Below are 45,399 nucleotides of genomic sequence, written 5' to 3' on the forward strand. Positions count from 1 at the left end.
CCCCGGTGCGCACCGCCCGCGCCCAGCTCGTCGAGACCGTCGACGCGCTGCGCGGCCCCAGCGACGCCGACGAGCTCGCCGAGCGCGTCGGCCTCGACCCCGCCGACCTGGACCGCTACCCGCACGAGCTCTCCGGCGGCATGGCGCAGCGCGTCGCGCTCGCGCTGGCGCTGGCGGGCGACCCGCGGATCGTCCTCGCCGACGAGCCGACCACCGGCCTGGACCGGCCGCTGGTGCACCGCACCGTCGACCTGCTCGCCGAGGCCGCCACCGACGACCGCGCGGTCCTGCTCATCACCCACGACCTGGCCGCCGCCCGCCGCGTCGCCACCGACGTGGCCGTGATGTACGCCAGCCGCATCGTCGAAGCCGGGCCGGCCGAGCAGGTGCTGAACGAGCCCTGGCACCCCTACACCGCAGGGCTGCTGGCAGCGCTGCCGGAAAGCGGGTTCGAGCCGATCCCCGGCCACCCGCCGTCGTTGACCGAACTCGACCGCGTCGAACAGGAGTGGGGCTGCGTGTACTGCCAACGCCGTCCGGACCAGCCGGGATTCGCGCCCTGCACGGGAGATCCGGAACTGCTCGCCCGAGGCGATCGGTGGATCGCCGCCCACGCGCCGTGCTGAGCGCCACCGACCTCGTCGTCGGCTACCGCCGCGGGCGACCGGTCGTCGACGGCGCGAGCATCGACATCGCCGCAGGTGAAGTGCTCGGCCTGGCCGGGCCCAGCGGCTCGGGCAAGTCCACGCTGGGACGCGTGCTGGCGCTGCTGCACCGTCCCTGGTCCGGACGGGTGTCGCTCGATGGCGGTGACATCACGGGTTTTCGGCACCGCACGCCCCCGGAAACGCGAAGGGCCATCGGAATCGTCTTCCAGCACCCGCGACCCGCCGTCGACCCGCGCTTCACGCTCCGCGAAATCATCGCCGAACCCCTGCTGGCCAACGGAGAACCCGCCGACATCGCCGAGATCACCGACGAAGTGGGCCTCACCGGCGAACTCCTCACCCGCCGGCCGCACGAGGTCAGCGACGGTCAGCTGCAACGCGCGTGCCTGGCCCGCGCGCTCGCCCCGCGGCCCCGCTACCTGGTGTGCGACGAGATGACGGCCATGCTCGACGCTTCCACCACGGCCGCTCTCGTGCGGGTCGTCGACCGGCAAACCCGGGAAAACAACACCGGCGTGTTGGCCATCAGCCACGACGAGGCGCTGCTGACTCGCTGGGCCCACCGTGTGGTTCACGTATCCGAGTTGATATGAGATCGTGGCGCAACGCGGTGCTCGGGGAGCCGCTCTAGGAAGTACGAACGACTCTCAGGAGCAGACGTGAGCGAGCAAGAAGGCACCACCTTCATCCAGTGGCGCGAGCGAGTGCACAACGAAGCCGCCGGTGACCGCCCCCAGATGCGCCTCCTCATGATGGTGGCCGCTGCGGTCGTAGTAGCAGGAATCGTAGTGGGCACCATCGTCCTGATGCTTTCTTGATTTTTTGCCTACTCGGCTTGCTTGGCGGTGCGGGTAGCGGAACCTGAGCGGCTCCGTGGACTCCGCGCGCCGCTCCTGATGTATGTCCAATACACGGCGTCGCGGCGTGCTCGCCACGAAGCCGCTCAGAACCCGCGGCGGTGCCAGCGTCTTAGGTGGGGCAAAGAGAAACCGGCTTCGCCGGTTGCCTGACGGTGGGTTGGGTTTGGTGCGTCAGCTGTCGGTTTTTCGCCAGTACTGCTTGCGGTGGCCGTCTCGGAGGACGATTCCCCGCTCCGCCAGTTGAGTTCGCAGCAGCGCGGCCTCCTTGTGGTCGCGCCTGCGCAAGGCTCGATCGCGATCGGCCATCAGGGCGTTGGCCCGCAGCGACAGCTCCGGCGCGTCCTCGGTCCACAGCTTGTAGTGCCCCGCGTAGGGGTCCGCGTCGCGCCAGCGGTAGCCGTGCTCGCGGAACGCGTCGCGCAGCGCCGAGCGGTCCAGGCCCGACTTCCGGCGCGCCAGCTCGGCGCCGGTGCCGTCCAGCAGCACCAGGTGGCCGCGCTCGGTGAACGCCGCGTCGACCCCCGCGGCGGGGATCTCGTGCGCGTTGCGGCCGGTCGCCAGCACCACCTGCTCCGGGCCGACCACCACCGTCAGCCGCTCCTGGGCGAGCAGGCCCGCGAAACCCAGGCCGATCAGCGCGCCCAGCGCGATGGCCACCAGCATCCCCCACGGGTCCGCGCCCGAGGCCGCCAGCTCGAACACGCCCTGGAACGGCGCCCACGGCAGCCCCGCGACCCACGCCGCGGCCACCCGCAGCAGGAACCCCGCCGTCGCGCCGAGCAGCGGGCAGTAGATCCACGAGCCACGGCGCACCAGTGCGGGCGGACGGATCGTCGTCGCGGTGGTCATGCGCCCATTATCGCGGGAGAAAGGGCCCGGGGTGCGCACACCCCGGGCCCTCCCGATCCCCCTCCTGGACGGGTCAGGCGCCCGCCTCGCGCAGCAGGACGTCCACTGCGGCGTCGTTGCGAGCGGTCTCCCGCTCGATCACGTCGCCAGGCGGGTAGAAGCCGTCGAGACCACCGCCGTTGGCCGGGTACATCTCGAAGGTGAACGCCAGGATCTTGTGCTGGCCCCACATCCAGTCGAGGCTGTCGCCGTCGGTGACGTACAGGTCGCTGGACTGCTGCGGCGTGTAGCCGTTGGTCTGCGCCATCTCGGTGCCGACCTTGGCGAACCGGTCGTGCTCCTGCTGGGTCATGCCCTCGGTCACGTCGTCCGGGGTGTGGCCGAAGGGCCAGAGCACGAGCTCGGAGTAGGTGTGGAAGTCGACCGCCGCCTTGATCTGCTGGGTGCCGCCCACCACGCGCGAGTCGATGAAGTCGCGCATCGCCGCCGTCTCCGGCGCGGACCACGCCGCGGTGCCCCGGTAGGTCTCGTCGGCCGGGTCATCGCTGGAACCGCCGCAGCAGCCCCACTTGTGGCCCCAGTTGCGGTTGGTATCGGTGCCCTGGTCCTGGCGGTTCTTGCGCCAGCCCTGGTACTCGCCCGAGGCCACGTCGAAGGTCGAACCGTCCGGGTTGACCGACGGGATGATCCAGATCTCCCGGTTGTCGACCGAGTCCTTCACCGCCGGGTCCGCGTAGTTGTCGGTGAACCGCTGCGCGATGTGCAGGCACATCTCCGTGGTCAGGTGCTCACGGGCGTGCTGGTTGCAGTCGAACAGGACCTCGGGCTCGTCCTCGTCGGTGGCCACGTTGTCGCTGATCTTGAGCACCGGGATGTCGCGGTTCTCGAACGACTTGCCCGCGCTGACCTTCGCCGCGATGTCCGGGTGGTCGGCCACGGTCTTGTCGAGCTCGGCGACCATCTCGTCGTAGTTGTGGTACGCCTCGTCGCCGGGCGGGAAGTCGCCCGGCACCTTCGGCTCGACGCCGTTGCGGCGCTTCAGCGAATCGGCGACCTTGGTCTGCTCGGTGAGCTGGAAGCCGCGAGCGCGCAGCTGCTCGGCCTCCGCCCCCGTCGCCTCCACGGTGGCGACGCGGTCCTTGGTGACCCCGAGGACCTCCGCGCCGCTGCGGTTGATCTCCGTGCGGGATGCGCTGTCGGTGTTGGGGACCGTGTAGACGGCCCTGTCCTGAGCGGACGCACCGGTCGGTTCTGCGGCCAGGCCCGCCTGAACCGGTGCCAGAAGGACGAGCCCGGCGGCCGCGGCCACCAGTGCTGCCTTGCGCCGTGAACTGAACATCGGATCTCCGATCGATCACTGGAGGTGACCAACGAAGATTCCAAGAGGTGGAGACCAATGGCAACCGGATGGCGAACTATAGCCGTCACATGAACGTTTTCCCATTTCACAGCGGGTGCCGACACGCGGCCGGAGTGTCGGTGTGACCCGGGGCCGGGTTCGCGGACACCGGGGGTGGGCGGCGATTACCCTGGTCGGTGTAGTTCCCCGCCCGGAAAGGTTGCCCATGCTCACCCGCTCCGACCTGCGCGGTCGTGTTCCGTCCACCGTCGAGCTGCGCGCGACGCTGCCGCGCGCCGAGATGGACGTCGAGCACGTGCTGCATCGGGTCCGGCCGGTGATCGAGGACATCCGCGACCGGGGCGTCGAGGCCGTGCTCGACCACACCGAGAAGTTCGACGGCGTCCGGCCCGAGCGGGTGCGGGTGCCCGCCGAGGAGCTCAGCCGCGCCCTCGACGAGCTCGACCGCACCGTGCGCTCCGCGCTGGAGGAGTCCATCGCGCGCGCCCGCCGCGTGCACGCCGACCAGCGGCGCACCGACAGCACCACCCAGGTCGTGCCCGGCGGCACGGTCACCGAGCGCTGGGTGCCGGTCGCCCGCGTCGGCCTCTACGCGCCGGGCGGGCTCGCCGTCTACCCGTCGAGCGTGGTCATGAACGTCGTCCCGGCGCAGACCGCCGGTGTCGAGTCGCTGGTCGTGTGCAGCCCGCCGCAGGCCGAGTTCGGCGGCCTGCCGCACCCGACGATCCTGGCCGCCGCGCAGCTGCTCGGCGTCGAGGAGGTCTGGGCGGTCGGCGGTGCGCAGGCCGTGGCGCTGCTGGCCTACGGCGGTCACGACACCGACGGCGCCGAGCTGCTGCCCGCCGACATGGTCACCGGTCCCGGCAACGTCTACGTCACCGCCGCCAAGCGCCACCTGCGCAGCCTCATCGGCATCGACTCCGAGGCCGGACCCACCGAGATCGCGGTGCTGGCCGACGGCACCGCCGACCCGGTGCACGTCGCCGCAGACCTGATCAGCCAGGCCGAGCACGACACGCTCGCCGCGAGCGTGCTGGTCACGACCTCGCCGGAGCTGGCCGACGCCGTCGACGCGGAGCTGGAGCGCCAGGTCGCCCAGACCAAGCACGTCGAGCGCATCCGCACCGCCCTGACCGGGCGGCAGTCCGGCTGCATCCTGGTCTCCGGCATCGACGACGGGGTGCGCGTGGTCGACGCCTACGCCGCCGAGCACCTGGAGATCCAGACCGCCGACGCCGAGGCGGTCGCCGCGCGGATCCGCAACGCGGGCGCGATCTTCGTCGGCCCGTACGCGCCGGTCTCGCTCGGCGACTACTGCGCCGGCTCGAACCACGTGCTGCCCACCGGTGGTTGCGCCCGGCACTCCTCGGGCCTGAGCGTGCAGAGCTTCCTGCGCGGCATCCACGTCATCTCCTACAGCGAGCAGGCGCTGCGCGACGTCGCGGACCAGGTCGTCGCCCTCGCCGACGCCGAGGACCTGCCCGCGCACGGCCAGGCCGTGACCGCCCGCTTCTGAATCCCCCTGCGAAGGACACCCATGAGTGACGTGCTCGGCGCCGACACGACGCTGGCCGACCTGCCGCTGCGGGAGGACCTGCGCGGCCGCAGCCCCTACGGGGCCCCGCAGCTGGACGTCTCGGTCCGGCTGAACACCAACGAGAACCCCTACCCGCCGCCGCCGGAACTCGTCGCCGACGTGACCGCGGCGGTCCAAGAAGCTGCCGCTGACCTGCACCGGTACCCGGACCGCGACGCCACGGCGCTGCGCGCCGACCTCGCCGCCTACCTGACCGAGGCGACCGGGGTGTCGTTGGCGACCGAGAACGTCTGGGCCGCCAACGGTTCCAACGAGGTGCTCCAGCAGATCCTGCAGGCCTTCGGCGGGCCCGGGCGCACCGCGCTGGGCTTCGAGCCCTCGTACTCGATGCACCCGATCCTGTCGGCGGGCACCCGCACCGACTGGCTGCCTGCGCCGCGTCGGGCGGACTTCAGCCTCGACGGCGCCGAAGCGGCCCGCCTGGTCGCCGAGAAGCAGCCCGACGTGGTGTTCGTGACCAGCCCGAACAACCCGACCGGCCAGTCGATCGCGCCGGCGGACCTGCTGGCGGTCCTGGAGGCCGCGCCGGGCGTGGTCGTGGTGGACGAGGCCTACGCCGAGTTCTCCGCGCAGCCCAGCGCGGTTGAGCTGATCGAGCGGTACCCAACGAAGGTCATCGTCAGCCGCACCATGAGCAAGGCCTTCGCCTTCGCCGGCGGACGGCTCGGCTACCTCGCCGCAGCACCGGCGATGATCGAGGCGTTGCTGCTGGTCAGGCTGCCATACCACCTCTCGGCGATCACCCAGGCCGCCGCCCGCGCCGCGCTCCGGCACGCCGAGGCGACGCTGGGTTCGGTGCGCGCGCTGATCGACGAGCGCGAGCGCGTCGTGGCCGCGCTGACCGAGCTGGGGTTCACCCCGGCGCCCAGCGACGCCAACTTCGTGCTGTTCGGGCGCTTCGCCGACGCGCACCGCGCCTGGCAGCGCTACCTGGACTCCGACGTGCTGATCCGCGACGTCGGCATCCCCGGTCACTTGCGGGTCACCATCGGCACGCCCGCCGAGAACGACGCGTTCCTGGCGGCGAGCAAGGAAGTCATCGAGGAGATCGAACGGTGAGCACTTTCCAGCCCGGTACGCGGGTCGGCCGCGTCGAGCGCACCACCAAGGAGTCGTCGGTGCTGGTCGAGCTCGACCTCGACGGCACCGGCCAGGTCGACGTCGACACCACGGTCCCGTTCTACGACCACATGCTCACCGCCCTGGGCACGCACGCCGCGTTCGACCTCGAGGTCAAGTCCAGCGGCGACATCCACATCGACGCCCACCACACGGTCGAGGACACCGCGATCGTGCTCGGCCAGGCGCTGCGCCAGGCGCTGGGCGACAAGAAGGGCATCCGCCGCTTCGGCGACGCCTGGATCCCGATGGACGAGACCCTGGCGCACGCCGCCGTGGACGTCTCCGGGCGCTCCTACTGCGTGATGACCGGTGAGCCGGAGGAGTACAACACCTTCACCATCGGCGGGAACTACCCGTTCGTGCTCAACCGGCACGTGTTCGAGTCGCTGGCCTTCCACTCGCAGATCAACCTGCACACCCGGGTGATCCACGGCCGCGACCCGCACCACATCGCCGAGGCCCAGTACAAGGCCATCGCCCGCGCCCTGCGCGCGGCCGTGGAACCCGACCCCCGCTTCGCCGGAGTCGTCCCCTCCACCAAGGGCGCCCTGTAACGAGCACCCCCGCACGAGCGTCACCCGCGCGGGGCTCTCTTCGAATTTCGCGCGAAGTTCGACGCCCGGAGTTCCGGCTCGAACTTCGCGCGAAATTGGAATCCTCCGAGGCATCACCGCAGGTAGTCGGGTTGCGGCGGAGGGTCATGTCGCCTCGCTGAGAGGTCTGGTTCACCTCGTGGACATCGGAAGTCCGCCTCCCGGTGTCTTGACGGGGTGACGATCGGGCGTGTGCGCGCTTCTTCCCGTTCCGACGTCCCGGTGACCGAGCGGCTCGGCGTGGCCGCGACGTCCCAGCCGCAGGTCGGTGGTGTCGTGGACGGTGAGGCGGTCGCGGTGCGCCTGGGCTACGTCGGCCCCGACTTCGCGCGCTTCGCGATCCACGACCGCCACGGCGAAGCCGCCGAACCGTGCCACGTCGACGTGCTCGGTGAGAAGTTCGTGCCGATCCCGGTCACCGGGCACTACCACGTCACCGTCGAAGGCCCGGGCGACCTCCGGATGGAGCTCCGCGGCTCGCTGCTCGGCAGCGCCGCCGCGGTCGACGTCCAGGCCCGCCACACCGCGCGCGGCCTCGCGCTCGAACTCCGCAACAACGGTCCGCACGAAGCCGTGCTCGACCTGCGCGCCCTCGCCCACGCCGAGCACGAGAAGCGCGTCCAGCTCGCGGCCGGGGGAGCCGTGCCGCTGTTCTGGCCCGCCCCGCACGGCCACTACGACCTCGAGGTCACCGCTTCCGGGGACGCGACCTTCCACCGCAGGATCCTCGGCAAGGCCGAACCCGACGTCGTCGAGTAGTCCCGAGAAACGCGAAACCGCCCCTCGGAGGGGACGAGGGGCGGTTCGCACGTCAGCGGGGTCAGACCTTCTCGGCGGTCCTCTCCTCGGTGACGCCTCCGTCGTCGACGAAGGTCTGCTCGTTGAACGGCGCGCTGCCGGTGAACACCTGCTGCATCTGCGCGCGGTCGAGCTCCTTGGTCCAGGACCCGATGAGCACCGTGGCGACGGCGTTGCCCGCGAAGTTCGTCAGGGCGCGGGCCTCGGACATGAACCGGTCGATGCCCACGATCAGGCCGACGCCGTCGAGCAGCTCCGGCCGGTGCGACTGCAGACCGCCGGCCAGGGTGGCCAGACCGGCGCCGCTGACGCCCGCCGCGCCCTTCGACGCGATCATCATGAACAGCAGCAGACCGACCTGCTCGCCGAGCGACAGCGGGTCGCCCAGGGCGGTGGCGATGAACAGCGACGACATCGTCAGGTAGATCATCGTGCCGTCGAGGTTGAACGAGTAGCCGGTGGGCACCGTGATGCCCACGACCGGCTTGCTCACGCCCAGGTGCTCCATCTTGGCGATCAGCCGCGGCAGCGCGGCCTCCGACGACGACGTCGACAGGATCAGCAGGAACTCGCGGCCCAGGTAGCGCAGCAGGGAGAAGATGTTGACCCGCGCGAACAGCCACAGCACCGCGCCCAGCACGACGAAGATGAACACCGCGCACGTCGTGTAGAAGCCGAGCATGATCACCGCGAGGCCCTTGAGGGCGTCCACGCCGGTGGCGCCGACCACGGCCGCGATCGCGCCGAACGCGCCGATCGGGGCGACCCACATGACCATCGCCAGGATCTTGAACACCAGGCGCTGGACGTGCTCGATGCCGCGCAGGATCGGCTGGCCCTTCTCGCCCATGCCCTGCAGCGCGAAACCGGCCAGCAGCGCCACCAGCAGCGTCTGCAGCACCTCGCCCTCGGTCAGCGCGGAGACCAGCGTCTTCGGGATGATCCCGAGCAGGAACTCGGTGGTGGTCTGCGACTCCTCGCCGGCCTGCTCAGCACCCGAGCCGCGCAGCTCCTGGGTGATCTGCAGCCCCTCGCCCGGGTGCAGCACGTTGCCGACGACCAGGCCGATGACCAGCGCCACCACGGACATGATCACGAAGTAGGCGAGCGCCAGACCGCCCACCCGGCCGACCTTGGCGGCCTTGCGGACGCTGCCGACACCGAGCACGATCGTGCAGAAGATGATCGGCGAGATCATCATCTTGATCAGGCTCACGAAGCCGGTGCCCAGCGGTTTGAGCGCCTTGCCGACGTCGGGGGCCACGAATCCGACGGCGATGCCCGCCACCACGGCGACGATCACCGCGATGTACAGGTAGTGCGTTCTGTCCCGACGTTTCGTCGGCGCAGCATCATTGCTAGCCACTGTTGAACTCCTTGCGGGGCCGGTGTCTCCTGGTCACATACGATTCACCGTGCGTGTCCCAGGTCACGGGACGATCTGGACGGAGACTATGCGAGCTTTGCATCGACCCCGTCTCGCTTTCGTTCATTCTGTTCACGTCGTCGACATGAGTAAGTGATGTCCAGGTACCGCAACCAGTTCCGCCCGCGGTGGAGCCTCGCGCGACAGCTGTTCGTGCTGCAGATCATCGTCGTGGCCGTCGTCGTGCTCGCCGGAGCCGCCCTGGCCTGGTACGACGCTGACCGCCGCACGGAAGCCGCCGCGCGCGACGAGGTCGTGGCGGTCGCCCGCACGCTGGCCGCGCAGCCGGCAGTGGCCGACGCCCTCGCCGGTCCGGATCCGAGCGCGACCCTGCAGCCGATGGCCGAGCGGGTCAGGGCCGAGACCGGGGTCGACTTCATCACGATCATGTCGCCGCAGGGCATCCGGCACACCCACCCCGACCCGTCGCGCATCGGCAAGCCGTTCCGCGGCAACATCGACCCCACCCGGACCCTCGTCGAGACCTACACCGGGACGCTGGGCCCGTCGGTGCGCGCGGTCGTCCCGGTGCACCGCGGCCCCCAGCTCGTGGGGCTCGTGGCCGACGGCATCACCGTGCGGGTGCTCACCGACGAGCTCCGCAGGCAGATGACCGTGCTGGTGCTCGTCGCGGGCGGGGCGCTGCTGCTCGGCGGGGCGTTAACGTACCTGGTGAACGCGCGGATCCGGCGGCACACCCACGGCATGCGACCGGCGGAGCTGTCGCGGATGTACGAGTACCACGACGCGATCCTGCACGCGGTGCGCGAAGGCCTGCTGCTGGTGGGACCGGACGGGCGGGTCACCTTGTGCAACGATGGTGCCGCTGTGCTGCTTTCGCTGGGTCCCGCCGAGGTCGAAGGCGAGCAGGTGTCCCGGTTGGACCTGCCGCCGTCCCTTATGGACGCTCTCGGCCGCCGCACCGTCCGCGACGAGGTGCACCTCACCGACGACCGGGTGCTGCTGGTCAACGCCTCCCCGGTGCGCAGCGGCGGGCGGGACCTGGGCAGCGTCGTCACGCTGCGGGACCACACCGAGCTGCAAGCGCTCAGCGGCGAGCTCGACTCGATGCGCGGCTTCGCCGAGTCGCTGCGCTCGCAGGCCCACGAGTCGGCGAACCGGCTGCACACCGTCGTCTCGCTAATCGAGCTCGGCCGCACCGAGGAGGCCATCGGGTTCGCCACCTCCGAGCTCGACCTCGCGCAGCGGCTCACCGACCAGGTCGTCGGCGCCGTCGGTGAGCCGGTGCTGGCGGCGCTGCTGCTCGGCAAGAGCGCCGAGGCGGGGGAGCGGGGCGTCGAGGTCGTGCTCAGCGAGGACACCGAGGTCGACGACGCCGCGCTGGAGCACCTCGAATCCCGGGACCTGGTGACGATCCTCGGCAACCTGATCGACAACGCCGTGGAGGCCGTCGCCGACCGGCCGAACCCGCGCGTCGAGGTCACCATCCGGTCCACATCGGACGGATTGCTGATCCGGGTGGCCGACAACGGGCCCGGCGTGCCCGCCGACACCGGCGAGCTGTTCGAGCGCGGCTGGTCGACGAAGTCCGGGGACCGCGGCCTCGGGTTGGCGCTGGTCGGGCAGAGCGTGCGGCGGCACGGCGGCACGATCGACGTCGGCGGTGACGGGGGCGCGGTGTTCACCGTCCGGTTGCCGGGGGCGTCGCGGTGATCTCGGTGCTGGTGGTCGAGGACGACCCGGTGGCGGGCGAGGCGCACGAGGCCTACGTCAGCCGGGTCGAGGGCTTCACCGTGGCCGGGCGCGTCCGCACCGGTCAGGCCGCGCTGCGGTTCGTGGAGCACACCTCGGTCGATCTGGTGCTGCTGGACCTGCGGCTGCCGGACATGGACGGCCTGCAGGTCGCCCGCGCGCTGCGCACCGCCGGGCTGCCCATCGACGTCATCGCGGTGACCTCGGCCCGGGACCTGAAGGTGGTGCGCGCGGCGGTCTCCAGCGGCGTGGTGCAGTACCTGCTCAAGCCGTTCACCTTCGCCGCGATGCGCGAGAAGCTGGAGCACTACGCCCGCTTCCGCGCCACCCTCGGCCAGGACCGCGAGGTCCAGGGCCAGGCCGAGATCGACCGGGCCTTCTCGACCCTCCGGGGAGTGGATCGCGCGGCGTTGCCCAAGGGCATGGGCGGGGAAACGCTCGCCGCGGTCGTCACCGCCCTCCGCGCCATGCCCTCCGGCGGCTCGGCGGGCGCCGTGGGCGAGGCGGCGGGCGTCTCCCGCGTCACGGCCCGCCGCTACCTCGAATACCTCTCCGGCACGGGCGTGGTCGAACGCCTCCCCACCTACGGCACGGTCGGCCGCCCCGAGATGACCTACACCTGGACCGGAGAGTCCTGACCCCACCCGGATTACCGCCGTAATCCGCCGCCGGATTACGGCGGTAATCCGGCGAACCCCACGCGCGAGCCGTCCCATCCGTGGGGAGATCCGATTACCGCCGTAATCGGGGGACGGATTACCGCCGTAATCGGGTACCGGAATACGGCGGTAATCCGTCAGGCCGAGTGGTCGGTCCGGGGGCGGAGGAGGGGTGCGCCGGGGCCGTTCTCGGCTTGGCGGTCGTCGGGGTTGTTGAGGATGCAGGTGCGCAGCGAGAGGCAGCCGCAGCCGATGCATCCGGTGAGGTTGTCGCGCAGGCGCTGCAGGCCGTCGATGCGGGCGTCGAGCTCGTCGCGCCAGCGGCGGGACAGCCGTGACCAGTCGGTCTTGGTGGGCGCGTGGTCGTCGGGGAGCGTGGACAGCGCGTCGGAGATCTGCTCCAGGCTGAGCCCGACGCGTTGCGCGGCGCGGATGAACGCCAGCCGGCGCAGCACGGCCCGCTGGTAGCGGCGCTGGTTGCCGGTGGTGCGGGTGGAGGTGATCAGGCCGCGGTCCTCGTAGAACCGCAGCGCGGTCTGGGCGACGCCGCTGCGGTGCGCGACCTCTCCGATGGTCAGCAGCGCGGGAAGTTTCGTCACGCCCGCCAGGCTAATGGAAACCTCCAGGATGGTGGAGCCTTGACTTCGACTTAACTCGAAGTTCCACCCTGGACCGCATGGCGATCGAGACGGACTACCAGTACGCGGACCTGCATCCGCTGATGACCCGAATGACCGGCGACGAGAAGCACGACTCCGCCGCCACCTCCACCCTCGACGTGCTGTGGGTGCTCTACGACCAGGTCCTGTCGGTCGGGCCCGACCGCGTCGACGACCCGCAGCGCGACCGCTTCCTGCTGTCCAAGGGCCACGGGCCGATGGCCTACTACGCGGTCCTGGCGGCCAAGGGCTTCCTCGACCCGGACGAGCTGGACCGCTTCGGCGAGTTCGACTCCCGGCTCGGCTTCCACCCCGACCGGGTGCTGGCACCCGGCGTGGAGATCGGCAGCGGCTCGCTCGGCCACGGCCTCCCGCTCGCGCTCGGCGTCACCCTCGGCTTGCGCGCCCGAGGGCTCAACGGGCCACGCGTGGTCGTGCTCGTCGGCGACGCCGAACTCGACGAGGGCAGCAACCACGAGGCCATCCAGGTCGCCGGCCGTTGGGGGCTGGGGCGGCTGACCGCCGTGGTGATCGACAACCGCTCCTCCAGCACCGGGTGGCCGGGCGGCATCGCCGACCGCTTCGCCCGCGAGGGCTGGGCCACCCGCGTCGTCGACGGCCGCGACCACACCGCGCTGCACCAGGCCCTGACCACCACCACGACCGACCGCCCGCTCGCGGTCGTCGCCGAGGTCGACCCCCGAGGAGGGAACCGATGAGCATGCGCGACCAGTTCGTGCGCACCACCACCGAGGCGATGGACGCCGACCCCAGGGTGGCCCTGGTGCTGGCCGAGATCTCATCCGACCGCTTCACCGACGCCCTCGACCGGCACGCCGACCGCGTGTTCAACGTCGGCATCCGGGAGCAGGCGATGGTCGGCGTCGCCGGGGGACTGGCGCTGGCCGGGATGCGGCCCGTGCTGCACTCGATCACGCCGTTCGTGGTGGAACGGCCCTTCGAGCAGCTCAAGCTCGACCTCGGCCACCAGGGCGTCGGGGCGATCGCCGTCAGCACCGGCGCCTCCTACGACTACCCCGCGGCGGGGCGCACGCACATGGCTCCCGGCGACGTCGCGCTGATCGACACGCTGCCCGGCTGGACCGTGCACGTGCCCGGCCACCCGGCGGAGGTCGACGCGCTGCTCGGCCGCGAGTTCAGCCACGACGAGCCCGTCTACCTGCGGCTCTCCGACCGCGTCAACGCCGAGCCGCTGGCGACCGGGCCCGGCTGGCAGCAGGTGCGGCACGGCCGCGAGGGAGTTGTGCTCGCCGTGGGGCCGATGCTGGCGCCGGTGCTCGCGGCCACCGCGGCGATGGACGTCACCGTCCTCTACACGGCCACGATCCGGCCGTTCGATGCCGAAGGCCTGCGCGCCGCCGTGCGCGCGGCCACATCGGACGTGGTGCTGGTCGAGCCGTACCTGCGCGGCACCTCGACGCACGAGGTCGCCGACGCGCTGGCCGACGTCCCGCACCGGGTGCTGTCGCTGGGCGTGCGGCGGGACCGCGAGCTGCGCGCCTACGGCACCGCCGACGAGCACGAGGCCGCCCACGGGCTCGGGCCGACCGGCATCGCGGGCGAGGTGGAGCACTTCCTGCACGGGGCGGGCGAACGCGTGGCGTGAGGCCGGTAGCCTGAACCCGTGGCACGAGTCGTCATCTTGGACTACGGATCAGGCAACCTCCGCTCCGCCGAACGCGCGCTGCAGCGCGCGGGCGCCGACGTCGAGGTGACCGCCGACCATCGTGCCGCCGTCGAGGCGCAGGGCTTGGTGGTTCCCGGCGTCGGCGCGTTCGCCGCCTGCATGGATGGCCTGCTGGAGGTCGGCGGCGACAAGATCATCGACCAGCGGCTCTCCGGTGACCGCCCGGTGCTGGGCATCTGCGTGGGCATGCAGGTGCTGTTCGGCCAGGGCGTCGAGCACGGCGTGCAGGCCGACGGCTGCGGCCAGTGGCCCGGCACGGTCGAGCGGCTGCAGGCCGACGTGCTGCCGCACATGGGCTGGAACACCGTGCAGGCGCCGATGGACAGCGTGCTGTTCGCCGGGCTGGACGCCGACACGCGGTTCTACTTCGTGCACTCCTTCGCGGTGCGCAAGTGGGAGCTGGAGAGCTCCGACTCGATCACCCCGCCCCAGGTGACCTGGGCCGAGCACGGCGAGCCGTTCGTCGCGGCCGTGGAGAACGGGGCGCTGATGGCCACCCAGTTCCACCCGGAGAAGTCCGGCGATGCCGGTGCCCGGCTGCTGCGCAACTGGCTGGACACGCTGTGACCCGGCGGCACGGCCTGTTCGGCCCGAACGCGGTCCGCATCATCGCGCTGGTGCTCGCGGTCGGCATCGCCTTCACCGTCGGCGGCCCGTACCTGATCCAGGCCGGGGTGCCGCTGCTCGGAGTGATTGCGCTGAGCCTGCTGGTGCTGGGCGTTCCGCTGCTGGCCATCCTCCGCAGCGAGAAGTCCCGCCGCTGACCTGCGTGGACGCGCGGATTCCAATTTCGCGCGAAATTCGAGTCGCAACTTCGGCGGTCGAACTTCGCGCGAAATTCGAATCCGGCTGCTCCGGGGTGGCCGGGTGCCCGGAGTCGGCGCGGCGTCATTAGGGTTGTGGGCGTGAGCTTCACTTTGCTTCCCGCTGTTGATGTTGCCGATGGCCAGGCCGTCCGCCTCGTGCAGGGCGCCGCCGGTACCGAGACCTCCTACGGTGATCCGCTGGAGGCCGCGCTGACGTGGCAGCGCGCGGGTGCGGAGTGGGTCCACCTGGTCGACCTCGACGCCGCCTTCGGCCGCGGCAGCAACCGCGAGCTGCTGGCCGAGGTGACCGCGAAGCTGGACGTGCAGGTCGAGCTCTCCGGCGGCATCCGCGACGACGCCTCCCTGGAGGCCGCGCTGGCCACCGGCTGCGCGCGGGTCAACCTCGGCACCGCCGCGCTGGAGAACCCGGAGTGGGCCGACCGCGTCGTCGCCGAGTACGGCGACCGGGTGGCCGTCGGCCTGGACGTGCGCATCACCGATCAGGGCCACCGACTGGCCGCGCGCGGCTGGACCAAGGACGGCGGCGACCTGTGGGAGGTGCTGGCCCGCCTCGACGCCGCCGGCTGCCGCCGCTACGTCGTCACCGACGTCAGCAAGGACGGCACGCTGCAGGGCCCGAACACCGAGCTGCTGCGCGCGGTCTGCGATCGCACCGACGCCCCGGTGATCGCCTCCGGCGGTGTGTCCAGCGTCGACGACCTGGTCGCCCTGTCGCAGCTGGCCCCGGCCGGCCTCGAGGGCTCCATCGTCGGCAAGGCCCTCTACGCGCAGAACTTCACCTTGGAAGAAGCCCTCGCCGCCGTGCGCTGAGCCTGGCTCTACCCTGGTGCGCATGGGTGTCGCTGTGCGTGTGATCCCGTGCCTGGACGTGGACCAGGGACGGGTCGTCAAGGGAGTCAACTTCACCGACCTCCGGGATGCGGGTGACCCGGTGGAGCTGGCTTCGGCCTACGACACCGAGGGCGCCGACGAGCTGACCTTCCTGGACGTCACGGCGTCCTCGTCGGACCGCGAGACGACCTTCGACGTGGTCCGGCGGACCGCCGAGCAGGTGTTCATCCCTCTGACGGTCGGCGGCGGCGTGCGCAGCACCGAGGACATCAACCGGCTGCTGCGGGCCGGGGCCGACAAGGTCAGCCTGAACACCGCTGCGATCGCGCGTCCGGAGCTGCTCAACGAGGCCTCGAAGCGGTTCGGCGCGCAGTGCGTCGTGCTGTCGGTCGACGCCCGCCGGGTGCCCGAGGGCGGGCAGCCCACGCCGTCCGGCTACGAGGTCACCACGCACGGCGGACGCCGGGGCACCGGTATCTGCGCGGTCGAGTGGGCCGCGAAGGGCCAGGAGCTGGGCGTCGGCGAGATCCTGCTGAACTCGATGGACGCCGACGGCACCAAGGCCGGGTTCGACCTGGAGATGATCCGCGCGGTGCGGGAGGTCGTCGACGTGCCGCTGATCGCCAGCGGCGGTGCCGGTGCGGTCGAGCACTTCGCGCCCGCCGTGCACGCCGGAGCGGACGCGGTGCTGGCCGCCAGCGTCTTCCACTTCGGACAACTGCGCATCGGCGAGGTCAAGGACGCCATGCGCGCGGAAGGGATCACCGTCCGATGAGCGAGCTCGACCCGAAGATCGCCGGCCGGCTCAAGCGCAACGCCGACGGGCTCGTCGCGGCCATCGCGCAGCAGCGCGGCACCGGCGAGGTGCTGATGATGGCGTGGATGGACGACGAGGCGCTGCACCGCACGCTGACCACCCGCCGCGCCACCTACTTCTCCCGCAGCCGCGGCACCTACTGGGTCAAGGGCGAGACCTCCGGGCACACCCAGCACGTGCACGAGGTCCGCCTCGACTGCGACGGCGACACCGTCCTGCTCTCGGTCGACCAGGAGGGCGCCGCCTGCCACACCGGCGACCACACCTGCTTCGACGCCGACGTCCTGCTGCCCGCGGACTGACTTCCCAGGGGTTTTCGAACTTCGCGCGAAATTCGAGTCGGAGCTTTCGGGCTCGAACTTCGCGCGAAGTTCGAACGGGCCGCGCTCAGGCGAGCAGCTGGAGGTCTCCGGTGAGGTAGTGCTGGAGGTTGGGGCCGATGGTGGCCGCGACCGCGTCGGCGTCGGCCGAGGCGAGGGGGTCGATGCGGACCACGTAGCGGGCCATGCCCAGCCCGATGAGCTGCGAACCGCACAGCGCCACCCGCATCTCGGGGTGGTCGACCCCCAGCACCTTGACCAGGCGGTTGAACAGCACGTTCTGCACGAACTCGCGGAGCATCGTCACGGCCTGCTCGTTGCCCGCGACGCTGCGGATCAGCGCCGCGAACTGCCCGCCGCCGACGCCGTCCCAGACGGTGACGAACCGCCGGATGATGCGTTCACCGATCTGCTCCCGCGGCCCTTCGAGCACCTCGCGGACGATCTCGGCCGGGTTGATCGGGATCTGCACCGCGGCGGTGAACAGGCCCTCCTTGCCGCCGAACCAGTGGTTGACCATCGCCGGGTCCACCCCGGCACTGCTCGCGATGGCGCGGACGGTGGCCGCGTCGTAGCCCTGCTCGGCGAACACCTCGCGGGCGGCGGTCAGCAGCGCCTCCTTGGTGTCGGCGCCGTTGGGCCTGCGGCCGCGCCGCTTCGGTTCGGTCGTGCTCACCCGTCCATCCTGGCCGCACCGGCACCGGAGAGGCAAAACGGAGGTCCCGCACCGGGCCCGGCGGGTGCGCGGCACAATGTCGGGCATGGTCGGCGATGGTGAGATCGGCAGTATCAGCCCTGGACGCGAGGAGTTCCGAGCTCTGGCGGCGGACCGCAGGGTGATCCCGGTGGTGCGGCGGTTGCTCGCGGACGACGAGACCCCGCTCGGGGTCTACCGCAAGCTCGCCGGGAACCGCCCCGGCACCTTCCTGTTCGAGTCCGCCGAGAACGGTCGTTCCTGGTCGCGATGGTCGTTCATCGGCGCCCGCAGCGCCGCCGCCCTCACCGTCCGCGACGACGAAGCGCACTGGACGGGCACGCCGCCGGTCGGCCTGCCCGACAGCGGCGACCCGCTGCAGGCGCTGCGCGAGACGGTCCGGCTGCTGCACACCGATCCGCTGCCCGGTCTGCCGCCGCTGACCGGCGGCATGGTCGGCTACATGGGCTACGACGCCGTGCGCAGGCTGGAGCGGCTGCCCAACCTGACCGAGGACGACCTGCAGATCCCCGAGATGGTGATGCTGCTGGCCACGGACCTGGCGGCGCTGGACCACCACGAAGGCACGATCACGCTCATCGCCAACGCGGTGAACTGGGACGACAGCCCGGAGCGGGTCGACGCGGCCTACGACGACGCGGTGCGCCGGCTCGACGAGATGACCGAGCGGCTGCAGACCCCGGCGGCGCCGACGGTGGCGACGTTCTCCCGGCCGGTCCCGGACTTCCAGCGCAAGCGGCAGCCCGACGAGCACCACGCGGCGGTGGAGAAGGCCAAGGAGGCCATCCGCGCGGGCGAGGCGTTCCAGGTGGTGGTCTCGCAGCGCTTCGAGATGGGCACCCGGGCCGACGCGCTGGACATCTACCGCGTCCTGCGCACCACCAACCCGAGCCCGTACATGTACCTGCTGCGGCTGGACGACCCGAACGGCGGCAGCCCGTTCGACATCGTCGGATCCAGCCCGGAATCGCTGGTCACCGTGCACGACGGCCAGGCGACCACGCACCCGATCGCGGGCACCCGCTGGCGCGGCGCCGACGAGGACGAGGACGCGGTGCTGGAGAAGGACCTGCTCAGCGACGAGAAGGAGCGGGCCGAGCACCTGATGCTGGTCGACCTGGGCCGCAACGACCTGGGCCGGGTCTGCAAGCCGGGTTCGGTGCGGGTGGTCGACTTCTTCCGCATCGAGCGCTACAGCCACGTCATGCACATCGTCTCCACCGTCACCGGGCAGCTGGCCGACGACAAGACGGCGTTCGACGCGATCACCGCCTGCTTCCCGGCGGGCACGCTCTCGGGCGCGCCGAAACCGCGCGCGCTGGAGCTGATCGAGGAGCTGGAGCCGACGCGTCGCGCCCAGTACGGCGGCGTGGTCGGCTACCTGGACTTCGCCGGGGACGCCGACACCGCGATCGCCATCCGCACCGCGCTGGTCCGCGACGGCCGCGCCTACGTGCAGGCCGGTGGCGGCATCGTGGCCGACTCCGATCCGGTGGCCGAGGACCAGGAGTGCCTGAACAAGGCACGCGCGGTGCTCAACGCCGTGGCCACGGCCGAAACGCTGGCGGCGCCCGGCGACCGGGAGGCACGCGTTGACCAGCGAGTCTGAGCCTCGCTCGAAGGGCTTGCTCTGGTCGGTGCTGTTGCTGGTGCTTGCCGGGGCCGGTGCCCTCTGGGGCGCTTCGGGCCTGACGTGGCTGAGCCAGCGCTTCCGCACGCCGATGGGCACCGAGGCGACCAGCGGCGCGACCGGCGCGGTGCTGCGCCCGGAACTGGGACCGATGGCGCTGGCGGCGCTGGCCGCCATCGCCGCGGTGCTGGCCACCGGCGGGCTGCTGCGCCGCCTGGTGGGCGTGCTGATCGCGCTGGCCGGGGCCCTGCTGGCCTGGCGCGCCTTCCAGCAGTTCAGCGGTGGCTGGTTCGTCCACGCCACGGGCGACGTCCCGCCGGGCAGCACCCCGATCGGGGAGCTGTCCACCTCGCCCTTCGGGCCGCTTCTGATGGGCGTGGGCGCGCTGCTGCTGCTGATCGCGGGTCTGCTGGTGGTGGTGCGCGCGGGCCGGATGCCGGCGATGGGCGCGCGCTACTCGGCTCCGGGCGCCGCGAAGGAGCAGAAATCCCAGGATCCGGACAGGCGGTTGTGGAACGAACTGGACGCCGGGCGCGATCCCACGGACGAAGACGATCGCTGAAGGATCTCCAGGGTCGCCAAAACTGCTGTTCGACGTCGTCGAGAGCCGGTTCTCGCGCCTCGCACCAGGGCCGAAGGTCCTTGTTGCGCTGGGACTCCGTGCCCACCCCTTGGTAAGGGGGCGGGTCGGCGAGGTTTAGCATCGGCCATGCGACGGCACGGCGGGAAGGGGAGTGTCGTGATCGAGCGCAAGTTGTTCAACCGCGCATTCAGCAGGGTCTGGGCATTGCGGGTGAGTGTTCGGGGCACAGCCGGCGAGGTGTTCGCGTGACCGTTCTGGAAGACATCATCGAAGGCGTCCGCGAGGATCTCGCGGTACGCGAGTCGGCGATCCCGTTCGACGAGATCAAGCAGCTCTCGGCTGCGGCCGCGCCGCCGCACGACGTGCTGGCGGCGCTCAAGGCGCAGGGCGTGGGCGTCATCGCCGAGGTCAAGCGGCGCAGCCCGTCCAAGGGCGAGCTGGCCGTGATCGCCGAACCGGCCGATCTCGCCGCCGACTACGCCGACGCGGGTGCGCGCGTGATCAGCGTGCTCACCGAGCAGCGCCGCTTCGGCGGTTCGCTGGCCGACCTGGACGCGGTCCGCAAGCGGGTCCCGGCGACGCCGATCCTGCGCAAGGACTTCGTGGTCAGCCCGTACCAGGTGCACGAGGCCCGCGCGCACGGCGCGGACATGGTGCTGCTGATCGTGGCCGCCCTCGAGCAGAACGTGCTGGAAGCGCTGCTGGACCGGGTGGAGTCGCTGGGCATGGCCGCGCTGGTCGAGGTGCACACCGCCGAGGAGGCCGACCGGGCGCTGGAGGCGGGCGCGAAAATCATTGGCATCAACGCGCGCAACCTGCATACCCTCGAAGTCGACCGCGACGTCTTCGGCAGGATCGCTCCGGGGCTGCCGCAGGACATCCTCAAGGTCGCCGAGTCCGGTGTTCGCGGCCCGAGCGACCTGATGGCCTACGCGGGTTCCGGCGCCGACGCCGTGCTGGTTGGCGAGGGCCTGGTGACCAGCGACAACCCGAAGTCGGCAGTCAACCAGCTGGTGACCGCCGGGTCGCACCCGGCATGTCCGCGTCCGAGCCGCTGAGGTTCGGTGGCGCGGCGTGCGAAGCACAGGAGGTAAGGCAATGACCGTCGGGGCTGACGCCGCGCGCGCCCACCGCCAGGGCACACCCGTGCCCGAGGGGCACGATCCGGACGGGCGCGGGCACTTCGGCGAGTACGGCGGCCGGTTCATGCCGGAGGCGCTGATCGCGGCGCAGGACGAGCTCGCCGCCGAGTACGCCAAGGCCCAGCAGGACCCGGAGTTCCTCACCGAGCTCGACGACCTGCTGCGCAACTACGCCGGTCGCCCGTCGTTGCTGACCGAGGCCAAGCGCTTCGCCGAGCACGCGGGCGGCGCCCGCGTGCTGCTCAAGCGCGAGGACCTCAACCACACCGGCTCGCACAAGATCAACAACGTGCTGGGGCAGGCGCTGCTGGTCAAGCGGATGGGCAAGCGCCGCGTCATCGCCGAGACCGGCGCGGGCCAGCACGGCGTGGCCACCGCGACGGCCTGCGCGCTGCTGGGCCTGGAGTGCGTGATCTACATGGGCAAGGTCGACACCGAGCGGCAGGCCCTCAACGTGGCGCGGATGCGGCTGCTGGGCGCCGAGGTCATCCCGGTGGCCAACGGCTCGGCCACGCTCAAGGACGCCATCAACGAGGCGCTGCGCGACTGGGTCGCCAACGTCGACCACACCCACTACCTGCTGGGCACCGCCGCCGGGGCGCACCCGTTCCCGATGATGGTGCGCAACTTCCACCGGGTGATCGGCGACGAGGCCCGCGAGCAGACCCTGGAGATGACCGGTCGGCTGCCGGACGCGGTCGTGGCCTGCGTCGGCGGCGGCTCGAACGCGATCGGCATCTTCCACGGCTTCATCGACGACGCCGACGTGCGCCTGGTCGGCTACGAACCGGCCGGTCACGGCATCGAGTCCGGCGAGCACGGCGTGACCCTCGGCGAGGGCACCCCGGGCACGCTGCACGGCGCCCGCTCCTACCTGCTGCAGGACGAGGACGGGCAGGTCATCGAGGCCTACTCGATCTCGGCGGGGCTGGACTACCCGGGCGTGGGCCCGGAGCACTCCTACCTCAAGGACACCGGCCGGGCGGAGTACCGGTCGGTGACCGACGACGAGGCGATGCAGGCCTTCCAGCTGCTCTCGCGCACCGAGGGCATCATCCCGGCGATCGAGTCCGCGCACGCCCTGGCCGGGGCGGTCAAGCTCGGCCAGGAGCTGGGGCCGGACGGGCTGATCGTGGTCAGCCTCTCGGGCCGGGGCGACAAGGACATGGACACCGCGGCGAAGTACTTCGGGCTCGTCGACGACGAGGAGGCGTGATGGGCCTGAGCGAGGTGTTTCAGGCGTGCCGCGAGGAGTCCCGCGCGGCGCTGATCGGTTACCTGCCGGCCGGGTACCCGACCGTCGAGGACGGCCAGGAGCTGTTCAAGGCGATGATCGAGGGCGGTTGCGACCTCGTCGAGGTCGGGCTGCCGTTCTCCGACCCGGTGATGGACGGTCCGACGATCCAGGCCGCCAGCGAGACCGCGCTGCGCGCCGGTTTCCGGGTGCGGCAGGTCTTCGACGTCGTCTCCGGCATCGCCGACGCCGGCGGCAACGCCGTGGTGATGACCTACTGGAACCCCGTGCACCACTACGGCGTGGACGCCTTCGCCAAGGACCTCAAGTCCGCGGGCGGGCTCGGCGTGATCACCCCGGACCTCATCCCGGACGAGGGCGAGGACTGGATCGCCGCCACCGACCAGCACGGGCTGGACCGCATCTTCCTGGTGGCGCCATCGTCCACGGAGGAGCGGCTGGCGCTGACCGCCAAGGCCAGCAGCGGTTTCGTCTACGCCACGTCGGTGATGGGCGTGACCGGTGCGCGCGACTCCGTCGGCTCGGCCGCGGCCGGCCTGGTGGAGCGCACCCGCGCGCACACCGACCTGCCGATCGGCGTCGGTCTGGGCGTGCGCTCCCGCGAGCAGGCGGCCGAGGTGGCGCGCTTCGCCGACGGCGTGATCGTCGGCTCGGCGTTCGTCAGCGCCGCCGAGCAGGGCGGTGCCGACGGCGTCCGAGCCCTGGCCCAAGACCTCGCAGCGGGCGTGCGCGGATCCTGAGCGTCAGACAAGCGGCGAAGCCGCTTTCTCCTTACCCCACCTAAGGCACTGGCACGTCCCCTGCGGGGGATTTCTGAGCGGTGCTGTGGCGAGCACGCCGCGAGGCCGTGTATTGGCTACATCAGGAGTGGCGCGCGGAGTCCACAGCGCCGCTCAGGTTCCGCTACCCGCACCGCTGAGCAAAGTGATCTCGCGAAGTAGTCTCGAAACGTTCTTCGCGAACTGGTCGCGGGTTCGTTGCCCTGCCGTGATGCTGCACGGGGGGTGCTCACGAGCGGTGGGGCGCCCGATACCGTAAGCACCGTGAATGCTGCTTCGGCGAGTCCACTCCTGGCCAACATTCCGAGTCCCCCGCAGGGGGTTTGGTACATCGGACCGATCCCGCTGCGGGCGTATGCGCTGTGCATCATCGCCGGCATCGTGCTGGCGGTGTGGATCAGCAGTCGCCGCTGGATCGCGCGCGGCGGTCGGGAGGGCACCGTCGTCGACGTCGCCGTGTGGGCGGTGCCGTTCGGCCTCATCGGCGGGCGGCTCTACCACGTGGCCACCGACTGGTACAAGTACTTCGGCCCGGACCGCAACCCGCTGGACGCGCTGAAGGTCTGGGAGGGCGGTCTCGGCATCTGGGGCGCGGTCGCGCTCGGTGCCGTGGGCGCCTGGATCGGCTGCCGCCAGCGGGGTGTTCCGCTGCCCGCGTTCGCCGACACCGTCGCGCCGGGCCTGGTGCTCGCGCAGGCCGTCGGCCGGCTCGGCAACTGGTTCAACCAGGAACTCTACGGCGGTCCCACGACCGTGCCGTGGGGTCTGGAGATCTACCGCCGCATCGACCCGGACACCGGGCTGGCGGACCCGATCGCCGGTGTGGCGGTCGATCCGACGCCGATCACCGTGGTGCACCCGACGTTCCTGTACGAGCTGGTCTGGAACGTGGGCGTGTTCCTGCTCGTGCTCTGGGCGGACCGCAAGTTCCGGATGGGCCACGGCCGGGTGTTCGCGCTCTACGTCGCCGGCTACACCGCCGGTCGCGTGTGGATCGAGATGATGCGCAGCGACGAGGCCACCCACATCCTGGGCATCCGCATCAACGTCTTCACCTCGCTGCTGGTCTTCGCGGGCGCGGTCATCTACCTGCTGGTGGTCCGGGGCAAGCGCGAGGATCCGGCCCTGCTCGCGGGCAAGCCCTACCCGGAGGACCTCCCGTCCACGGCGGAGCCGAAGTCCGACGACGCCGAGACCGAGCCCTCGGAGTCCGACGACACGGAGACCGAACGCTCGGAGTCCGACGATTCCGAGTCGAAGGACACCGACGACGAGCCCCCGCGCAAGTCGGAGGACTCGGACACCGAGTCATCGGACGACGAGGACCAAGAACGGGAACACACCGAGGCGAACGAGGACGAAGCCGACTCCGCGGAGTCCGATAAGGACGCCAAGGACGCCAAGGACGCCAAGGACGCCAAGTCCCAGTCCTGACACCCGCCCCGAACACCGAGCCGAGGCCGCGACTCCCACCGGAGCCGCGGCCTCGTCTCTTTCCCACCCCGGACTTCAGTGGAAGTCGTGTCTCCGATTTCAGCGGAACTTGCGGTGGCTCAGGGGGAGCCGAGGGTGTGGGAGAGGCGGTCTGCGGCGTCGATGACGGCTGAGGCCACGGGGGCCAGCTCGCCCGGTGCGAGCCGGAAGACCGGGCCGGAGACGTTGAGCGCGGCGACCGTGGCGCCGGTGAAGTCGCGGACCGGGGCGGCGACGGCCACCAGTCCGGGTTCTGCTTCTTCGGCGGCGATGCTGCGGCCGGCTTCCCGCTCGGTGCGCAGTCGATCGCGCACCTCGTCGGCCGTGCGCGGGGCCCGTTCGGTTCCGGGCATCGGGTCGGGCTGGGCCGCCAGCAGTGCCTCGACCTCGTCGGCGGGACGCCCGATCAGCAGGGCGCGGCCGCTGGAGGTGCAGTTGAGCGGGGAGAGGCGGCCGATCCACTCGTGCGCCTGCAGTGTTCGGCCGGGGCGTTCGGCCAGCACCGTCACGGCCGCGCTGCCGCTGAGCACGGTCAGGTAAGCGGCCTCGCCGAGCGAGCGCACCAGCGCGCGCAGCACCGGCGCCGCCTGCTGCAGCAGGCGGCTGTCGCTGGCGGCTCCGGCCAGCGCGAACAGCTGCCAGCCCAACCGGTACTCCAGGTTGTCGGGATCGCGCTCCACGAAGCCGCTCTCGGCCAGCGCCTTCAGCGTGCGCGAGACCTGGGTCTTCTCCTTGCCCAGCGCTGCGGCGACGGACTGCACCCGCAGCGGTCCGGAGCCCAGGGCGCGCAGCACGTCGAGCGCGCGCTGAACGCTGCTCAAGTTCTCGGTGGTCACCGGACCAGCCTGACATCCCGCGTGCGCATGGAGCAACTCTCGTTGCCGGTCGCGCCCGGTCTGTCTACGGTCGCAGTCCATGTGTGGAATTGCCGCCCTTCACCACCCGCAGACCCGCCCCGACCCGTCCACGGGCGCGCGGATGCTCGCCGAGCTCGCGCACCGGGGACCGGACGACAGCGACCACCGCGCGGTCGGTTCGCACGCGTGGCTCGGGCACACCCGGCTGTCCATCGTCGACCTCGACGGCGGGCGGCAACCGCTCACCGGACCGGACGGGTGGGCGCTGGTCTGCAACGGGGAGATCTACAACCACGCCGAGCTGCGCGCGGACCTCGGCGAGGAGGAATTCCGGACCTCCTCGGACAGCGAGTCCGCGCTGGTGCTGCTGCGCCGCCGCGGCCCCGCCGCGCTGGATCTCCTGCGCGGCATGTGGGCGCTGTGCGCGGCCGCGCCCGACGGCCGGTTCATCGCCGCCCGGGACCGGTTCGGCATCAAGCCGCTGTACTGGGCCGAGGCGGACGGCGTCCGGTACTTCGGCTCCGAGCTGCGGGCGTTCCCGGCCGAGGTGCGACCGGCCGTGGAGACCTTCCCGCCCGGCTGCTGCTGGACCCCGGAGGCCGGCCTGGTCCGGTTCGCCGACCCGGTGCCGGATCCGGCGGGGCTGCCCAGCTGGGAAGGGATGGCGCCGGAGATCGCCGAGAAGTCGACCAGGGAGGTGCTGGTCGACTCCGTGCGGCGGCACCTGATGGCCGACGTCGAGGTCGGGGTGTTCCTCTCCGGTGGTCTGGACTCCAGCATCGTGGCCGCGATCGCCGCTGCGGAGTGCGCCGAGGCGGGGACCAGGCTGAAGACCTTCGCGGTCGGCACCGCGGATTCGCCGGACCTGCTCGCCGCGCGCGCCGCGGCCGAGCACCTCGGCACCGAGCACCACGAGGCGGTCTTCGACGCCGGACGGGCGGTGGCCGCGATCGACGACGTGGTCGCCTCGGTGGAGTCCTTCGACGCGTGCCTGATGCGCAGCGCGGTGCCCAACTGGTTCCTCGCCGAGCTCGCCGCCCAGCACGTCAAGGCGGTGCTGACCGGGGAGGGAGCGGACGAGCTGTTCGCCGGCTATCGCTACTACCACCACGAGCACGCCGCGGATCTGCAGGACGAGCTCGCTCGCACCATCGGTGCGCTGCACGGGCTCAACCTCCAGCGCTGCGATCGGGTCACCATGTCGTACGGCTTGGAGGCCCGCGTCCCGTTCCTCGACACCGAGGTGGTCGCGCACGCGATGTCGTTGCCGGAGGAGGTCAAGGCGCTCGAGGACGGGGTCGAGAAGGCCCACCTGCGCCGGGCTTTCACCGGTTGGCTGCCCGATGACCTGCTCTGGCGGCGCAAGGCGCAGTTCGGCACCGGCAGCGGAGCGCAGGACCTGCTCACCCCCTACTGGCGGTCGCGGGTCAGCTCGGCAGAACTCGCCGCCACCGACGCACCCGTGCGGACCGAGGAGGAACTGGCCTACTACCGGGTCTTCCGCCGCCACCTGCCGGGGATCCGGCCGGAAGCGGTGCTGACCCGCTTCGCCACCGCGTAGCCGCCGGGTTCAGCGGATCGGGGCGATGACGGGGGAGCCGTCGGGCGCGCGCAGGACCGTCACCCGGGCCGTGTAGCGCTCGGCGAGCGCCGCCGGGGTGAGCACCTCGCCGGGGGTGCCCTCGGCGGCGACCTCGCCGTCGTCGAGCAGCAGCACGCGTTCCGCGTACTGGGCGGCCAGCGTCAGGTCGTGCAGCGTGCTGACCACCGTCGTGCCCAGTTCGCCGCGCAGCTCGTCGACCAGGTCCAGCAGCGCCTGCGCGTGGCCGATGTCGAGGCCGGTGGTGGGCTCGTCGAGCAGGAGCACGCTCGCTCGCTGGGCCAGCGCGCGGGCCAGCACCGCTCGTTGCCGTTCGCCGCCGGAGAGGGTGTGCAGCTGGCGTCCCGCGAGGCCGGTGAGGTCGAGGCGGGTGAGCAGGTCGTCGACGACGTCGAGGTCGCTGCGGCCTTCCCAGCCGAGCGGGCCGAGGTGGGGTGTGCGGCCGAGCAGGACGTAGTCGGTGACCGTCAGCCCCATCGGCAGCTGCGGGATCTGCGGGGCGTAGGCGACGGTGCGGGCGCGTTCGCGGCGCGGCAGCGACGCCAGCGGGCGGTCGTCGACCAGCACTTGCCCGGAGTGCCCGAGCAGTCCGGCGATGGCCTTGAGCAGCGTGGACTTGCCCGCGCCGTTGGGGCCGATGATGCCCAGCCAGCCGCCGGTGTCCACAGTGGCCGAAACTCCGGAAACCACCGCGCGGCGCCGGTACCCGGCCGCCAGGTCGCGGACCTCCAGCCGGCTCATGCCCGCCTCCGGTGCAGCAGGACGGCGAAGAACGGCGCGCCGGTGAACGCGGTGATCACGCCGATCGGGATCTCCGCCGGTGCCAGCAGGGTGCGCGCCAGCAGGTCGGCCAGCACCAGGAACACGCCGCCGAACAGCAGCGACATCGGCACGATGACCCGGAACCCGCCGCCCAGCGCCAGCCGCACCAGGTGCGGCACCACCAGGCCGACGAACCCGATCAGCCCGGCCACCGAGACCGCTGCCGCGGTGGCCAGCGAGGCGGCGAGCAGCACCAGCAGCCGCACCCGCCCCGGGTGGACGCCGAGCGAGGCGGCCTCCTCGTCACCGGTGCCCAGCAGGTCCAGCAGCCGCGCGCACAGGCACAGCACCGCGGCCGAGATCACCAGGTGCGGCAGCACGACGAGCACCTCGCGCCAGCCGGTGGTGCTCAGCCGTCCCAGGATCCACAGGTAGACCTGCTGCAGCGACTCCACCCGCAGCTGCTGCAGGAACGTCTGCCCGGCCGTCAGGAACGCGCCCACGGCCACTCCGGCCAGCACCAGCGTCGCGGTGTCGCGGCCCGCGGAGCGGCCGACGAGCCAGGTCAGGCCGACGCCGCCGAGCGCCCCGGCGAAGGCCGCCACTTGCACCGGGATCGACAGTCCCGCCTGCGGTGCTGCGGTGATCACCGCGGTCACCGCCAGGCCCGCGCCCGCGGCGGAGCCCAGCAGGTAGGGGTCGGCGAGCGGGTTGCGGAACACGCCCTGGAACGCCGCGCCGGAGACCGCCAGCGCCGCACCGACCAGCACGCCGAGCGCGGTCCGAGGAACCCGCAGGTCCCACAGGATCGCCGCTTCCCGCTCGGACAGCGGCGAGACGCCGCCGGTCAGCTGCGCGACGATCTCGGCCAGCACCCGCTGCCACCCGAGCTCGGCAGCACCCAGCAGCACCGACAGCAACACGCTGCCCACCAGCACCAACACGCCGACGGCGAGGTGCCGCGGGCGGAGGCGGGTCGGCGCGATCAACCCTGCTGGGCCTTGCCCACCGCGTCGCTGATGGCCCGCACCAGGTCCACCACGCGCGGGCCCCAGCGGCCGGCGAGGTCGTCGTCGAGCTCGACGACGTGGTTGCGCTTCACGGCGTCGATGGTGTTCCAGCCCGGCCGCGCGGCGATCGCGGCGGCGTTGACTCCGCAGCACTTGGTGTCGGCGGCGAAGATCAGGTTCGGGTTGGCCTGCACGACGTGCTCCTGTGAGAGCTGCGGGAACGGTCCACCGGCCGGGGCGGCGATGTTGACCATCCCGAACAGCGAGTAGACGTTGCCGACGAAGCTCTGCGCGGTCGCCGTGTACAGGTCGGGGCTGACCTCGTGGAAGTAGGTCATCGGCTGCGGCGGCTTGGGGGTCTTGGCCACGATGTCGGCGATGTCGGTGCGCATCTTCTGCACCATCGCGCCCGCCTGGTTGCCGTGCCCGGTGGCCTGCCCGATCACCTGGATCTGCTGGTAGGCGTCCTCCAGGCTGGCGGCCGAGGGGGTCAGCAGCACCGGCACGTCCACGACCTTGAGGCCCTCCGCGAGCTGCGTGGCGTTGTCCGGGGCGATGACCAGGTCCGGGTTCTTGCTCGCCACGGCCGCGGCGTCGGCGGTGAATCCGGACAGCTCGGTGCGCGGCGCGTTCGGCGGGTACGTCGAGTGCTGGTCGACGGCGACGACCTGGTCGCCGGCTCCGAGCGCGAAGAGCGTCTCGGTGGCCGAGGGCGACAGCGACACGATCCGCTTGGGCTGCTGCAGCAGCGTCACCGGCTGCCCGCCGGGCAGCGAGACCTTCGCGGGGAAGGCCGAGGCGGGGTCGTCGGGCACCACGGGCACCGGCGAGGGCTGTCGGGTCGCGCACGCCGTGACCATCGTGAACAGGGCGAACGCGGCCATCATCAGGGCGGCGAGACGGCGGAACCCGGTCATGTCTTCCCTCGGGTCGGAGCTGGCGAACGAGCACCCACCGTAGTGGGTGCTCTGAGCTGGAAAGATATCAGCAAAGATCGTCCCCGGCCGCTCCCGGAGGGCGGGTCGGCACGCTAGTGGTACCCAGGTGGCGACACAACGAGTAGATTTGATGACGGACCGTGTCCATCGACGCGCGGTTCGCCTGCGGGAGCCGCGGGCCGGCCGGTTCGGGGCCGTGTGATGTGTTCAGCCACCACACCGGCCGCGACGCGATGGCTCCTGCCGGGGTCACCGTCGTCGTGGTGCGCTGAGCAGCCGAATCGTGGGTGCGTAGCCAGCGACAGGCGTTACAACAAGATGGTCAGCATCACTTTCAGGTTGCTGCTTCTGGGTATCCTGGCTGTTAAAGTCTGCTAAACGCTCCGGTTACAGCGAGCGGGCGAACGCGCCCGAATTCTTCTACGGCAGAACCGGATCTTTCAGCTGCGGGCCAGTGCCGTCCCGTGCCCAGAAGTCGAAGAAGTCAGGTCACGGCCGACCGCCGACTTCCAAGCACGAGTATGACGAGGGAGGTCTGCGCAGTGGTCTTCTCTGCGATCCCAGCGGCCCAGGGCCTGTACGACCCGGCCGCGGAGCAGGATTCCTGCGGCGTGGCGATGGTCGCCGACATCCGTGGTCGGCGTTCGCACGGAATCGTCGCGGATGCTCTGACCGCCCTGGCGAACCTGGAGCACCGCGGTGCCGCCGGCGCCGAGCCGACCAGCGGCGACGGCGCGGGCATCCTGCTGCAGCTGCCCGACGAGCTGCTGCGCGCCACCGCCGGCGTGACCCTGCCGGAACCGGCCGAGAACGGTGAGAGCCGCTACGCCGCCGGCATGGGCTTCCTGCCCGCGGACGCCGAGCAGCGCGAGCAGGTCGTGGCGCTGGTCGCGCGGATCGCTGCCGAGGAGAACCTGACGGTCCTGGGCTGGCGCGACGTGCCCACCACGCCCGACGACGCCGAGGTGGGCACCACGGCGCGCGGCTGCATGCCGCACTTCTCGACCCTGATGGTCGCGGGCAACGGCGGCGAGTCCGGCCTGGAGTTGGACCGGCTGGCGTTCTGCCTGCGCAAGCGCGCCGAGCGCGAGGCCGCGCAGCAGGGGATCGAGCTGTACTTCCCGTCGCTGTCGGCCCGCACGTTCGTCTACAAGGGCATGCTCACCACCGCGCAGCTGCCCGCGTTCTTCCCGGACCTCAGCGACGAGCGGCTGGCCAGCGCCATCGCGCTGGTGCACAGCCGGTTCTCGACCAACACCTTCCCGTCGTGGCCGCTGGCGCACCCGTTCCGCTACGTCGCGCACAACGGCGAGATCAACACGATCCGCGGCAACCGCAACCGGATGCGGGCGCGCGAGGCGCTGCTGGCCTCCGACCTCATCCCGGGCGAGCTGTCCCGGGTGTACCCGATCTGCGCCGACGACGCCTCCGACTCGGCGTCGTTCGACGAGGTGCTGGAGCTGCTGCACCTGGGCGGCCGGTCGCTGCCGCACGCGGTGCTGATGATGATCCCGGAGGCGTGGGAGAACCACGCCGAGATGGACCCCAAGCGCAAGGCGTTCTACCAGTTCCACGCGAGCCTCATGGAGCCGTGGGACGGACCGGCGTGCGTCACCTTCACCGACGGCACCCTGGTCGGCGCGGTGCTGGACCGCAACGGCCTGCGCCCGGCCCGCTGGTGGCAGACCTCCGACGGCCGCGTCGTGCTGGCCAGCGAGGCCGGCGTCCTGGGCGTCGAGCCCTCCGAGGTGGTGGCCAAGGGCCGCTTGCAGCCGGGCCGGATGTTCCTCATCGACACCGAGCGCGGCCAGATCGTCGACGACGAGGAGTTCAAGTCCGAGCTGGCCTCCGAGCACGCCTACGGCGAGTGGCTGCACGCCGGTCTGCTCAACCTCGACGAGCTCGCCGACCGCGAGCACGTGGTGAGCACGCACGAGTCGGTGGTGCGCCGCCAGCTGTCGTTCGGCTACACCGAGGAGGAGCTGGCGCTGCTGCTCGCGCCGATGGCCACCAGCGGTGGCGAGCCGCTGGGATCGATGGGTTCCGACACCCCGCCCGCGCCGCTGTCGCAGCGCTCGCGGATGCTCTACGACTACTTCGTGCAGCAGTTCGCGCAGGTCACGAACCCGCCGCTGGACGCGATCCGCGAGGAGATCGTCACCTCGGTGTCCCGGATCATGGGGCCGGAGCAGAACCTGCTGACGCCGTCGGCGGCGTCGTGCAGGCACATCGTGCTGCCCAACCCGGTGATCGACAACGACGAGCTGGCCAAGCTCATCCACATCAACGACGACGGCGACCTGCCGGGGTTCTCCTCCGCGGTGATCTCCGGTCTGTACGAAGTGGACGGTGGTGGTCAGGCGCTGGCCGACGCCATCGAGCGGGTCCGCCGCGAGGCCTCGGAGGCCATCGCCTCGGGCGCCCGGGTCCTGGTGCTCTCCGACCGCGACTCCGACCACAAGAGGGCGCCGATCCCGTCGCTGCTGCTGGTGTCGGCCGTGCACCAGTACCTGATCCAGACCAAGGAGCGGCTGCGCGTCGCCCTGGTCGTGGAGTCCGGTGACGCCCGCGAGGTGCACCACGTCGCCGCCCTGCTGGGCTACGGCGCCGCGGCGGTCAACCCGTACCTGGCGTTCGAGGCCATCGAGGACATGATCTCGACCGGCCAGATCTCCGGCGTGCGGCCCAAGATCGCCATCCGCAACTACGTGCAGGCGCTGGTCAAGGGCGTGCTGAAGGTGATGTCCAAGATGGGCATCTCCACCGTCGGCGCCTACACCGCCGCGCAGGTCTTCGAGGCCGTCGGCCTGTCGCAGGAGGTCGTGGAGGACTACTTCCTGGGCACCAACTCCAAGCTCGGCGGCGTCGGCCTCGACGAGCTCGCCGAGGAGGTCGCGCAGCGGCACCGCCGGGCCTACCCGGACAACCCGACCGAGCGCGTGCACCGCAAGCTGGAGGTCGGCGGCGACTACTCCTACCGCCGCGAGGGCGAGCTGCACTTGTTCACCCCGGAGACGGTGTTCCTGCTGCAGCACTCCACCAAGACCGGCCAGTACGGCAAGTTCCGCGAGTACACCGCGGAGTGCGACCGGCTGTCGGCCGAGGGCGGCACGCTGCGCGGGCTGTTCGAGTTCGACAGCGGCCGCGACCCGATCGACATCGACGAGGTCGAGCCGACCTCGGAGATCATGAAGCGGTTCTCCACCGGCGCGATGAGCTACGGCGCGATCTCCGCCGAGGCCCACGAGGTGCTGGCGATCGCGATGAACCGCATCGGCGGCAAGTCCAACTCCGGCGAGGGCGGCGAGGACGTCGACCGGCTCTACGACCCCGAGCGGCGCTCGGCGGTCAAGCAGGTCGCCTCCGGTCGCTTCGGCGTGACCAGCGAATACCTGGTCAACGCCAGCGACATCCAGATCAAGATGGCCCAGGGCGCCAAGCCCGGCGAGGGCGGCCAGCTGCCCGCGCACAAGGTGTACCCGTGGATCGCCAAGACCCGGCACTCCACGCCGGGCGTCGGGCTGATCTCGCCGCCGCCGCACCACGACATCTACTCGATCGAGGACCTGGCGCAGCTGATCCACGACCTGAAGAACGCCAACGAGCAGGCCCGCGTGCACGTCAAGCTGGTCAGCGAAGTGGGCGTCGGCACGGTCGCGGCAGGCGTGTCCAAGGCGCACGCCGACGTCGTGCTGATCTCCGGTCACGACGGCGGCACCGGTGCCGCGCCGCTGACCTCGCTCAAGCACGCCGGCACGCCGTGGGAGGTCGGGCTCGCCGAGACGCAGCAGACGCTGCTGCTCAACGGCCTGCGGGACCGGATCACGGTGCAGTGCGACGGCGGCTTCAAGACCGGCCGCGACGTCGTGGTCGCAGCGCTGCTGGGTGCCGAGGAGTACGGCTTCGCCACCGCTCCGCTGGTGGTCGAGGGCTGCATCATGATGCGCGTCTGCCACCTCGACACCTGCCCGGTGGGCGTGGCCACCCAGAACCCGGAGCTGCGCAAGCGGTTCACCGGCCAGGTCGAGCACGTGGTGAACTTCTTCGAGTTCGTCGCCCAGGAAGTGCGGGAGTACCTGGCGCAGCTGGGGTTCCGGACCCTGGACGAGGCCATCGGCCAGGTCTCGGCGCTCAAGCGCGACAAGGCCGTGCAGCACTGGAAGTCCCGCGGCCTGGACCTGGAGCCGGTGTTCACCGAACCGCGGACCCCGTACTCGCCGGTGCGCCGACGGGTGCGCGAGCAGGACCACGGCCTGGACAAGGCGCTGGACCGCACGCTGATCCAGCTCGCCGAGGCGGCCCTGGAGGACGCGCGCCCGGTGAAGCTGCAGCTGCCGGTGCGCAACGTCAACCGCACCGTCGGCACCCTGCTGGGCGCGGAGGTGTCCCGCCGCTTCGGCGGCGACGGCCTGCCCGACGACACCATCCACGTGGAGCTGGAGGGTTCGGCGGGCCAGTCGCTGGGCGCGTTCCTGCCCAGCGGCGTCACGCTCGACATGATCGGCGACGCCAACGACTACGTCGGCAAGGGCCTCTCCGGTGGGCGCATCGTCGTGCGGCCGCACCCGGACTCGTCGTTCCGCGCCGAGGACCAGGTCATCGCCGGCAACGTGATCGGCTACGGCGCGACCAGCGGTGAGATCTACCTGCGCGGCAAGGTCGGCGAGCGCTTCGCCGTCCGCAACTCCGGTGCGCAGCTGGTCTGCGAGGGGGTGGGCGACCACGCCTTCGAGTACATGACCGGCGGCCGGGCGATCGTGCTCGGCGGCACCGGGCGCAACGTCGGCGCCGGCATGTCCGGCGGGATCGCCTACGTGCTCGACCTGGACCCGGTGCGGGTGAACACCACGATGGTGGACCTCAAGCCGTTGAGCACCAAGGAACTGAAGTGGCTGCACGAGGTCGTGCAGACCCACCACGAGCTGACCGGCTCGGCGGTGGCCGCGTCGCTGCTGGGCGACTGGCCGCGGCGTTCGGCGGCGTTCATCAAGGTGATGCCGCGCGACTTCCAGCGAGTCCTGGACGCCATGCGGATGGCCAAGATCGAGGGCCGCGACGTGAACGAGGCGATCATGGAGGCTTCCCGTGGCTGACCCGAAGGGCTTTCTGAAGTACTCGCGGGCCGATGCCCCCAAGCGCCCCACCGACGAGCGGCTGGGCGACTGGCGCGAGGTCTACGCGGCTCTGTCCACCGAGGACCGGAACGAGCAGGTCTCCACCCAGGCCGCGCGCTGCATGGACTGCGGGATCCCGTTCTGCCACTCGGGATCGGCGGGCTGCCCGCTGGGCAACCTGATCCCGGAGTGGAACAACATGGTCCGCCGCGGCCAGTGGGAGGCCGCCAGCGACCGGCTGCACGCGACCAACAACTTCCCGGAGTTCACCGGCAAGCTGTGCCCGGCGCCGTGCGAGACCGGCTGCGTGCTGGCGATCTCGCCGGATGCCGGGGGAGCGGTGGCGATCAAGCGGGTCGAGGAGACCATCGCCGAGGTGAGCTGGGAGAACGACTACGTCTTCCCGCGCACCTCCGAGGAGCACACCGGCAAGCGCGTGGCCGTGGTCGGTTCCGGACCGGCGGGGCTGGCCGCTGCGCAGCAGCTGACCCGCGCGGGCCACGAGGTGACCGTCTACGAGCGGGACGACCGCATCGGCGGGCTGCTGCGCTACGGCATCCCCGAGTTCAAGATGGAGAAGTCCGTCCTGGACCGGCGCCTGGGGCAGATGCGCGACGAGGGCACGAAGTTCATCACCGGCTGCGAGGTCGGCGTGGACCTGACCGTCGAGGACCTGCGGGCCGGTTACGACGCCGTGGTGCTGGCGGTGGGCGCGCTGCGCGGCCGCGACGACACCACCATCCCGGGTCGCGAGCTGGACGGCGTGCGCATGGCGATGGAGCACCTCGTCCCGGCCAACAAGGAGGTCGAGGGCGACGGCCCGTCGCCGATCTCGGCCGAGGGCAAGCACGTCATCATCCTCGGCGGCGGCGACACCGGGGCCGACTGCTACGGCACCGCGACCCGCCAGGGCGCGCTGTCGGTGACGCAGCTGGACAACTACCCGCAGCCGCCCACCGAGCGCGACGACGACCGCTCGCCGTGGCCGACCTGGCCGTACATCCTGCGCACCTACCCGGCGCACGAGGAGGCGGGCGAGCGGAAGTTCGCGGTGTCCATCGAGTCGTTCGTGGGCGACGAGGACGGCACCGTGCGCGCGGTGCGGCTGCGCCACGTGCAGGTCATCCGCGACGAGAACGGCCGCCGCCAGGTGGTTCCGGTCTCCGACGCGGTCGAGGAGCTGCCCTGCGACCTGGCGCTGCTGGCGATCGGCTTCGAGGGCGTCGAGCACATGCCGCTGCTGGGCGGCCTGGGCATCGAGCTCACCAAGCGCGGCACCATCGGGTCCGGCTCGAACTGGGAGACCACGGCTCCGGGCGTGTTCGTCTGCGGCGACGCCCACCGCGGCGCGTCCCTGGTCGTCTGGGCCATCGCCGAGGGCCGCTCGGTCGCCCACGCGGTGGACAGTCACCTGATGGGCGCCTCGGAGCTCCCGAACCCGGTGCACCCGACCGCGCTGCCCCTGGCGGTCTGAGTTCGAATTTCGCGCGAAATTCGAGTCGGGAGTTCGTGACTCGAATTTCGCGCGTCAACGGGGGGCCCGCCGGGGGCGGGGTGCCCGGCCCCCCGGGTGGCCACCGCCCGCGCGCGGCGGTGTTGATCCCTAGGATCCCTCCCCGGGCCGCAGCGGCCCGATGTTCGTCCACAGTGGACTAGGAGGGGGCTTGGACTTCCGCAGGAGTTCGACCGGCGCGATCGCGGGGGTCATCTTGATCGCGCTCGGCGTATTCGGAACCGTGCTGCTGATCGGTGGGCTGACCGGGGGTTCCGGCGTCCGGATCCACTTCCTCTTCTTCCTCGCGCCGATCGGCGCGCTGGCCGGCGTGGTCATGCTGATCAACAGCCTGCGTCCGCTGAAGATGCGGATCGACGAACGCGGCATCATGATCCACCAGCCGGCCAGGCGGGTGCAGGTCGCGCTGGGCTGGCAGCACGTCGCCGCCGTCTCGGTGACCGAGCTGCGCAAGCCCAAGGACGCGCGGAACACCGCCACCTACCTGGCGGTGTGGACGCACGGCGGCCTCAACCCGGGCGTGCCGCCGGAGTGGGTGTTCCAGAACGACGGCTGGACCGGCTACCGGCTGATCGACGTGGACGACGTCCGCGAATCCTCCGACCAGCTCACCCAGGCGCTGCGCCAGTACGCGGCACCCGTCCTGCGCTGACGCTCACTCGAACGACCGCGCCAGGCTGGGCGGCAGGTCCCCGGAGTGGACGATGCCGAGGCGCTGGGTGGCGCGGGTCAGCGCCACGTAGAGGTCGTTGAGGCCGCGGTCGGACTCCGCGGTCACCGCCTCCGGTTCGACCAGCAGCACCGCGTCGAACTCCAGGCCCTTGGCCTCGTCCACGGTCAGCAGCACCACCGGGGATTCGAGGTCGTCGGGACGGGTGCCGACGACCGCCTCCGGCAGCGATTCGGCCAGTTCCGAGCCGATCTCGGCGAGCAGGTCCGGTGGCAGCAGCACCGCCAGTCGCCCGTCGGCCACCTCCGCCAGCTCCTCCGAAACCACCTGGGGGAGCTCGGCGAGCAGGTCCTCGCGCGGGATCTGCTGCGCCCACGGCAGGTTGCCGGTGGAGCGCACCGAGTTCGGCGGCTCCAGGTCGGTGTCCATCTCGGACAGGACCTCGGCGGCGACGTCCATGATCTCGGCCGGCGTCCGGTAGTTCACCGTCAGCTCCGCCAGCTTCCAGCGGTCCTGCACGTACGGGCTGAGCACGTCGTCCCACGCGCTCGCGCCGCCCAGCGCACCCGTCTGCGCCACGTCGCCCACCAGCGTCATCGACCGGCTCGGGCAGCGGCGCATCAGCACGCGCCACGCCATCTCGGAGAGCTCCTGCGCCTCGTCGACGATGACGTGGCCGAACGTCCACGTCCGGTCCTCGGCGGCCCGCTCGGCCGCGGTCAGGTCGCTGCGGGTGCGGAACCGCTCGGCCAGCAGCTCCGCGTCCAGCACGTCGGAGACCCGCAGCCGCTCCTCGTCGGCGATCTCCTCGTCCTGCTCCATGATGTGCAGCACGCCCTGGGCGTAGGCGAGTTCCTCGCGCTCCTGGCGTTCGCGGTCGGCGCGCTCCTGCGCGTCGTCCTCGCCGAGCAGCTCGGCCAGCTCGTCCAGCAGCGGCACGTCGGCCGGGGTCCACGGCGTGCCCGCCGGGCGCTGCAGGGCGTCGCGCTCGTCGTCGTCGAGGACCTTGGCGGTCGCGGTGGCCAGGCGCTCAGGCGAGCTCAGCAGGTCGTCGAGCAGCTGCTGCGGGGTCATCTCCGGCCACAGCTCGTCGAGCGCGCGGGCCACCTCGGCGTCGCCGCGCAGCTCGACGTTGATCTCGTCGAGGTCGCGCCGGTCCAGCAGCTCCAGGCCCAGCCGCTCGCCGACCTGCAGCGTCAGCGCCCGGAACATCTCGTCCTGGAACACCCTGCGGGCCAGGTTGTGCGGGCGGCGGGTCCGGCGAGCGCGGGTGCGCGCGGCCGTGGCGTCCTTGCGCTTGAGGTGCAGCGGCTCGCGGTCGAACGTGACCTCGACGTGGTCGCGCGGCACCTGCTGCCGGTCTCGGACGGCGGCGGTGAGCACGTCGGTCATGCTCAACCGCCCCTTGATCTCGGCGGTGCGCGCGGATTCGGTCCCGGTGGCGGTGATACCGGGGTACAGACCGCCCACAGTGGACAGCAGCACGCCGGTTTCGCCCAGCGACGGCAGCACCTGGCCGATGTAGCGCAGGAACGTCGGGTTCGGCCCGACGACCAGCACACCGCGCTTGGACAGCTGCTCGCGGAACGTGTACAGCAGGTAGGCGGCCCGGTGCAGCGCGACGGCGGTCTTGCCGGTCCCCGGCCCGCCCTGCACGACCAGCACACCGTTCATGCCCGCGCGGATGATGCGGTCCTGCTCGGCCTGGATCGTGGCGACGATGTCCTGCATCTGCCCGGTGCGCCGGGCGTCCAGCCGCGCCAGCAGCGTCGCCTCACCGGCCAGGCCCAGGTCGCTGCCCTGCTCGGCGGCGTCGAGGTCGAGGATCTCGTCCTCGTAGTCGAGCACCTTGCGCCAGCTGGTCTTGAGGTGCCTGCGCCGCTGGACCCCGTCGCGGGCGGCGGCGGTGGCCAGGTAGAACGGCCGCGCCGCCGGGGCGCGCCAGTCCAGCAGCAGCGGCTCGTACTCGTTGTCCTCGTCGAACAGGCCGATCCGGCCGACGTGGAAGGTCTCGCCGCCGTCGAGGTCCAGGCGACCGAAGCACATCCCGTGCTCCACCGAGCTGAGCTGGGTCAGCTTGTCGGTGTACATGCGGGTGGAGATGTCGCGCTCGGTGCGCGCCTGCGGCGGTCCACCGCTGTCGCGCAGCGTGTCCTTGAGTCGCTGGGTGGTCTCCGCACGGAGGTCGTCGAGCTTGCCGTACAGCACGTTCAGGTAGCGCTGCTCGGCCGCGATCTCCTCGGCGCGGACGTCTTCCCGATCAACTCGGGCCTCGGACAATGAGCCACCTTCAAAACCGGGCGCGGACAAGACAACCGGACCCCCAAGGCCCGACCAGCCAATATACCGCGTCCGGCGGCTGCGGGGCCGCAGTGTGAACGCACCACTGGGAACGCGGAAAACTCCGGCAATCGGTGACCCGATTACCGGAGTTTTCCGCGACCTGACCACGGCGGTGTCTTCGGGTGACCCGGAATACCGCCGTATTCCGTGACCGGATTACCGGAGTAATCCGGGGCACCTAGACGACGGTGGAGATCAGGAGGATGACGGCGAAGGAGACGACGGAGAGGATCGTTTCCATGGCCGACCAGGTCTTGAGGGTCTGGCCGACCGACATGCCGAAGTACTCCTTGACCAGCCAGAATCCGGCGTCGTTGACGTGCGAGAGGAACAGCGAGCCGGAGCCGATGGCCAGCGCGACCAGCGCGCCCTGAGCGGGCGGCAGTCCCATGACCAGCGGGGCGACCATGCCGGCGGCCGAGATCGTGGCCACCGTCGCCGAACCCGTCGCGACGCGGATGCCCACCGCGATCAGCCAGCCCAGCACCAGCGGCGACAGGTGCGCCCCGGAAGCCAGGTCGGTGATCGTGTCGTTCACGCCCGAGTCGACCAGCGTCTGCTTGAAACCGCCGCCGGCGCCGACGATCAGGATGATCCCGGCGATCGCGGGCAGCGAACCGCCGACGACGTCGGACAGCCGGTTGCGGGAGAACCGGGCGCCGCGGCCCAGCACCACGATCGCGATCAGGACGGTCAGCATCATCGCCACGACCGGCGTGCCGATGGTGTCGAGGATCGTGTAGCCGAGCGTGTCCTCGGTCAGCGCCAGGTCGGCGACCGACTTGCACAGCATGAGCACGACCGGCAGCAGCAGCATCGCCACGGCGGCGAAGAAGCTCGGCCGGTGCGGCTGCTCCTCCTGCTCGGGCGACTTGCCCAGCAGGTGGGTCGCCGGCGGCAGCTCGACGCGCTTGGAGATGTAGGAGCCGAACACCGGCCCGGCCACGATCGCGGTCGGGATCGCCACCACGATGCCCAGCGCCAGCGTCAGGCCGAGGTCGACGTGCAGCGCGTCGACGGCGGCCAGCGGGCCGGGGTGAGGCGGGACGAGACCGTGCAGGATCGACAGCCCGGCCAGCGCCGGGATGCCGATCCGCAGCATCGGCTGCTCGGTCCGGGCGGCCACCATGACCACGACCGGGACCAGCAGCACGACGCCGACCTCGAAGAACATCGGCAGGCCCAGCAGGGCGGCGATGAACACCATCGCCCACGGCAGCGTCTTGCTGGTGGTGCGGCGCATGACCGTCTCGACGACCTGGTCGGCGCCACCGCTGTCGGTGAGCAGCTTGCCGAGCATCGCACCGAGCGCGACGAGCAGGCCGACGTCGCCGACGGTCTTGCCGAGGCCCTCGGTGAAGGTGTCCACGAGGTCGCCGAAGGGCATGCCGGCCACCACGCCGAGCGTGGTCGCGCCGAGCGCGAGGGAGAGGAAGGGGTGGAGCTTCGCCCAGCTGATCAGCAGCACGATCACCGCGATGCCTGCGACCGCGGCGCTCAGCAGGCGGGTGTCGTGCGCGGTCCAGGCCGTGGCGGCCTGGACGAGCGGGGCGGAAAGGCTGGAGAGCATTGGTGGGCTCCTCGTTGAGCAGCTGGTGCGCGCCACAGCCTAAGCAATAAGTATGACTTTTTGCTTATCATGACCGATTAAGTATGACTGTTAGGCCCGTCACCTGGTCAGGGCGCCTACTCTCGGGCACTGGTCGAACGCGTTTTTCACCGGCGAAGGAGCGTGTGCGGATGGGCGGCGGGCTGCACGGCAAGGTGCTGGAAGTCCTCGGTCAGGAGATCGCCGCGGGCACCCACGCGCCCGGCAGCGTGCTGCGCATCGAGCAGCTGGAGGAGCGCTTCGGCATCTCCCGCAGCGTCGCCCGCGAGGTCGTCCGCACGCTGGCCTCGATCCGGCTGGTCGTGGGCCGCAAGCGGGTCGGCATCGTGGTGCGCCCGCGCGAGGAGTGGAACAGCTTCGACCCGGTGCTGATCCGCTGGCGGCTGGCCGCCGACCGCTCCGCCGAGCTCAAGACCCTCGCCGAGCTGCGCACCGCCGTCGAACCCGTCGCCGCCGCGGCCGCTGCGGACCGCGCGGAGGACGACCACGTCGCGCGGCTGGTCGCGCTCTCCGAGCGGATGGTGGCCACCTCGCGCGCTGGTGATCTGGACGCGTTCATGGACGCCGACGTCGAGTTCCACCGGCTGATCCTCACCGCCTCCGGCAACGAGATGTTCGCCCAGCTCCACGAGGTCGTCGAGGAGCTGCTGCGCTGGCGCGCCGGTCACGGGCTGATGCCGGTCCACCCGCGCCCGGTCGCGGTCCGCCTGCACTGCGAGATCGCCGAGTGCATCCGCGCGGGCGACAAGGTCCGCGCCGAGTGGGCCATGCGCGAGCTGGTCGCCGAAGCCCTCGAAGGCACCCTCGAAGGCCTGGACTCCTGAACCCGCGCGGTTTCCGCTGAGAGACCCCGGACGTGCGAATCCCCCGCGACCTCGGGGGATCGGTCGCGAGGGATTCGCCGAGGGCGGGATCAGTAGCCCTGGTAGCTGCCACCGGAGCGCAGGCCCGAGACGCCTGGCACGTCGGCGATCGAACCGTAGCGGTCGATCGAGTAGCGGGTGGCGGCGATGATGTTGTCGACGGGGTTGTAGATGTCCTGGTGGCCCGGCAGCGCGAAGGACTCGAAGGTCGGCTGGATGGTCTGCATCAGACCGATCGACGGGGTGCCGGCCGCGGCGTTGGAGTCCCAGTTGTTCGTGGCGCTCGGGTTGCCGTTGGACTCGTGCATGATGATCGTCCGGATGGCTTCCTCGTCGATCTGGTCGCGCGAGATGCCGTTCTGCTCCATGACCTTGATCGCTTCCTTGATCCAGGCGTCGATCTGGTCCTTCGGCTTGTCCTCCTGGACCGGGGCCGCCGCGGGCGCCGGGGCAGGCGCGGGCTGGGCGGCCGGAGCCGGCTCGGCGGCGGGGGCGGGCTGCGCAACGGGGGCGGGCGCGGCCTGCGGCTGAACGGCCGGAGCGGGAGCCGGGGCGGGCACCTGCGGGGCCGGGGCGACGAGCGGGGCCACCTCGGCGGCCTGGTGCACCGGAGCGGACTCGGTCTTGACGTCCTCACCGCCTGCCGCGGCGGTGAACACGCCGAGCACGCCGAACGCGGCAACCGCGGCGCCGACCTGCAGCGACCGCATCTTGGGGGCGACGCGGTGGGCCCGGTCGGCCGTCTCGCCGAGGAAGCTCGCGCGCAAGCGGCGTCCGAAGGGCACCGTCCTCTCCCAACGGTGCCGGCCGGTCTCTCCGTCCTGCGGGGTGTCGGGGGTGTTCTGGTCGGGGTTCTTCGTTTCGTCGGGGGTCACGAGGAACCAGACTCCGGAACGGAGAGTCACACTGCATGGTGGTTTATACGGGGTCGACTACCTAGATTGAGCTATTCGGGTGGTTCGACGCACGGATTTGGCTACCCAACGTGATAGCAGGCAAGAACGTTACCGCGCGGAGGTGTCAGCTCCGTCACCCGTTCGCTGTCCCGCGACCCACCCGGCGATCTGCGCGCGGGACGTGAAGTCGAGCTTGGTCAGGATGTTCTGCACGTGCCCCTCGACCGTGCGCTGCGCGATCACCAGGTTCTCGGCGATGTCCTTGTTCGTGCGTCCCTCCGAGACCAGGTCGGCGATCTGCCGCTCGCGGCGGGTCAGCGGCATCGGGTGCACGTTGTCATCGGACTCCGCACCGGCGGGCCGCCTGGTGTGCCGCTTGAGCTCCAGCGCGTAGTCCACCGCGTGCGTCAGCGACATTTCCCGGCCGTGCTCGTACTGCTCGTCGAAGGCCTCCGGCCCCAGCGCGGTGCGGATCTGCATCAGGTGCTCGTCGTGGTCACCGGCGAACCGCGCCCAGAACCCGGGTGCCGAGCGCACCGCGTCCCACAGCGCCGAGGACGTGCCCAGCAGCCTGGCCGCGCGCTCGAAGCGCTGCTGCCGGTGCGCGATCCACGCCAGGGTGTCCAGGCTGAACGCGATGCCCAGCCGGTTGTCGAGCTTGCGCTGCAACCGCAGCGCCTCCTTGACCGAGTTCTCCGCCCGATCTGCGCGGTCCCGCCGCATCTGCACCTGCGCCGTCGCCCACTGGGCGTAGGAGCGCCAGTACAGCTCGCCGTGCTCGGCGGACAGCTGGATGCACTCCGCGAGCAGCCGCAGCCCGGCGTCGGGGTCGTCGCCGATGCCCTTGATCAGGCCCAGCGCGTGCAGCGACCACAGCTCCCCGGCCAGCTCGCCGCTCCTGCGGAACCGCTCCAGCGCCCCACCGGCCAGCTCGGTGCCGCGCGGCTGGTCGTCCTGGAAGAACGCGACCAGGCCGTGCAGCAGCGCCAGGTAGGCGCGCTCGACCTCGTCGCCGCGCTGGGTGGCCAGCACGGTCGCGCGCTCCAGCGTCGGCAGCGCCCTGCCCAGGTCGCCCTGCAGCAGCGCGAACCAGGCGCTGACCCGCATCGCCTTGACGCGTTCGGGCAGGTCGCGCGAGGTGTTGTCGAGCACTTCGTCCAGCCAGTGCCGCGCCTCGGCGTTCAGGCCGCGGATGCCCCAGTACTGCCAGAGGTCGGTGACCAGCCGCAACGCCATCCCGCCGGTCTCGGATCCCTCGGCGGCGTGCCGCAGCGCGCTGCGCAGGTTGTCCTGCTCGTGGCGCAGCCGCTGCACCCAGCCCGGCTGGTCGGGGCCGATCCACTCGGCGGCGAACCGCGCGCTGAGCTCGGCGAAGAACGCGCAGTGCCGGTGGCGCATCCGGCTCGTCTCGCCGTACTCGCCGAGCTTGTCCAGGCCGTAGTCGCGCAGCGTGTGCGGCAGGCGGTAGCGGACCTCGGCGCCGTCCTCCTCGCGCATCAGCACCGACTTGTCGACCAGCGAGTGCACTGCGGTGAGGATGTCGACGCCCTTGCCGTCACCGGCGACGTGCTCGGCGGCAGTGAGGTCGAAGCTGCCGGAGAACACCGACATCCGCGCCCACGCCCGCCGGTCGCGCTCCTCCAGGAGCTCGTAGCTCCAGTCGATCAGCGCGCGCAGCGTCTGCTGCCGGGGCGGTGCGCCGCGACGGCCCTCGGTGAGCAGGTCGTAGCGCTCGGCGATGCGCTCCTCCAGCTGCTGCAGCGACAGCGACCGCAGCCGCACCGCCGCCAGCTCTATGGCCAGCGGGTTCCCGTCGAGGTGGTGGCACAGCCGCATCAGCGCCTCGGCGTTGTCGGCGGTGACCTCGAACTCCGGGACCGCCGCCTTGGCGCGGTCGACGAACAGCCGGACCGAGGAGAACTGCTCGTAGGCCTCGGCGGGCGGCAGGTGGCCGGGGTCGGGCACCTGCATCGGCGGCACCACGACGTTGGACTCCCCGGCCACGCCCAGCGACTGCCTGCTGGTGGCCAGCACGCGCACGCCGGGGCACCAGCGCATCAGCGCGTCGACCAGCAGCGCGACGTCCTCGATCACGTGCTCGCAGTTGTCCAGGACCAGCAGCATCTCGCGGTTCTTGAGCTGGTCGACGATGGTCTCCAGGCTCGCGGCCGAGGACGGCCCGCCGAGCCCGAGCTGTTCGATGACGGCGTCGAGCACCAGCGCGCCGTCGTCGAGGTTCTCCAGCTCGACGAACCAGGCCTTGTCGCGGAAGGAGCGGCGCATGTTGGCGGCCACGCGCACGGCCAGCCGGGTCTTGCCGACACCGCCGGGGCCGGTGAGGGTGACCACGCGCGACTCGGCGAACAGCCGCTTGGTGAGGGTGATCTCACGACGCCGGCCGACGAAGCTCGTCACGTCGGCCGGCAGGTTGCCCGCGGATTCGCGCACGCGGGCCTTGGCAGTGGAGACCACGATTCGAGCTTAGCTCGCGAATCGGCCGCTGACCTGGGATCTTGGTCCGAGGGGCGGCTGTAGCTCGTTCGCGGGAACTTCGAAGATCAGCCCACTGGCAGTAATCGCGAGGTCCACCCGTCCGGGGGTTTCGCGGCCACCGGAAGCGTCTGCCGAAGGCCTTCCGGATTCGGCTCCGGGTGCCTAAGCTCGGGGATGAATTCAACAAAATGTTTAAACGTGGGGAGCTGGAGTTGAGCGAGCCGTCGTACTTCGCGCCTGCCGGTGGACTGCCGCCGCAGACCGATCTGCTCACCGACCGGGCCGTGGTCACCGAGGCCTACACCGTGATCCCGCGCGGGGTGCTGCGCGACATCGTCACCAGCAAC

The 45,399-nt window shown here is 71.2% G+C and carries 41 protein-coding genes (1 of these 41 cut by a window edge); 28 read left to right on the forward strand and 13 right to left on the reverse strand.

What is annotated here, in order from left to right; all coding sequences use genetic code 11:
- The 3 genes from R4I43_RS06510 to R4I43_RS06520 form a co-directional block, all read left to right on the forward strand.
- Positions 1-626, forward strand: partial view of an ABC transporter ATP-binding protein gene (locus tag R4I43_RS06510; RefSeq protein WP_324264593.1) — the 3' portion only. The gene continues 340 nt to the left of window position 1, outside the view; only the last 626 of its 966 coding nucleotides appear in the window; its start codon lies off the left edge, out of view; its stop codon occupies positions 624-626.
- Positions 599-1,261, forward strand: a complete 663-nt coding sequence (locus R4I43_RS06515) for an ABC transporter ATP-binding protein (protein ID WP_324264594.1) — start codon at positions 599-601, stop codon at positions 1,259-1,261. The genes R4I43_RS06510 and R4I43_RS06515 overlap by 28 nt, the downstream gene beginning before the upstream one ends.
- A 66-nt stretch (positions 1,262-1,327) precedes the next feature.
- Entirely contained in the window at positions 1,328-1,486 is a 159-nt protein-coding gene (locus R4I43_RS06520; protein ID WP_324264595.1) for a hypothetical protein, read from the forward strand.
- Between the two features lie 213 nt (positions 1,487-1,699).
- On the opposite strand, the gene R4I43_RS06525 is transcribed toward R4I43_RS06520, so the two are convergent.
- Positions 1,700-2,377 carry a YqeB family protein gene (locus R4I43_RS06525; RefSeq protein WP_324264596.1) on the reverse strand — a complete coding sequence of 226 codons (678 nt, stop codon included), beginning with the start codon at positions 2,375-2,377 and terminating at the stop codon, positions 1,700-1,702.
- Positions 2,378-2,450: 73 nt separating this feature from the next.
- A complete protein-coding gene (locus R4I43_RS06530; protein WP_324264597.1) occupies positions 2,451-3,716 on the reverse strand; it encodes a M14 family metallopeptidase in 1,266 nt (421 codons plus the stop codon).
- Positions 3,717-3,942: 226 nt separating this feature from the next.
- Here R4I43_RS06530 and hisD point away from each other — a divergent pair, with 226 nt between their 5' ends.
- The 4 genes from hisD to R4I43_RS06550 all read left to right on the forward strand — a co-directional run bounded on the left by hisD (position 3,943) and on the right by R4I43_RS06550 (position 7,808).
- Positions 3,943-5,253 carry a histidinol dehydrogenase gene (hisD, locus tag R4I43_RS06535; protein WP_324264598.1) on the forward strand — a complete coding sequence of 437 codons (1,311 nt, stop codon included), beginning with the start codon at positions 3,943-3,945 and terminating at the stop codon, positions 5,251-5,253.
- A gap of 21 nt (positions 5,254-5,274) precedes the next feature.
- The gene (locus tag R4I43_RS06540; protein WP_324264599.1) at positions 5,275-6,393 is read left to right on the forward strand and encodes a histidinol-phosphate transaminase; all 1,119 of its coding nucleotides are present in this window, start codon (positions 5,275-5,277) and stop codon (positions 6,391-6,393) included.
- Entirely contained in the window at positions 6,390-7,010 is a 621-nt protein-coding gene (gene hisB / locus R4I43_RS06545; protein WP_324264600.1) for an imidazoleglycerol-phosphate dehydratase HisB, read from the forward strand. Before R4I43_RS06540 ends, hisB begins: the two co-directional genes overlap by 4 nt.
- Before the next feature lie 231 nt (positions 7,011-7,241).
- Positions 7,242-7,808, forward strand: coding sequence for a phospholipase domain-containing protein (locus tag R4I43_RS06550; RefSeq protein WP_324264601.1), 567 nt, complete (start codon positions 7,242-7,244; stop codon positions 7,806-7,808).
- A 61-nt stretch (positions 7,809-7,869) separates the two neighbouring features.
- On the opposite strand, the gene R4I43_RS06555 is transcribed toward R4I43_RS06550, so the two are convergent.
- Positions 7,870-9,213 (reverse strand): cation:dicarboxylate symporter family transporter, encoded by a 1,344-nt coding sequence (locus R4I43_RS06555; RefSeq protein ID WP_324264602.1) that lies wholly within the window; start codon positions 9,211-9,213, stop codon positions 7,870-7,872.
- 156 nt (positions 9,214-9,369) lie between these two features.
- Here R4I43_RS06555 and R4I43_RS06560 point away from each other — a divergent pair, with 156 nt between their 5' ends.
- Both R4I43_RS06560 and R4I43_RS06565 read left to right on the forward strand, forming a co-directional pair.
- Positions 9,370-10,947, forward strand: a complete 1,578-nt coding sequence (locus R4I43_RS06560) for a sensor histidine kinase (RefSeq protein WP_324264603.1) — start codon at positions 9,370-9,372, stop codon at positions 10,945-10,947.
- Positions 10,944-11,624, forward strand: coding sequence for a response regulator (locus R4I43_RS06565; protein WP_324264604.1), 681 nt, complete (start codon positions 10,944-10,946; stop codon positions 11,622-11,624). The genes R4I43_RS06560 and R4I43_RS06565 overlap by 4 nt, the downstream gene beginning before the upstream one ends.
- Before the next feature lie 158 nt (positions 11,625-11,782).
- On the opposite strand, the gene soxR is transcribed toward R4I43_RS06565, so the two are convergent.
- Positions 11,783-12,244, reverse strand: a complete 462-nt coding sequence (soxR, locus tag R4I43_RS06570; protein WP_324264605.1) for a redox-sensitive transcriptional activator SoxR — start codon at positions 12,242-12,244, stop codon at positions 11,783-11,785.
- 77 nt (positions 12,245-12,321) lie between these two features.
- On the opposite strand from soxR, the gene R4I43_RS06575 reads away from it, so the two are divergent.
- The 7 genes from R4I43_RS06575 to hisI all read left to right on the forward strand — a co-directional run bounded on the left by R4I43_RS06575 (position 12,322) and on the right by hisI (position 16,789).
- Positions 12,322-13,023 (forward strand): thiamine pyrophosphate-dependent enzyme, encoded by a 702-nt coding sequence (locus R4I43_RS06575; protein WP_324264606.1) that lies wholly within the window; start codon positions 12,322-12,324, stop codon positions 13,021-13,023.
- A complete protein-coding gene (locus R4I43_RS06580; RefSeq protein WP_324264607.1) occupies positions 13,020-13,931 on the forward strand; it encodes a transketolase family protein in 912 nt (303 codons plus the stop codon). The genes R4I43_RS06575 and R4I43_RS06580 overlap by 4 nt, the downstream gene beginning before the upstream one ends.
- An 18-nt stretch (positions 13,932-13,949) precedes the next feature.
- Positions 13,950-14,579, forward strand: coding sequence for an imidazole glycerol phosphate synthase subunit HisH (gene hisH, locus R4I43_RS06585; RefSeq protein WP_324264608.1), 630 nt, complete (start codon positions 13,950-13,952; stop codon positions 14,577-14,579).
- Complete coding sequence (locus R4I43_RS06590; protein ID WP_324264609.1) at positions 14,576-14,776, forward strand: hypothetical protein; 201 nt, start codon at positions 14,576-14,578, stop codon at positions 14,774-14,776. Before hisH ends, R4I43_RS06590 begins: the two co-directional genes overlap by 4 nt.
- 141 nt (positions 14,777-14,917) lie before the next feature.
- Positions 14,918-15,649 (forward strand): bifunctional 1-(5-phosphoribosyl)-5-((5-phosphoribosylamino)methylideneamino)imidazole-4-carboxamide isomerase/phosphoribosylanthranilate isomerase PriA, encoded by a 732-nt coding sequence (priA, locus tag R4I43_RS06595; protein WP_324264610.1) that lies wholly within the window; start codon positions 14,918-14,920, stop codon positions 15,647-15,649.
- Positions 15,650-15,671: 22 nt separating this feature from the next.
- Positions 15,672-16,445, forward strand: coding sequence for an imidazole glycerol phosphate synthase subunit HisF (gene hisF, locus R4I43_RS06600; protein WP_324264611.1), 774 nt, complete (start codon positions 15,672-15,674; stop codon positions 16,443-16,445).
- On the forward strand, positions 16,442-16,789 hold the full coding sequence (hisI, locus tag R4I43_RS06605; protein ID WP_324264612.1) for a phosphoribosyl-AMP cyclohydrolase: 348 nt from the start codon (positions 16,442-16,444) through the stop codon (positions 16,787-16,789). Before hisF ends, hisI begins: the two co-directional genes overlap by 4 nt.
- Before the next feature lie 85 nt (positions 16,790-16,874).
- Here hisI and R4I43_RS06610 read toward each other — a convergent pair whose 3' ends face one another.
- Positions 16,875-17,483, reverse strand: coding sequence for a TetR/AcrR family transcriptional regulator (locus tag R4I43_RS06610; protein ID WP_324264613.1), 609 nt, complete (start codon positions 17,481-17,483; stop codon positions 16,875-16,877).
- Positions 17,484-17,568: 85 nt separating this feature from the next.
- On the opposite strand from R4I43_RS06610, the gene R4I43_RS06615 reads away from it, so the two are divergent.
- The 6 genes from R4I43_RS06615 to lgt all read left to right on the forward strand — a co-directional run bounded on the left by R4I43_RS06615 (position 17,569) and on the right by lgt (position 24,345).
- On the forward strand, positions 17,569-19,131 hold the full coding sequence (locus R4I43_RS06615) for an anthranilate synthase component I (protein ID WP_324264614.1): 1,563 nt from the start codon (positions 17,569-17,571) through the stop codon (positions 19,129-19,131).
- Complete coding sequence (locus R4I43_RS06620; protein WP_324264615.1) at positions 19,115-19,714, forward strand: Trp biosynthesis-associated membrane protein; 600 nt, start codon at positions 19,115-19,117, stop codon at positions 19,712-19,714. The genes R4I43_RS06615 and R4I43_RS06620 overlap by 17 nt, the downstream gene beginning before the upstream one ends.
- 266 nt (positions 19,715-19,980) lie before the next feature.
- On the forward strand, positions 19,981-20,793 hold the full coding sequence (gene trpC / locus R4I43_RS06625) for an indole-3-glycerol phosphate synthase TrpC (RefSeq protein ID WP_324264616.1): 813 nt from the start codon (positions 19,981-19,983) through the stop codon (positions 20,791-20,793).
- Between the two features lie 40 nt (positions 20,794-20,833).
- A complete protein-coding gene (gene trpB, locus R4I43_RS06630) occupies positions 20,834-22,093 on the forward strand; it encodes a tryptophan synthase subunit beta (RefSeq protein WP_324264617.1) in 1,260 nt (419 codons plus the stop codon).
- Positions 22,093-22,872: a tryptophan synthase subunit alpha gene (gene trpA, locus R4I43_RS06635; RefSeq protein WP_324264618.1), complete on the forward strand. Its 780-nt coding sequence runs from the start codon at positions 22,093-22,095 to the stop codon at positions 22,870-22,872. The genes trpB and trpA overlap by 1 nt, the downstream gene beginning before the upstream one ends.
- Before the next feature lie 303 nt (positions 22,873-23,175).
- Positions 23,176-24,345: a prolipoprotein diacylglyceryl transferase gene (lgt, locus tag R4I43_RS06640; protein WP_324264619.1), complete on the forward strand. Its 1,170-nt coding sequence runs from the start codon at positions 23,176-23,178 to the stop codon at positions 24,343-24,345.
- A gap of 119 nt (positions 24,346-24,464) precedes the next feature.
- Here lgt and R4I43_RS06645 read toward each other — a convergent pair whose 3' ends face one another.
- Complete coding sequence (locus tag R4I43_RS06645; protein WP_324264620.1) at positions 24,465-25,220, reverse strand: IclR family transcriptional regulator; 756 nt, start codon at positions 25,218-25,220, stop codon at positions 24,465-24,467.
- Between the two features lie 79 nt (positions 25,221-25,299).
- On the opposite strand from R4I43_RS06645, the gene R4I43_RS06650 reads away from it, so the two are divergent.
- Positions 25,300-26,802, forward strand: coding sequence for an asparagine synthase-related protein (locus tag R4I43_RS06650; protein ID WP_324264621.1), 1,503 nt, complete (start codon positions 25,300-25,302; stop codon positions 26,800-26,802).
- 9 nt (positions 26,803-26,811) lie between these two features.
- Here R4I43_RS06650 and R4I43_RS06655 read toward each other — a convergent pair whose 3' ends face one another.
- The 3 genes from R4I43_RS06655 to R4I43_RS06665 are packed head-to-tail and all read right to left on the reverse strand — an operon-like array spanning position 26,812 to position 29,530.
- Positions 26,812-27,582, reverse strand: coding sequence for an ABC transporter ATP-binding protein (locus R4I43_RS06655; protein ID WP_324264622.1), 771 nt, complete (start codon positions 27,580-27,582; stop codon positions 26,812-26,814).
- Complete coding sequence (locus R4I43_RS06660) at positions 27,579-28,592, reverse strand: FecCD family ABC transporter permease (RefSeq protein ID WP_324264623.1); 1,014 nt, start codon at positions 28,590-28,592, stop codon at positions 27,579-27,581. Before R4I43_RS06660 ends, R4I43_RS06655 begins: the two co-directional genes overlap by 4 nt.
- Positions 28,589-29,530 carry an ABC transporter substrate-binding protein gene (locus R4I43_RS06665; RefSeq protein WP_324264624.1) on the reverse strand — a complete coding sequence of 314 codons (942 nt, stop codon included), beginning with the start codon at positions 29,528-29,530 and terminating at the stop codon, positions 28,589-28,591. Before R4I43_RS06665 ends, R4I43_RS06660 begins: the two co-directional genes overlap by 4 nt.
- 161 nt (positions 29,531-29,691) lie before the next feature.
- Between R4I43_RS06665 and R4I43_RS06670 the strand changes: the two genes are divergently transcribed.
- The 4 genes from R4I43_RS06670 to R4I43_RS06685 all read left to right on the forward strand — a co-directional run bounded on the left by R4I43_RS06670 (position 29,692) and on the right by R4I43_RS06685 (position 36,830).
- Positions 29,692-29,823, forward strand: coding sequence for a hypothetical protein (locus tag R4I43_RS06670; RefSeq protein ID WP_324264625.1), 132 nt, complete (start codon positions 29,692-29,694; stop codon positions 29,821-29,823).
- A 270-nt stretch (positions 29,824-30,093) separates the two neighbouring features.
- Positions 30,094-34,644, forward strand: a complete 4,551-nt coding sequence (gltB, locus tag R4I43_RS06675) for a glutamate synthase large subunit (protein WP_324264626.1) — start codon at positions 30,094-30,096, stop codon at positions 34,642-34,644.
- On the forward strand, positions 34,637-36,139 hold the full coding sequence (locus tag R4I43_RS06680; RefSeq protein ID WP_324264627.1) for a glutamate synthase subunit beta: 1,503 nt from the start codon (positions 34,637-34,639) through the stop codon (positions 36,137-36,139). Before gltB ends, R4I43_RS06680 begins: the two co-directional genes overlap by 8 nt.
- Positions 36,140-36,329: 190 nt before the next feature.
- Complete coding sequence (locus R4I43_RS06685; RefSeq protein ID WP_324264628.1) at positions 36,330-36,830, forward strand: hypothetical protein; 501 nt, start codon at positions 36,330-36,332, stop codon at positions 36,828-36,830.
- Positions 36,831-36,833: 3 nt separating this feature from the next.
- On the opposite strand, the gene R4I43_RS06690 is transcribed toward R4I43_RS06685, so the two are convergent.
- Together R4I43_RS06690 and R4I43_RS06695 are read right to left on the reverse strand one after the other, a co-directional pair.
- Complete coding sequence (locus R4I43_RS06690; RefSeq protein WP_324264629.1) at positions 36,834-39,128, reverse strand: HelD family protein; 2,295 nt, start codon at positions 39,126-39,128, stop codon at positions 36,834-36,836.
- A 241-nt stretch (positions 39,129-39,369) separates the two neighbouring features.
- On the reverse strand, positions 39,370-40,761 hold the full coding sequence (locus R4I43_RS06695; protein ID WP_324264630.1) for a GntT/GntP/DsdX family permease: 1,392 nt from the start codon (positions 40,759-40,761) through the stop codon (positions 39,370-39,372).
- 170 nt (positions 40,762-40,931) lie between these two features.
- Here R4I43_RS06695 and R4I43_RS06700 point away from each other — a divergent pair, with 170 nt between their 5' ends.
- Positions 40,932-41,624 carry a FadR/GntR family transcriptional regulator gene (locus R4I43_RS06700; protein ID WP_324264631.1) on the forward strand — a complete coding sequence of 231 codons (693 nt, stop codon included), beginning with the start codon at positions 40,932-40,934 and terminating at the stop codon, positions 41,622-41,624.
- An 89-nt stretch (positions 41,625-41,713) separates the two neighbouring features.
- On the opposite strand, the gene R4I43_RS06705 is transcribed toward R4I43_RS06700, so the two are convergent.
- Complete coding sequence (locus R4I43_RS06705; RefSeq protein ID WP_324264632.1) at positions 41,714-42,538, reverse strand: transglycosylase SLT domain-containing protein; 825 nt, start codon at positions 42,536-42,538, stop codon at positions 41,714-41,716.
- 129 nt (positions 42,539-42,667) lie between these two features.
- Complete coding sequence (locus R4I43_RS06710) at positions 42,668-45,031, reverse strand: LuxR C-terminal-related transcriptional regulator (RefSeq protein ID WP_324264633.1); 2,364 nt, start codon at positions 45,029-45,031, stop codon at positions 42,668-42,670.
- Positions 45,032-45,399: the final 368 nt, after the last annotated feature.

It is taken from the genome of Saccharopolyspora mangrovi, assembly GCF_035320975.1.
Classification (GTDB): Bacteria; Actinomycetota; Actinomycetes; order Mycobacteriales; family Pseudonocardiaceae; genus Saccharopolyspora; species Saccharopolyspora mangrovi.

Bases quoted from the DNA above. Each gene is read 5' to 3' on its own strand.
- hisF (WP_324264611.1), top strand. From the start codon at position 15,672: ATGGGTGTCGCTGTGCGTGTGATCCCGTGCCTGGACGTGGACCAGGGA.
- R4I43_RS06575 (WP_324264606.1), top strand. From the start codon at position 12,322: ATGGCGATCGAGACGGACTACCAGTACGCGGACCTGCATCCGCTGATG.
- R4I43_RS06560 (WP_324264603.1), top strand. From the start codon at position 9,370: ATGTCCAGGTACCGCAACCAGTTCCGCCCGCGGTGGAGCCTCGCGCGA.
- R4I43_RS06655 (WP_324264622.1), bottom strand. From the start codon at position 27,582: ATGAGCCGGCTGGAGGTCCGCGACCTGGCGGCCGGGTACCGGCGCCGC.
- hisI (WP_324264612.1), top strand. From the start codon at position 16,442: ATGAGCGAGCTCGACCCGAAGATCGCCGGCCGGCTCAAGCGCAACGCC.
- R4I43_RS06615 (WP_324264614.1), top strand. From the start codon at position 17,569: ATGGTCGGCGATGGTGAGATCGGCAGTATCAGCCCTGGACGCGAGGAG.
- R4I43_RS06695 (WP_324264630.1), bottom strand. From the start codon at position 40,761: ATGCTCTCCAGCCTTTCCGCCCCGCTCGTCCAGGCCGCCACGGCCTGG.
- R4I43_RS06530 (WP_324264597.1), bottom strand. From the start codon at position 3,716: ATGTTCAGTTCACGGCGCAAGGCAGCACTGGTGGCCGCGGCCGCCGGG.
- R4I43_RS06540 (WP_324264599.1), top strand. From the start codon at position 5,275: ATGAGTGACGTGCTCGGCGCCGACACGACGCTGGCCGACCTGCCGCTG.
- R4I43_RS06580 (WP_324264607.1), top strand. From the start codon at position 13,020: ATGAGCATGCGCGACCAGTTCGTGCGCACCACCACCGAGGCGATGGAC.
- trpB (WP_324264617.1), top strand. From the start codon at position 20,834: ATGACCGTCGGGGCTGACGCCGCGCGCGCCCACCGCCAGGGCACACCC.
- R4I43_RS06650 (WP_324264621.1), top strand. From the start codon at position 25,300: ATGTGTGGAATTGCCGCCCTTCACCACCCGCAGACCCGCCCCGACCCG.
- R4I43_RS06665 (WP_324264624.1), bottom strand. From the start codon at position 29,530: ATGACCGGGTTCCGCCGTCTCGCCGCCCTGATGATGGCCGCGTTCGCC.
- R4I43_RS06700 (WP_324264631.1), top strand. From the start codon at position 40,932: ATGGGCGGCGGGCTGCACGGCAAGGTGCTGGAAGTCCTCGGTCAGGAG.
- hisD (WP_324264598.1), top strand. From the start codon at position 3,943: ATGCTCACCCGCTCCGACCTGCGCGGTCGTGTTCCGTCCACCGTCGAG.
- R4I43_RS06525 (WP_324264596.1), bottom strand. From the start codon at position 2,377: ATGACCACCGCGACGACGATCCGTCCGCCCGCACTGGTGCGCCGTGGC.
- trpA (WP_324264618.1), top strand. From the start codon at position 22,093: ATGGGCCTGAGCGAGGTGTTTCAGGCGTGCCGCGAGGAGTCCCGCGCG.